The following is a 56,136-nucleotide window of genomic DNA, read 5'->3' as shown; positions in this document are numbered from 1 at the left end:
CAGGCGAAAAAGCGCGACGCCAACACCTTCAGCAACGGGGTGCCGCTGCCGCCGGATCCGGGCCCGGAGGAAGGCTACGGTGTCCCGCCGGAAGACGACTACGTGCCGCAACAACCGGCCGGTCAGCCAGCGGCCCCGCAGCAGGGGCAGGCGCCGCGGCCGGCGCCGGGACAGGGCCAGCCCGGCCCACAGGACGCGGCGGCGCTGCGGGACGAGGAAGAGCAGATGATGGCGGCCGCAGCCCAGGAAACCGGGGAGCGCGATCACCGCAGTGCCTTGGAGGTGGCGATGGAGCTGCTCAGCGATCAGCTGGGGGCGCGTCGCTTGTAGCGATCAGGGGCACGCAGCCTCTTCAACGCCCGAGTTTTGGCGGTAGACTCGGGCACTGGCGAATTTATCCCTAAATTTCTTGAGAGAAAGGCATAGCCATGACCCAGCCGGATCAACCCGCAGACATGAATGAACTGATCGCCCAGGCCGCCCGCGTGCAGGCCGAACTGCAGAAGGCCCAGGAAGAAATCCTGGCTTCTGAGGTCGAAGGCACCGCCGGCAACGGCCTGGTGACCTGCACCATGACCGGTGGCGCGGAGCTCAAGGACCTGAAGATCGACAAGTCCGTCGTGGACCCGGAGGACGTGGAGACCCTGCAGGACCTGGTCATCGGCGCCTTCAAGGACGCCCACCAGAAGGCCGGCGAGCTGGCCCAGGAAAAGATCGGCCCGCTGTCCCAGGGCATGGGCGGCGGCGCGGGCGACATAGGCAACCTGATGGGTTAGTCCTGCCCCCCCGGCTGCGTGACGTAGCCGTCTTACCGGGCCGCGGTTTGCTTTTGGGAAAAAGCAGGCTGCGGCCTTATTCTTGTTCTCGTTGCCTTTCCCGGAGTAAAGAAAGTAGGTCGGTGCCCGGTGTTTGAAGGACCTTTGCAGGATCTCATCGACGAGCTCTCCCGGCTGCCGGGCGTGGGCCCGAAGAGCGCGCAGCGGATCGCGTTCCACATTCTGCACATGGAACCCGAGGACATCGAGCGACTGCGCAACGCGCTGGCCGCCGTGCGCGACGGGGTGACCTTCTGCCGGATTTGCTGCAATATCTCCCGGGAATCGGTCTGCCGCATCTGCGTGAACTCACAGCGCGACCGCAGCACCATCTGCGTGGTGGAGGAGCCGAAGGACATCCAGGTCATCGAGCGCACCGGCGAATACGAGGGGCGCTACCACGTGCTGGGCGGGGCGCTGGATCCGTTGGCCAATATCGGCCCGAAAGACCTGAACATCTCCCAGCTGCTGCAGCGCATCGGCGGCGTGCTGCCCGACCGGGAGCTCGCGGACTCCACGGAGGAGAACCCGCAGTACGACTCCACGCCGGAGATCAAGGAAGTCATCCTGGCCACCGACCCGAACACGGAGGGCGAGGCCACCGCCTCCTACCTGGTGCGCCTGCTCAAGGACTTCCCGGACCTGCGGATAACCCGCCTGGCCTCCGGCATGCCGCTGGGCGGCGACCTGGAATTCGTGGACGAGCTGACGCTCTCGCGCGCCCTGTCGGGCCGTCTGACGGTCTAGGCCAGGCGCTCCGCCCGCAGCTGCTGGACCGCCGGCAGGTCCAGCGGAGCCAGGTCCTGGAGCCGCTGGCCGGTGGCGCGGGCCAGCAGCAGATCGGCCAGCTGCGGGTTGCGGGCCAGGGCCGGGCCGTGCATATAGGTGGCGATGACGCTGTCCTGGACCGCGCCCTCGCCGACGCGCTGCTGCTTGGCGTCGGGCAGATCGGCGGTGGCGGCGGCATCGCTGTTGCCGGTGCCGCGCTTGACGATACCCAGGGGCTGGGCCGACGGGCCCAGGATGGTCGCGCCCAGGTGGTTTTCGAAGCCGGTCAGCGGCTCGGTCAGCTCGCTGGTGTAGCCGGCCGCCCAGGGGGTGGACTGGACCTCACCGATGGCGCGTTCCTGCAGGGGAGAGGTGGTCGCGTCCAGCAGGCCGACGCCGTCGACCACGCGCCCGGAGGCGCGGAAGGACTCGCCTAAGACCTGCAGGCCCGCGCAGATGGCGAAGATGGGGCGCCCGGCGTGGGCGGCGCGGATCAGGCCGCCGTCGGAGATGAGGTGCTCCGCGGCCAGGATCTGGGCCGAGTCCTCGCCGCCGCCGAGGGTGTAGATGTCCAGCTGTTCCGGGACCGCCTCGCCCAGCTTGATGGGCACGATCTCGGCGTCGAAGCCGCGCAGCCGGGCGCGCTGGCGCAGCACCAGGGCGTTGCCGTCGTCGCCGTAGGTGCCCAAGACATCGGGAAGAATCAGGCCGATGGACAGGGTATTAGGCATGGCGGTTCTCCTTATTCTCCGAGTTGTCGTGCTGCGCAGCGGCGTCGCGCTCTAAGGCCTTTTTCAGATCGCGGAAGGCGGTGTAGTTGGCCAGGACCTCCACGCGGCCCGGCGGGCAGGCGTCGATGGCCTGGACCGGATCCGGGATGAGCTCGTGGGTAATGTCCGCGTAGACCAAGCGCACCGCCAGGTCGGTGCCGCGCTCGCCGGCGGCCTTGACGGAAATGCCTTCGAAGTCCTCGAAGCGCACGTCCCACAGCCAGGACATGTCCACGCCGTCGGCCACCTGGCCGTTGGTGGCAATCACCAGCCCCTCGGCGCTGCGGTCCACCATGGACAGCGCTTCCTGCCAGCCGGCCGGGTTCTTGGCCAGCAGCAGGCGGATCTCGTGCTCGCCGCGGGTGATGGTGGAATAGCGCCCGGCCACGTCGTCGATGCTCTCCACGGCGGTGACGGCGGCGTCGGTAGCAATGCCGAAGGCCTCCGCGGCGGCGGCGACGGCCTGGGCCGCGTTACCGCGATTGGCGCGCCCGGGAAGCGCCAGGTTCAGCGGGAAGGTGCCCGCGGGGCTTATGATGCCCTCTTCGCTGACCGTCCACTCCGGCTGCGGGCGGCGGAATTCACGCCCGTCGGGCAGCTTCTTGACCGCGTACCAGTCCTCCGGTTCGCGGACCACGTGGCCGCCGGTGCGCGGGCAGGTCACGGAGTCGCCCAGCCAGCCGGCGCCGGCCGCCACCCAGATGACATTCGGGGCGTCGTAGGCCACCGAGGTCATCAGCACGTCGTCGCAGTTGGCGATGACCAGCATGTCCGGGTGGGCCTCCACGCAGGAGCGCAGGGCGCGCTCGATCTTGTTGATCTCGCCCACGCGGTCGAGCTGATCGCGCGAGAGGTTCAGCAGCACCAGCGCCTGCGGGTTCAGGTTGTCGGCCACGTGCGGCACGTGCAGCTCATCGACCTCGAGGACCAGGTGGGAGGCCTCCTTGCCCGCCAGCAGGGCGGAGATGATGCCGGCGTCCATGTTGTCGCCGCCGTCGTTGGTGGCCACGGTGTGGCGCGTACGCAGGGCCGCGGCCAGCATCCGGGTGGTGGTGGACTTGCCGTTGGTGCCGGTGACCAGGACGGCCGGGCGGCCGGCGCCCAGGGAGGACATGATGCTCGGGTCGATGGCGTTGGCCACCAGGCCGCCGATCATCCCGCCGGCGCCGCGCCCGGTGGCGCGGGAAGCCGTGGTGGCCAGGTTCGCGGCCGAGGTGGCGACGGACGTCCGCACCTTCCTGAGCGTTCTGCGTAGGTTAAAACTCATAGGCTACAGGTTAGTCCGCCGGTGGGCCCGGGCGCGATTGTGCACGCGGGTGGGCTTTTAAGAATTTGCCTGCGGTTTGCTGTTGCGCTGCCCGCCGCGGTTGCCGCGCCCACCGCGCCGCCGCCCGCCGCGCTTGCGCCGGGAGCCGCCCTGCCCTGCGCCTTCGCCATTACCCGGCGACGGCGAGTCGGTTTTCGCCCCCGCCGCATGCTCCGGCGCGGAACCCGACTGGGCGCTGGAGTTGTTGGACCCGGAGCGGTTCGCCCCGCCGCGGCTGCTGCGCCGGCGCCGCCGCCGGCTGCGGCGCGAGCGACGCGAGCCGTTGTCCTCGGCCCGGCCGCCGCGGGAGCTGCGCGCGCCCCGGTTGGCGCCGGTGGTGTTGTTTCCCTCGGCCTCTTGTGCCGCGGCGTTATCCGCGCCGGCCTGCTCGCTGGCGGGAGTGATGCGCTCGACGGCCTCGAGGAAGGCCCGGTCCGACATCAGCGGGATGCCCTTGCGGTGGGCGTGCATGGGCTTGCCCACCAGGTCGGTGGTGACGTTGCAGACCACCAGGGAGGTCTCCCGGCTGAGCTTTTCCGAGTAGTTGAGCTCGTGCCGGGTAATGGCGGCGATGATCTCGTCCGGGTCCGCCGTGATCTCCGGGGCCACGACGATCTCCATACCCGGCTCCAGCTCGTGCCCGGGCCGGTAGGGGCCGGGGTTCTGGTGGATGCGCGGGGCCTCCTCCGCGTCCACGCGCAGGTGGGAGCGCTGCAGGCCGAATTTATCGCCGCGCACCTCGTCCGGGGTGGTGGCAGCCAGCGGCCCGCGCTCGGCCTGGGCGAGGTAGAGGGCCACGAGGAGCTCGGTGGCCTCGCGAGAGGTCTGCGATTCCGGGACGTTGGCCCGCTCCGTGGTGGCGACCGCGCTCGGGGTCAGCACCCCGCAGTGGCGGGCGGTGGTGGCCAGCCGGATGTCCTCGAGCTGGGCGCCCTGGCGCCGCGCGGAGGCCAGTGTGTCGATGATCAGCTCCGGGGCCGGCACGTGGCCGACCTTCTGCCGGCGGCGGCGGTTGTTGCCGCGGTTGCGGTTGCGACTCCGGTTCTGCCGGGCCGCGGCCGTCATGGCGCGCCGGGCCTCGGAGACCACGAATCCCCACGCGAAGGGGGTGTCGTGCACGACCAGGGTGCGCCCGTCCAGGAGACGGTCCAGGGGTTTGAGGATCCGGGAGAAGTTCTGGCCGGCGGAGACCTCCTCGTGGCTGAGCCCGTGCAGATGCCTAGGGCCGGGATCGCTGCCGGGGTTGAGGACGGCGTGGAAATCCTGGCCAACTTCCCCGGCGGCGTTGAAGGCCACCGCGTCCAGGGCCACGAGCCGGGCCGTGGACGGGTGGATGCCGGTGGTCTGCACGGTCAGGGCGACGAAGGGGAAGTCCGCCGCGGCGGGGGCGGCCTGTTCCGCCGCGGCGTCCTCCGGAAGCTGGGCGCGCGGGTCGTGCGGCTTGGGCGGAGTCGACCCAGCCGAGGTCGCGGACTCAGACCCGGAACCGTTGTTCGGGCGCGCAGGTGAAGTACTCATTGAGGCTAGTCTAGTTCACCGTTTTCCGCTGGGACGATTAGCAGGGCCCCTAGTGCCAAGACCGGCGCCCCGCCGTTTAAGGGGTGGGCTCCGCAGTCTCCGCAGCCGTGGGCTCTGCCGGTTCGGTGGAGCGTTCCGCGCTAAACGTCACGTGGATAGTCGCGGTAGCCTCCGCGGTCCACTCCGACCTATCCGGCGTCGGCTCCCCGGTCGGCGTGGTGGGCGCCGTAGTCGGCGCAGCAGTCGTCGGCGTCGTTGGCGTCGTTGTTGCTGCCGGGGTCGGGGTAGTGCCGGAAGAACTGGAAGTCGACGTGGGATCTGTCGGCCCCAGCGGGACCGTCGGCCCCGTCGAGTCATCCGTGGGCTCTACCGAGCGCGAGCGCCCCGTAAGACCCGGGGTAGTGGCCGCGGTCCCCGTGGTGAGCGTGGTTCGCGCGGCGCTCCTGTCGCGGGTGCCGGTGCTACGGGTGCTCCGGGGCGCGGTACCGCTGGTGGGGGTAGTGCCGGTAGCGGGGGTGGAGCCGTACGCGGGATCCGGGGTGGGGGACGTCCCCTGGCCGCTTCCCGCGGTGACGGGGATTATCACCTGGGGATCGAGGAAGTCCGCCGGGGCCGCGGCCGGGGCCGCCAGCGCGGGGAGCAGCGGAGCGGCTAGGGCCAGGCCCGGATCGGGCAGGAGCGGCTCAGACAGGCCCAGTTGCACAAGAACCGGCTGTAGGACGCTGGTGTGGTCAGGCTCCGGCTCAGCCGGCGCCGCGGACTGGGCGGGGCGGCTGCCATCCGCGCCGGCGGGGGCTGCGCTGGGAGCGGGGGAGCCGGGACGGTGTGCGCGCGTCGGGGCAGCAGGCTGGCGCGGGGAGGAGGCGGCGATGGTGCGCCCACCGGAATAGTCCGGGTCTTCCGCCTTGTTCCAGTTCGCGGAGGTGACGGCGAATCCGCCCACGGCTACTAGCACGCTCGAGGCGACGGCCAGGGCAGAGGTACTCAACCCGGTGGCGCTGCCCGCCCCGATTGCGGTGGCGGTGGATGCGGTAGATGCGGTGGTGGCAGCGGTGCCCGAGGCGGCGGTAGCGCCGGCCGTCCCGAGGCCCGCCGCGCCGGAGGAACCGTAAGCGCCGGTGAAGAAAGAGGCCTGCGCGGTGGAGGCCTTCGCCCGGGCGGCGGCGAGGGCGGTCAGTGCCGCGGCGGAGGTCGAGGCCAGCACCACGGTGGCCCCATGGCTGGAGCGGGCGTCGGTGCGGCCGGAGTGGTTCAGGTGCACCACGGTGCGGGCCAGGTGCTGCGCCTGCGATCCGGAGAATTCCCCCACGACGTGGTCGTCGATGATGGCGTGGACGCGGTAGCGGGTCAGGTGCCGCTCGGCCGTGAGCGTGACGAGGACATGCTGGTCGCCTTCCGGCAGGTGCGGCAGCCCGGATTCGAAATCGCGCAGGACGAGCCCCTCGCCGCAGTCGCTGCCCGGGAGCATGGCCCACGGGGTCGCCGGCGGGTTGTTGACGGGCACGCATAGGCCCGGCCGCGGCAACAGCAGGGAGAACTCTGGCCAGTCGTCGGTCAGGCGAACCTCGGCGGTCACCAGGGGTGACAGGCCTGCCTCCAGAACCCAGGCGAGCTCGGAATAGGCGTTGGCGAACTCGGGCGCCAACTGGCCGATGACTAGGTCATCCACCAGCACGTCGAAGCCCGTGCCGGCCGCGCGGGCGCTTAAGGTACAGTCCACTAAGCGATCGCTGTGGGAAGACAATAGGTCGGTAAAGACCTCCGGGGATACTCCCTGTACGGGCAGCTTGCGGGTTGTCCCGAAGCCCCGGAAAGGGACCGCGTAGGTAGAGTCCATTCCACCTCCTGACTTAGAAACCTGAGGACAATGACCACGCGTGCGACCGCGTGCGCTTGGGCACGCGGGCACGAAGTATGCAGTACCTAAGTATTATCTAAGTAGCTTTAAGTCTGCAACTGCTAATGCCAACCCGCGGGCCGCCGGGCGCGTTACGGGGATACGCAGGGAAATGGTGGGCTAGGGGCCCAGACTCGGGAGCTAGTTTAGGGGGTGGACCAAATCGCGCGGGCCCGCCCCGGGCTGGGGGAGAACCCAGCCGGGGCGGGCGCGGGAAAGCGCTAGGCCAGCGCGCGGTTGACCGCGGAGTCGATGGCGCGCAGGGATGCGGTGGTCGTGGAACCGGCGATCCCCACGCCCCAGACCTTGGTGCCGTTGACGTCGGCGGCGATGTAGCAGGCGGCCTCCGCGTCGTCGCCGGCGCTGCGGGAGCGCTGCGAGTACTCGATGACCTCGAACTCCAGGCCCAGGTTTTCCAGGGCGTTGGCATAAGCCGCGATGGGGCCGTTACCGGAGCCATTAACGGTGGAGGTCTCGCCGTTGTAGACGACCTCGGCGCTCAACTGCGTGGCGCCGCCGGCGGCCTCCGCGTTGTCGATGGAGACGTGGACCTGCTCCAGCGGGGCGGTGCGATCCAGGTATTCCCGGGCGAAGATGTCCCACATGTTCTTGGAGTTAATCTCGCCGCCCTCGGCGTCCGTGACCGCCTGGACCACGGCGGAGAACTCACTCTGCATGGCCCGCGGCATGTTGATGCCGTGGTCGGTCTTCATGATGTAGGCAACCCCGCCCTTGCCGGACTGGGAGTTGACGCGGATGACCGCCTGGTAGTCGCGGCCCACGTCCTTCGGGTCGATGGGCAGGTAGGGCACCTCCCAGGTGGTCTCCCGCAGCTGATCCCAGGAGACTTCCGTGTTGTTGGCGCCCGGCACGACCTGGTCCGCCATGGCGTCCAGGCCCTTGTTGATGGCGTCCTGGTGGGAGCCGGAAAACGCGGTGAAGACCAACTCGCCGCCGTAGGGGTGGCGCTCCGGGACGCGCAGCTGGTTGCAGTACTCCACGGTCTCGCGGATGGCCGGCAGATCCGTGAAATCAATCTGGGGATCGACGCCCTGGGTCAGCATGTTCAGGCCCAGCGTGATCAGGTCCACGTTGCCGGTGCGCTCGCCGTTGCCGAACAGGCAGCCCTCGATGCGGTCGGCGCCGGCCAGGTAGCCCAGCTCCGCGGCGGCGATGCCCTCGCCGCGGTCGTTGTGCGGGTGCAGGGACATGATGATGTCGGCGCGCCGGGCGAAGTTGCGGTGCATCCACTCGATGGAATCCGCGTACACGTTGGGCGAAATCATCTCCACCGTCGACGGCAGGTTGATGATCATCGGGTCCCCGGGGCTCGGATCCATGATGTCCACGACCGCGTCGCAGACCTCGACCGCAAACTCCAGCTCGGTGCCGGTGAAGGACTCCGGCGAGTACTCCCAGCGCCAGTTGGTGTCCGGGTAGTCCTGCGCGATGTCGCGGATCAGCTGCGCGGCGTCGGTGGCCAGCTTCTTGATAGCCGGCTTGTCCTTGCGGAAGACCACGCGGCGCTGCAGCTTCGAGGTCGAGTTGTAGAAGTGCACGATGACGTTCTTGGCGCCGGCGCAGGCCTCGAAGGTGCGGCGGATCAGGTGCTCACGCGCCTGGACCAGCACCTGGATGGTGACGTCCTCCGGGATCTTGTTCTGCTCGATGATTTCGCGGACGAAGTCGAAGTCCGTCTGGGAGGCTGAGGGGAAGCCGACCTCGATCTCCTTGTAGCCCATCTTGACCAACAGGTCGAACATGCGGTGCTTGCGCTCGGGGCTCATCGGGTCGATGAGCGCCTGGTTGCCGTCGCGCAAATCCACCGCGCACCACTGCGGCGCGTGCGTGATGGTCTTGTCCGGCCAGGTGCGGTCCGGCAAGCGGATGTCTTCTACCTCGGTGGCAAACGGCTGGTAGCGGCTTACCGGCATGGAGGAATTGCGCTGCTTATTCCAGGCCGGCTGGCCTTCCCGGCGGGGGCCGGCCGGGGTGGTGATTTCGCGCGGGGCGGAGATGAATGCGTCGTTCGGGCTCATGGTGTCGTTCCTTTTCTGCGTGGTCTTCGTGGTCGTTGCTATTAGCTGGTCTGCCTTAACGGGCGGCGGAGACTGTGCGATAGTTGGCGCGGAATGCGCGCGTGGTGCCAAAACCAAGTGGTGGTGATTGGGTGAGCCCTCCGGCGAAATGCGGGGCGGTCAGCGTAGGGGATAAGCCGGCACGGGCGCGGCGAGGTCACCGCGGCGGGGCGCTGACCGCAATCTGCCGGTCGGGGGATGCAGTGCCTGCATCCTTGTACCGTCGGGCAAACCGGGCTGGGGCTAAATCCCGCCGCGGCTGATAAGTAGTAGCATCTGCCGCGAAGTCATGTGGCACAGACTACATGCCATTCCACGGGGTGGCAACTAAATATTCTTTTATTTCATTAGGTGGGAAATTCGGCGCTCTGGCGACGTCTCGCGGGGCCGGGCCGAGCCGTGCGCTAGGTGTGCTGCGGCTTCCCGTGCGCGCGGCGGGCCGCTACCATTTTCAGACGTGGAAGAAACCAAGAGTGCCGAGACGTCCCGGCTCGACCGCCGCGACTGGGCGGGGGCCGTGGCCGTCGGCCTGGGCGGTTCGGCCCTGCGCCTGGGGGTACTCGCGGGCATGGGGGCGGCTAACGGCCAGCGCCTCGGGGACCTGCTCAACAAGTGGGATGCCGAGTACTACACGCAGATCGCCGCTCACGGCTACTTCGAGGCCCAGATAGCCGGCGGCGGCCCGGCCTATGAGAAGACCCTGGCGTTTTTCCCCGGCTTCCCCTTCCTGTTGCGCGCCGGGCACGCGCTGACCGGGGTGCACTATTCCACCCTGGCGGTGGTGCTCAACATCGCGCTGACCGTCGTGCTGGCAGCCGGGGCGATGGCCTTGGCCAACCGGGTGGCCGTGTACTGCGGGGCCGCGCCGGGGCGGGGCTACCGCCTGGCCGCGGCGGCGGTGGTAACCGGCGCGCCGATGGCCATCGTCTTTGCCATGCCCTATACCGAGGCGCTCTTCGGGGCGCTGGCCACCTGGGCCCTGGTGGCGCTGTGGGACAGGCGCTGGGGGACGGCGGCGGCGCTGGTTTTCTGCCTGGGCCTGGTGCGCCTGACCGCGGTGGATATGCTCGCCGCGTTCGCCCTGGCCGTGCTGGTTTACGGCCGCCGGCAGTGGTCCGCGTGGGCGGGGCTGGCGGTCTCCGCGGTCCCGCTGGTGACCTACCTGGCCTGGGCGAATTCCCACCTCACCGCGGTGGGCGGGTACTTCGGGACCCAGCAAAAGCACTGGAACTCCGGCTTCGACGGCGGGCTCGCTAGCCTGCGTTGGGTGGGCACGAGCCTGACCAGCGCGGACAACGCCGGCTTCCTGCTGACTACCGCCGTGATGCTGGCCGCCCCGCTGTGCCTGGTCCTGGCGTGGCGCCGGATGGGGCTGGCGCCGTGGTGGTTTAGCGCGGCGCTGATGGTCAACGTCTTGGCCTCCGACGGCATCATGCACTCGCGCCCGCGGCTGCTGCTGCCGGCGGTCATCGTGATGCTGCCGCTGCTGGTTGCCGGCTTCCGCCGCCTGCCCGGCTGGGCCATGGGGCTGCTGGTGGCCCTATGGGTGCTATTCGGCGCCTGGTTCTCGGCCTATATGCTCGCCGTGTTCGAGTGGGCCATCTAGGCGGCTAATGTGGGTCGGCGGTTAGCGCGGCTCGCTGCGCGATTTCTCGCCGCTGCCGACGGACTGCTGGGAGAGCACGATGGTGGCCGCGATCATGAGGGCCAGCGCCACGCCCATCACCGCCCAGCCGGCGGCGGAGGTGATCTGGAATTTCTCGCCCAGGATGGCATAGCCCAGCAGGAAGGCGACCATGGGCTCGACGATGGTCATCGCGGGCAGTGACTGCTTGAGCGGGCCGGCGTGGAAGGAATATTGCTGGACCACCGTGCCGGTGGCGGCGGTGGCGATAAGCGCGTAGAACTCCCAGCTGGTCAGGAGCTCGCCTACGCCGGAGTGGGCGAAGATATCCACGACCGCCTTGGACAGCACCGCCACGTATCCGTAAATGCCGCCGCAGATCGTGCCGAGCATCAGGGCACGCTGGCTGCGGTGGCGCCAGCCGATAAAGGCCAGCACCGCCATGACGGTGATGCCCACCAGCAGCGCCGGCGCCCAATCGGAGACGGCCGGCTGCGGCTTGCCGGCACTGGGGCGTCCCAGGATGATGAGCGTGCCCACCGCGACGGTCAGCACCAGGGACCAGCCGATCTCCTGCCCGCTCATGCGGCGGCGGGAATACCAGGCCGCCAAGGGCAGCGTGAACATCAGGGACATGACCAGGATGGGCTGGACGATGAGCAGGGTGCCGAAGCCCAAGGCGATGACCTGCAGCCCGTAGGCCGCCAGCGCGGCGAAGGTGCCCACCCACCACAGCGGCTGGGTCATGGCGGTGCGCATGACCGAGGAGGGGGCATCGAGGGCAATCCGGTGCCGTACCACCGTCCCCCAGGCCACGGTGAGGGCCGAGGCCAAGGCGAAGAAGATGGCGACGAGACTGCTTAACACTTACCCAACCGTAGTGAATGCCACGGAATTCTGTGCCCATTGGGGCACCGATGTCGCGCAAAAAGCTCTACCATGAAAGGGGTGCATGTAAATGCTGGCTCCGTGAATCGCGCGGGGTAACATGAGCACTTGACTACTGATTGACAGGTATTCAAGCAGACTAGTATTCGCGAAAGGTGGCAACAGCAGGTGGCCTTAGTCGTTCAAAAATACGGTGGCTCTTCCCTGGAATCGGCCGAGCGCATCCGCGCGGTTGCCGAACGGATCGTCGCCACCAAGAAGGCCGGCAACGACGTGGTGGTCGTGTGCTCCGCCATGGGTGATACCACGGACGAGCTGTTGGACTTGGCAGCCCAGGTCAACCCCGTTCCCCCGCGCCGCGAGATGGATATGCTGCTGACCGCCGGTGAGCGCATCTCCAATTCGCTGGTCGCGATGGCCGTGGAATCTCTGGGCGCGCACGCGCAGTCCTTCACCGGCTCCCAGGCCGGCGTCCTGACCACGGAGCGGCACGGCAACGCCCGGATCGTGGACGTGACCCCGGGGCGCATCACGGAGGCCCTCGACAAGGGCAAGATTTGCATCGTGGCGGGTTTCCAGGGCGTGAACAAGGAATCGCGCGACGTGACCACCCTGGGCCGGGGCGGTTCGGATACGACCGCCGTGGCGCTGGCCGCGGCCCTGAACGCCGACGTGTGCGAGATTTACTCCGACGTCGACGGCGTCTACACCGCCGATCCGCGCATCGTGCCGAACGCCCAGAAGCTGGAGAAGCTGTCTTTCGAAGAGATGCTGGAGCTGGCCGCGGTCGGTTCCAAGATCTTGGTGCTGCGCAGCGTTGAATACGCCCGCGCCTTTAATGTTCCGTTAAGAGTTCGCTCGTCTTATAGCAATGACCCCGGCTCCCTGATCGTCGGGTCGATGGAGGATATTCCCATGGAAGAAGCAGTACTGACCGGTGTCGCCACTGACAAGTCCGAGGCCAAGGTGACCGTCCTGGGCATCCCTGACCGCCCGGGCGAGGCGGCCAAGGTCTTCCGCGCCATCGCGGATGCCGAGATCAACATCGACATGGTCCTGCAGAACGTCTCCTCCCTGGACGACGGCCGCACGGACATCACCTTCACCTGCCCGCGCGCCGACGGCCCGCGCGCCATGGAGCTGCTGTCCAAGCTGCGCGGCGAGGGCGACTGGTCCAACGTGCTCTACGACGACCAGGTCGGCAAGGTCTCCCTGGTGGGCGCCGGCATGAAGTCGCACCCGGGCGTGACCGCCGATTTCACCGAGGCCCTGCGCGACGTCGGCGTCAACATGGAGCTCATCTCCACCTCGGAGATCCGCATCTCCGTGCTGACCCGCGAGGCCGACCTGGACAAGGCGGCCCGGGCGCTGCACGAGAAGTTCCAGCTGGGTGGCGAGGAAACCGCCACGGTCTACGCTGGAACCGGACGCTAAAGCGCGCAGTCACAGCGCCAACCACACAAGTACGGCACGTACGAGACAAGGAGTTTTACAATCATGACCACCGTGGCGGTAGTAGGGGCAACCGGACAAGTCGGCCGCGTGATGCGGCAGATCCTGGAGGAGCGCAAGTTCCCGCTGGACAAGATCCGCTTCTTTGCTTCCTCCCGGTCCGCCGGCACGGAGCTGGAATTCGCCGGCCAGCAGGTGACGGTCGAGGACCTGGCCGAGGTCACCGAGGAGTCCGTCGCGGACGTGGACATCGCGCTGTTTTCCGCCGGCGGGGACACCTCCCGCCAGTGGGCGCCCGTCTTCGCTGCCGCCGGCGCCACGGTCGTGGACAACTCCTCGGCCTTCCGTAAGGACCCGGACGTGCCGCTCATCGTGGCGGAGGTCAATCCGGGCGAGGCCAAGGATCTGCCCAAGGGCATCATCGCGAACCCGAACTGCACCACCATGGCAGCCATGCCGGTGCTCAAGCCGCTCAGCGATGCCGCCGGCCTGCGCCAGCTGCACGTGTCCTCCTACCAGGCCGTCTCCGGCTCCGGCCTGGCCGGCGTGGAGACCCTCGCCGCGCAGGTCTACCAGGTCGGCGAGCACAACGTGGACCTGGTCCACGACGGCTCCCGCTTGGACGGCGAGGACACCGGCCCCTACGTCGCCCCGATCGCGTTCAACGCGCTGCCGATGGCCGGCAACCTGGTCGATGACGGCTCCCTGGAGACCGACGAGGAGCAGAAGCTGCGCAACGAGTCCCGCAAGATCCTGGGCCTGCCGGATCTGAAGGTCGCCGGCACCTGCGTGCGCATCCCGGTCTTTACCGGCCACACCATGACCATCCACGCCGAGTTCGACAAGTCCATCACCCCGGATAAGGCCCTGGAACTGCTGGGGAACGCCCCGGGCGTGAAGGTCGTGGACGTGCCGACCTCGCTGGCCGCCACCGGCATCGACGACTGCCTGGTCGGCCGCGTGCGCCAGGACCAGACCGTGGACGACAACCGCGGCCTCGTTCTGGTCGTTGCCGGCGACAACCTGCGCAAGGGCGCAGCGCTCAACACCATCCAGATCGCCGAGCTGCTGGTCTAAACCAGGCATCTGCCCATAGCAAAAGGCCCACCCGCGAGGGTGGGCCTTTAATTGTTCCCGACGGGCGGGGGCTTAGCGCTAGTCCTGAGAGGCAGGGGAGGCGCCGGACTGCGGCGTGGAACCGGGGCCCTTGGAATTGTCCTTATGCCCGTCGAAGTCGAGGTCGTTGTCAGCAGACGGAACCTCCGGCTTGGTGTGCTGGACGTAGGTCACGGAAGGATCCAGGTCCTCGCGGTCGAAGTCCTCGAGCTCCTCGTCCGCCTCGAGCTCTTCGTAGATCTCCTCGGCGACGAGGTCCTCGAATTCGCCGGTGGCCATGTTGGAGGCCGCGGCCAGGCGGGCGAGCTCGCGCTCGTTCTTCTTGGTGAAGCGCTCGCGCGGGTCCAGCTTGCGCTGCACCAGGGTGCGGGCGCGCATGCGGCGGTCGGACTCGTCCATGAGCTTGCCGCGGCTGCGGATCCAGGTAAAGGACATCACGACGATCATCAGCAGGCCGAGGTAGCCCAGGATCGGGTAGACATTGCTGACCAGCTGCTGGAAGCCCACGAAGGACAGCACGAAGCCGATGAGGCAGGCCACGCAGTAGACTGGGTAGAACAGCTGTGGCTTGGAGCGGGTCAGGCGCTTGCCCAGCGCGTAGAACATGCCCACCGCGGTGTTGAAGACCATGCCGTAGATGACAAAGGTCATGACGTAGCCCAGGGTCGGGTGGATGGTGTTGATGAGCTCCAGCACCGGCATGTCCTGGCCGTTGACGGTCGGGGCGACGAAGAACAGGGAGAAGACCAGCAGGGCCAGCAGGATCAGGTAGATGATGCCGCCGATGAGGCCGCCCCAGCCGACGGCGCGGTTGTCCAGGAAGTTGCCGCCGATGACGATGGACATCGACACCGCGCACATGACGTTCAGGCCGGTGTAGTTCAGTGCGGAAATCCACCAGTTCGGCAGGGTGGTATCCACGTTGTTGGTGGTCCACTCGTGCATCTGGCTGAAGTCCACGTCCGCGGTGAGGATGGTGTAGCCGGTGGCCAGGACGATGAAGATGACGATGAACGGCGTGATGGTGCCGATGACGGTGGTCACGCGGTCCACGTCGAGCAGGCCGACCAGCAGCACCAAAACCAGCATGACGGTTCCGCCCACCCACACGGGGATGCTCGGGAACTGCTGGGTGATGTTCGAGCCGCCACCGGCGAACATCACGAAGCCGATGCTAAACAGCGTGGCCAGCGTGGACCAGTCGAGGATCCGGGACGTAATCGGCCCGGAGACCTTTTCGTAGACGGCGGTGTGCTCCGAGGCGTGGAAGTAGGAGCCCAGCTGCAGGATGGAGATGCCGGTGATCATCATCAGGCCGGCGGCCAGGGCGATGCCGATTAGGCCCCATTCGCCGAATGCCACGAAGTACTGCATGGCTTCCTGGCCGGAGGCGAAGCCGGCGCCGACGACGACGCCGATGAACGCCATCGAGATTGCTATGGCGCGTTTAAACATGGAAGTTAAACCCCAAATCTGTTATCAAAAAGCAGCGTAGCCCGAGGTGGGCCTAAAAACGTACGGTTTATGAATTTACCTGTTTCTGGCCTGGTTTTCCGGGTAAACACCAGACAGACCGCCCGGAAATTCACAGTGTTAACCGGCCGGCCAGGTGTCCCGGCCTGGATGTGCCCAGCTTTTCTCCCGTTTGTCACTATTTGGGCACAATCTGGCGAGCCCTCAGTCGGCGGAGTTCTGGCTGGCCTCCGTGGCGGTGATGAGGTCCTTGCGGGCGCGGGCGACGCGCGAGCGGATGGTGCCGACGCGCACGCCGGTGATTTTGGCGGCTTCCTCGTAGGTATAGCCCAGCACCTGGGTCAGGATGAGGGCCTCCCGGCGGTCGGCGGGGAGGGCGTCGATGAGCGCGCGGGCGTCGATCCAGTCGCTCCAGGTGGCGGAGTTTTCCAGGGCGGGGGCCTGGGCGGCGGCGTCCTCGTAGGAGGTGGCGGACTTGCGGGGCCGGGCCATGTCGTGGCGGATGTTGTCCACCCAGGCGCGGCGGGCGAGGGAGAGTAGCCAGGTGCGGGCGGAGGACCGGGCGGCGAAGCGGGGGAGGGCGGAGATGACCCGCAGGTAGGTTTCTTGCGCTAGGTCGTCGGCGTTTTCGGGCCCGGCCAGGTGAGCTAGGAGGCGCCAGACGTCGTCCTGGGTGGCGCGGATGAACTCCGTCAGCGCGCGGCGGTCACCGCGCCCGGCGGCAAGGGCCAGGTCGGTGACGCGCGCGTCGTCGGCTGCGGAGTGGTGTTTCATCATCCTGAATTTACCAGGCGCCGAAAGCGGTTTTGGACCTACACTGGGGGCCAGGCAGGGTGCTGCACGAACCCTGACTGAGGCAAACCTATCAATAGTTGGAGTTTGTTTGCCAACCGCTATTAAATGGGCTAGACTATAAGCCAACGGCTTTTGATAGCTGACCAATATTGCCACTGAAGGAGGCATACCCCATGACTCAAGATTCTTCTGCAGCAGACCAGATCCTGGGCCGCGGCAACCGCACCGCCGGCGAGGGCCAGACCACCCGCCCGTCCGGCCAGCCGGTAGCGTCGGAGAACCGTTCCATCACCGCCGGCCCGCAGGGCCCGAACGTGCTCAATGACGCTCACCTGATTGAGAAGCTGGCGCACTTCAACCGCGAGCGGGTCCCGGAGCGCACCCCGCACGCCAAGGGGCACGGCGCCTTCGGTGAGCTGCACATCACCGAGGATGTCTCCCAGTACACCAAGGCCAAGCTCTTCCAGAAGGGCACCGTTACCCCGATGGCCATCCGTTTCTCCACCGTCGCCGGTGAGCAGGGCTCCCCGGACACCTGGCGCGACGTGCACGGCTTTGCCATGCGCTTCTACACCGAGGACGGCAACTACGACATCGTGGGCAACAACACCCCGACCTTCTTCATCCGGGATGCCATTAAGTTCCCGGACTTCATCCACTCCCAGAAGCGCCTGGGCACCAACGGCCTGCGCAACGCGGATATGCAGTGGGACTTCTGGACCCGCTCCCCGGAGTCGGCGCACCAGGTGACCTACCTGATGGGTGACCGCGGTACCCCGAAGACCTCCCGCCACCAGGACGGCTTCGGCTCCCACACCTTCCAGTGGATCAACGAGGAAGGCAAGCCGGTCTGGATCAAGTACCACTTCAAGACCCGCCAGGGCTGGGACTGCTTCACCGACGCCGAGGCGGCGGAGATGGCCGGCCAGAACGCCGACTACCACCGCGAGGATCTCTACAACGCCATCGAGCGCGGCGACTACCCGGTCTGGGACGTCAAGGTCCAGATCATGCCTTTCGAGGACGCGGAGACCTACCGCTTCAACCCCTTCGACCTGACCAAGACCTGGTCGCAGAAGGACTACCCGCTGCACGATGTGGGCTACTTCGTGCTCAACCGCAACCCGCGTAACTTCTTCGCGCAGATTGAGCAGCTGGCCCTGGACCCGGCCAACCTGGTCCCGGGCGTGGGCCTGTCCCCGGACCGCATGCTGCAGGGCCGCGTGTTCGCCTACTCCGACCAGCAGCGCTACCGCATCGGGCCGAACTACAAGCAGCTGCCGGTCAACCAGCCGCTGAACGCGGATAAGGTCAACACCTACGAGCACGAGGGCCCGATGTCCTTCCTGTTCAACGACCCGCAGGATCCGGTCTACTCCCCGAGCCGCTACGACAAGGGTGCGGGCTACCTGGACGACGGTGAGACCTCCAACCAGCACGATGACTTCGGTCAGGCTAGCGATCTCTACGTCAACCCGGACCCGCACGGCACCGACCTGTCGCGCGCCCCGTACGTCAAGCACGCCGAGGATGACGACTTCATCCAGCCGGGCATCCTCTACCGCGAGGTCATGGATGACGGTGAGAAGGAGCGCCTGGCCGACAACATCACCAACGCCATGGCTGGTGTCTCTGAGCAGGTCGAGCAGCAGGTCTACCACTACTGGGATCAGGTAGACGAGAACCTGGGCAAGCGCGTCCGCGAGCTCTTCGCCGAGAAGAAGTAACCAGCGCGCTGACCCAGCCGTTCCACCCGGCTAGAAACGGCCGAAGATAGCTAGTACCCCGCGGGAAACCGCGGGGTACAGTGCTTTGTGCACTACTTCAGCCTCCCCGCGCGCCGCCGGGCGGCAAGCGCTGCGGCCGGCGCGGCACCGGGGCCGGCCCGCCGGGAATAAAAATGGCAGCAGTGGCCGAAACGGCGCGCCTAGCCGAAACTATAGGTGCTGGTAGATATCGTTTCTTAGTATGAACGACGCCCGCCTTGCTAGCCCCGCCAGCCCCTCTGCCGCCGCGGATTCCGCGGACGGCCACCGCCAACCCCACCGCTTCCGGTCCGGGCTGGCGGCTCTGGTCGTTCTGGTGCTGCTCGCCGCCTGCGCCGGTATTGCTGCCGCGGTGGGGATGAGCCCGGAGAAGGCCTGGAACTCCGCCGACTCGGAGGAGGGGGTGACCGGCGCCCCGGCCGCCGACGCCCCCGCCGGCATCGATCCGAACGAGCTGGTTGACGCCCGGCGTGCGACCGGCGAGGCCCAGAGTCAGGCCGGCTTCCTCAAGTCCGGCACGCAGCAGCTGGCCGACGGCACCGGCCAACTCAAGGACCGCACCGGGGAGATCACCGGCGGCGTGGATCAGCTCAGCCAGGGCACCCAGGAGCTGGTGGACGGCTTGGTGCAGCTGCAAGCCGGCACCGGCCAGCTGGGCGCGGGCGCTACCGAGCTCGCCGACGGGGTCGGCCAGGCCGTCGATCAGATCACCGGTATCGAGGTGGTCCGCGGGCAGATCCTGACCGCCATCGACGGCGCGCTGGGGGATCTGCGCGGCAACGACTCCGCGGACGCGAAGAAGCTGCGCGGTCAGCTCAAGGACCTGCGCGGCCAGGTCGATACCTTCAAGATTGACGAGTCCATCACCGGGGAGCTCAACCGCCTGAAGGACGGCTCCCGCGAGCTGTCCAACCAGCTGGCGGTGCCCGGCTATGCCTACCACGACGGCATCTACTCCGCGACGGAGGGCGCCAAGCAGCTCAACGCCGCCATCGGGGAGTTAGACGGCGGCGCCGACGAGGCCGTCAACGGCATCAACGAGCTGGACGAGGGCGCGCGCAAGATCGACGGGATGGCCGATCAGAACAAGACCAAGGTGGAATCCATCCAGCGCGCCATGCCGCCGGTCCAGTTCGCCGCGGACGGGCAGGACGCCGGCCCCTCGCGGCTGCTGGCCCCGGTGGTGGCCATGCTGATCGCCGCGCTGGTAATGCTGGGCGGTATCGGCCTGGGCTGGCTGTCCACCCAGCGCGGGTGGCTGAGCCTGCTCGGCGGCCTGGTCGGCCTGGTGGCCGCGGGCGAGGTGGCCCTGTTCGTGCTGGCCACCGGCCTGACCGCCGCCGCGGCAGCCATCAGCGCCGGTGTCTTCGCCCTCGCCGCGGTCGCCGCCGCGGTAGTCACCCGGGCGCTCGTGGGGCTGCTGGGCCGCTCCGGTGGCATGGTGGCCGCGGCCATCCTGGGCATCGTGCAGGTGGGCGTGGTCGGCTGGTTCTGGAAGTCGGTCGCGGCCAGCGATGCCCCGACCTACTGGCAGGTCATCGCCAACCTGTTGCCGCTGAACTGGGCCACCAATGCCCTGACCGTGGTGGGCAACGGCGGCCAGCAGTCCCTGCTGTGGATGTCGCTGGGCGTGCTCGCGGCCGTCGCCGTCATCGGCGGCGCCGGCGTGTGGTGGGCTAATCGCTCCAGTGTCCGCCCGGCCCGGGCTTAGGCGCCCGGCTCGGGCCTAGGCGCTAGCGGGGAAGAATTAGTTGTCCTGGGGGTCCTCGAGGACCTCGGGCTCGCCGAAGTACTGCTCGGGGATGGGGCGCGGCTGCGGGTTCTGCGCGCGGAAGAGCTGCAGGCGCGGGCGCCAATTGCGGGGGTCGGTGTCGTACTGTTCGAGCTCACCAGTTTCCCGGTTCACAAACGTCGGGCCCAGCTCCTTGTCTGGGTGGGCCGGGCTGAAAAGCCAGTGGGTGTCGGTCTCGGCCGCGCCGGAGAGCGGCCCGCGGTGTTGGTAGGCCTTGGCGACTGCGTCCTGGAATTCCATCATGGTTGTCCAATCTAGCCCATTTCTCGGCCGCGCCGGGCCGGTTCTAGGTGCGCCTGCCGGTGTGATGCCGGCCCGCCCGGGGGCGTGCTCGCGCGGGGCTGCGTTTTCCACCCAGATTTTAGGATGAATGAAAATGTGCAGCATACGGCGGTGATGATTTTGTCAGCTTCATGCCGCAATTGGAGATACCTTAACAGGATTCTGTGAAAGTGCTGGTGAGCTAGGATCTGACACTTCGGGGTGCTAGGCTGGGTCTCGCTCACGTAGTCCGCTTAGGGGGCGGACTAGCGGTTTAAATCCGTTGTGAGTGATAGGGAATAGGGGCGGCGCCGCAGCTGTAGGGATGCGGCGCCGTTTCCCTGTATCTAGGGGGTAACAAGCAAACTTGGCCGCAGTTAGGCCGGTGCGTCGGGGGCTTGGCGCAGGAGCGCTTCGGCCATGGGGAGAAGGTAGTCCACGAGTTCTTCGGTGCTGGCTTCGGCGGTTTCCGAATACTCCATGAGGTAGCGGGTAATCGCGACTCCCAGCAGCATGCTGCCCATGACGGGGAAGAGTGCAATCTGTTTGGGGCTGAAGCGCTCTTGCAGGCCGGGGGTCTGTTTGATGGTGTCGAGGAAATTCGCGCTGAAGTAGTCGCGCAGGCGCTCGGCCGCGAACTCGGAGCCGATGCCCGCGCGGACGATAGCGCGTAGCCGCGGGCCGGTGTACGGGTCCTCCCAGTTGTGGAAATAAGTCAGCAGCATGTCCCGCAGATCCGCGCTGTGGCTGATGTCCGCCGGCACGGTCAGGAGGGTCTCCACGGCGGCATCGAAAAGCCCGGCCTTGCTCTTGAAGTAGTGCATGACCAGCGCGGGGTCAACGTCGGCGGCGCGGGCCACGGCGCGGATGGTGGTGGATTCGTAGCCGACGCGGGCGAAGGAGTCGCACGCCGCTTCCAGGATTGCCTCCCGGGTCTCCTCGTTGCCGGGGCGGCGCCCCAACTTCTTGGGCGCGGGATTGTCTGCTGCGTCCTTACCTGCTGATTCCTTAGCCATACGTTCCATACTAGCTGGGATCTCCGTGCGTAAATTCACCGGGTGTTGACATTCAATGCTCGTTGAATTACGTTTCTTCAACGTACGTTGAGATACTGACGGAAGGAAAGCTCACATGCGGGACTGGATGAAGGCGGTAGCGGTCGGCGTGGCAGCACCGCTGGCCGTGATGATTTTCATCATGGCTTTCATGTGGCCGATGGCCACGATGGAGCCCAAAGACATCCCCGTTGCCGTGGTAGGCAGCGAGGAGCAGGTGGCCCAGATTGAGAACGCCATCGATGAACAAAAGCCCGGACTCCTGGACATCGAGCGCGTCGACAGCCGCGACGAAGCCCAGCAAAGGGTGGAGGAGCGAAAGGCCGACGGCGCAATTGTCTTAGGCCAGCAACCGGAACTCCTGGTTGCTTCGGCGGCCGGCAGCGCCCAGGCGGGAGTAGTCAAAACCTGGCTGAGCCCCTGACCGCCATGGCCAACAAGCAGGCCCAGGCGGCAGCGGCGGCCAAGGGTATCCCTGCCGATGCCGTGCCGGAGGTCCAGGTGGAGGTCACCGACCTGGTCCCCTTCAGCGCGGATGATCCCCAGGGCCTGGGAATGAACTTCGTGATCCTGCCCATCGCCATCGGCGGGCTGATCGGCGGCGCGATCGCCTCCTTCACGCTGCGGCGCCCCGGGTAGCGCCTGCTGGCCGTGGCTATTCACGCGCCGCTGGCGGGCACCCTGGTCGCGGTGGTTATGGGGCCGATCTTCGGCATGCTGCCGGGCGGGTTCTGGGCCTCGGCGGGCGTTCTGGCGCTCGGTATTGGGGCCTTGTCGAGCTTGATTGCCGGGCTGCGATCGGTGCTGGGCATCGGCGGCTTCGTGCTCGGTGCGGTATTCAACATGCTTTTCGCCAACCCCTTGGCCGGCACCATGGCGCCGAAGGAATTCGTGGTGGGCAACTGGGGCGCGCTGGGGCAACACCTGCCCAATGGCGCCACCGCGACGCTGGTGCGCAGCGTGAACTACTTCCCGTCCGCCCCCATCGGGCAGCCGGTGTGGACGCTGTTGGCCTGGATTGCCGTGGGCGTGTGCCTGCTGGGGGGTCGGGATGGCGCTCGGCCAGCGCGGCGCGGCTGCGCCAAGCGCCGAATAGTCGGCAGAAAGCCCGAGGTCACGAGCGGGGCCTCGGGCTTTGGTGAAGGCAAATCGACTGAATCGATCCAGCATGGTTTAAGCTGGGTCACACTAATGAAAATGGTGTGACGCACCTGGTGAACCGTCTGGATAAGGAGCCGGCATGCAAACCCCGCTCGGCCTGACCCTCATGGGTCTGGCCATCATCATTATTACCGTGACCATCCTCATCCGGGGGCGGACGACGCCGCTGGTGCCCATGACTATCGTCCCGGTCGTCGGCGCGCTGATCGCCGGGTTCGGGTTTGGGGAAATCGGGGACTTCTTCGAAGAGGGCCTGGGCTCGGTTATGAACGTCGTGGCGATGTTCATCTTCGCCATCATCTTCTTCGGGATCTTGCAGGACGTCGGGCTATTTAACCCGGTGATCCGGGCGCTTATTACCGCCACCCGGGGCAACGTCATCGCGGTGACCGTGGGCACCGCGGCCATCGGCATCGTGGCGCACCTGGACGGTTCGGGGTCCACCACCTTCCTGCTGACCATCCCGGCGCTGCTGCCGCTGTATACCGCGCTGCACATCTCCCGCTACGTGCTGGTGACCATCGTCGCGCTGGCGGCGTCCGTGATGAACATGGTCCCCTGGGGCGGGCCGCTGGGGCGCGCGGGCTCGGTGGTCAACCAGGAAACCCACCAGATCTGGATGCACCTGCTACCCATCCAGGGCGTGTGCGTGGTGATGGTCCTAGCCATCGCCGCCGCGCTGGGCGTGTGGCAGAAGCGGCGCATCGCTAAGCTGCGCGCCGCCGGCCAGCTGGAGGGGGAGGACGCCGTCGACGTTAACGCCATCGCCGGTGACTTCATCCGCAAGCAAAAGCAGGAACAGGAGGACAAGGGCTTCCGCAACCGCACCGGCCGGGTGGTGACCATCCTGAACGTGGCCGTCATCCTGCTCGTGCTGGTGGCCCTGCTGTCCGGCCTGCTGCCGCCGGCCCCGGCCTTCCTGCTGGCGGCCACCGTCGCCCTGCTCATCAACTTCGACTCCCAGTCGGAGCAGACCGATGCCCTGCGCCGCCACGCCCCGAACGCGCTGTCCATGGCCGGCATCATCCTGGCCGCCGCCATGTTCCTGGGCGTGCTCAACGGCGCCGGCATGCTGGAGGCCATCGCCCAGCAGCTCATCGCCATCCTGCCGGCGTCCGTGGGGCCGTACCTCCACGTGATCATCGGCCTGCTCGGCGTGCCGCTGGACCTGATGACCTCCACGGACGCCTACTACTTCTCCATCCTGCCCATCGTGCAGGAAACCGTCGCCAACTTCGGCGTCAGCGGCATGGGCGCGGCCAGCGCCCTGATTATCGGCAACGTCATCGGCACGTTCGTCTCCCCGTTCTCCCCGGCCCTGTGGCTGGCGCTGGGCCTGGCCCGCGCCGACATGGGCAAGTACTTGAAGATCGCCTTCCCGCTGGCGTGGGCGTTCTCCGTCGCCATCGTCCTGGTGGCCTTCGTCTTCGGCCTGCTGGCCTAAGGGCAACAGGGCTGGGCAGAAGAAAACCCCGCTCTCACGGAAAGTGAGAGCGGGGTTATTGTTGGTCGGGATAACAGGATTTGAACCTGCGACCTCCTCGTCCCGAACGAGGCGCGCTACCAAGCTGCGCCATATCCCGGCGACCGTTCTTTGCGGTACCGGAATACTGTAACGCACTTTCTTCCCAACTAACAAAACGCCTGCACAGCGGGTGTGTATTTGGCGTGTGTCGGGGAGGCGTTGGTTAGGGGGCCTACTAGGCCTCCCGCTCGGTGATGCGCAGCAGCGTGGCCGAGGGGCGGCAGAAGATGCGCACCGGCGCGTACTTGGAGGTGCCCAGGCCGTTGGACACGTGCATCTTCATCGGCCCGAAGTCGTGGAGGCCCTGGACGCGGGCCCGGTCGATGTCGCAGTTGGTCACCAGCGCCCGGGAGCCCGGCAGGCAGATCTGGCCGCCGTGGGTGTGGCCGGACAGGGACAGCTGGTAGCCGTCCGCGGCGAATTGCTCGAGCACGCGCGGCTCTGGCGAGTGGAGCAGGGCCAGGCGGAGATCCGAGTCCGGGTTCGGGGCGCCGGCTACCTCCGAGTAGTCGTCCAGATCGTGGTGCGGATCGTCCACGCCGGCCACGGCCAGGCGCACGTCGCCTACCTTGAACTCCAGGCGGGCCTGGTTGGCGTCGCGCCAGCCGTGCTCCAACAACGCCGCGCGCATGTCCTTCCACGGCAGGTCCACATAGGACGGCTCGCGCTTGGCGCCCCACAGGTACTTCAGCGGGTTGACCGGACGCGGGGCCCAGTAATCGTTGGTGCCGAAGACGAACAGGCCGGGCCGCTGCAGCAGCGGGCCCAGAGCGCGCAGGACGTCGGGGACCGCGGCGGCGTCGGAGAGGTTGTCGCCGGTGTTGACCACCAGGTCCGGCCGGAGGCTATCGAGCGCGGAGACCCAGGCGATCTTCTTGTCCTGCCCGGGGATCATGTGCAGGTCGCTGACGTGCAGCAGGCGGAATTCTTTGTCCCGACGCAGCGTGCCCGCCGGCAGCAGGGGAAGGGTGTATTCCTTGAGCTCGAACTTGTCTAGTTCGGTATAGCCCCAGGCCAGGGTCGCGGCCCCGGCGGCGGCGAGGGCGCCGATGCTACTGAGTGCTTTCGTCGAATTTTTCACGCCGTCCAGCCTACCTGGCGTATCTTTTACGGTATGAGCAACCTAAAAGAAACCATCCGTGCCGATCTGAAAACATCCATGAAGGCCAAGGAGAAGGAGCGCACCAGCGCCATCCGCTCCCTGCTGGCCGCTATCCAGGCAGAAGAGACCAACGGCTCCCGCCACGAGCTGACCGACGAGGACGTCCTCAAGGTCATCGCCCGCGAGGTTAAGAAGCGCCGCGAGTCCGCCGACGTCTATAAGGAAAACGGCCGCCCGGAGCTGGCCGAGGCCGAGCTGGCCGACGTGCCCTACTTCGAGGCCTACCAGCCCGCCCAGTTGGACGACGCCGAGGTCGAGCAGCTGGTCGCTGAGTCCGTCGCCGAGGTCGAGAAGGAGACCGGGGAGGCCGCCAGCATGAAGCAGATGGGCGCGGTCATGAAGGCCGCCAATGCGAAAGCCGCCGGCCGGGTCGACGGCAAGCGGCTCTCAGAGGCGGTCAAGGCGCGGCTGCAGGGCTAGCAGCTAGCTGCAGGGGGGTAAAACTACAGCCCGAACAGCCCGCGCAGATCGTTGGTGAAATTATCGATGTCGCGCTGGGAAATCAGCGGCTCGGGGCGGCTCTGACCGCCGCCACCGCCACCGCCGCCTTGGCCGCGGCCGGAGGGGGCATCGTTAGCAGCCGGGGAGGGGCTGGAAGCGCCCGTGCTGTTGGAGTCGGCGGTGCCCGACGAGCTGCCGCCCCCGCCGGAGCCGTCCGATAGCTGGACGCGCACCGTCGCGCCCTCCTTGAGGCCGGCGGCGCTGGGCACCACGCGCACCACGCGGCCGTAGGGGGTGTCGCCGCCGATGACCTGGGTGGTCTCCACGTTCAGGCCCTTGCCTTCGAGCACGCGGCGGGCCTCGGCCTCGGACTTGCCCCGCAGGCCGTCCAGGACCGCGTCATTGTTCGTGCCCTCGCGGTATTTCTCGTCGCCTTGGGCGACATTGCCGTTTGCCGCCTGCGGGACCTGGCTGGCGAAACCGAAGAAGGTCTGCGCCGGCTCGTCGCCGCCGTACATGCTGCCGCCGCCGCACTGGCGGGTCGGGCCCGTGCACAGCGGGGAGGTGGAGGTGCCGTCGTTGAAGATATAGGGAGCGGCGGCCACGCCGGAGTTGAATCCCAAAAAGGCGGCGGATTGGTGCGACTCGGTCGTACCGGTCTTGGAGGCGGCCTGCCCGGAAAAGCCCATGGACTTGGCGGCCTCCTCCGCGGTGCCGTGGTCCATATCGGCGGTCATGGCGTCCGCCAGGGCGTCCGCCACGCCCTTGTCCAGGGCGCTCTCACAGGGGGTTTCCTCCAGGTAGACCTGGTTGCCCTCCTTGTCCGTGACGCTGGTGATGGGGTTCGGCTCGCACCACTTGCCGCCGGAGGCGATGGTCGCGCCGACGTTGGACAGCTCCAGCGGGTTGACCGCGGTCGGGCCCAGCGTGAACGAGCCCATGGGGGCCTCCTTGGCGAATTCCGCCAGGACGGCGTCGCCGTAGGTGCCCTCGTCCTCGTAGGAGCGCATGCCCAGATCCACGGCCATGTCCACGATGGCCTCGATCCCGACCTGCTCGGAGAGCTTGATGAAGGTCGTGTTGGGGGACTCGGCCAGCGCGTCCCGGAATGTCAGCGTGGGCTTGTAGGTGCCGGCGTTTTCCACGCAGTACTTGTTGGCCGGGCAGCCGTCCGCGCCGCCGTGACCCAGGCCCTCGGCCTCGTAGCGGGTGGGGACGTCGAGCAGGGACTGGGTGCCGTAGCCGCCCTTCAGCGCCGCGGCGGCGGTAAAGACCTTGAAGACCGAGCCGGCGCCGTTGCCCACCATGGAATACGGCTGGGGCAGGATCGTCTCCGCGTTGTCCAGGTCGAGTCCGTAGGTGCGGGAGGAGACCATGCCCAGCACCTTGCGGGAGTCCTGGCCCGGCTCGACGACGTTCATGACCTCGGCCACGCCCGGGGTGGTCGGGTCGGTCTGCGCGTCCACGCTTTCCTTCGCGGCGTCCTGGACCTGCGGGTCCAGGGTGGTGTTGACCGTGTAGCCGCCGTGCTTGAGCTCCTCGGTCGACAGGCCCTTCTCCTCCAGGTACTGCAGCACGTAGTCGCAGAAGAAGCCGCGGTCGCCGGCGCCGATGCAGCCGTTGGCCATCAGGTTGGGGCTGTCGAGCACGCCCAGCCCCTCGCCGGCGAAGCGGTCCGCGTCCGCCTGGCTGAGGTAGCCGTTATCGGCCATGGACTGCAGCACCTGGTTGCGCCGGTCGGTGGCGCCTTCCGGGTTGGTGTACGGGTTGAGGTACTCCGAGGACTGGACCATCCCGGCCAGCAGGGCGGACTGCGGCACGCTCAGGTCGGCGGCGGGGATGCCGAAGTAGGTCTGCGCGGCGGCCTCGATGCCGTAGGAATGGTTGCCGAAGGGCACCAGGTTCAGGTAGTTGGTCAGGATCTGGTCTTTGCTCAACTCCTTATCCATCTCCGCGGCCATGCGGATCTCCCGCAGCTTGCGGGGGATGGACTGCTCCGTGGCGGCGGCGCGCTCCTCGTCGGTCTGGGCCGCGACCAGCAGGAGGTAGTTCTTCACGTACTGCTGGTTCAGGGTGGACGCGCCCTGGGAGACCCCGCCGGCGGCGAGGTTGCTGGCCAGCGCGCGGAAGTTGCCCTGGAAGTCCACGCCGTCGTGCTCGTAGAAGCGGTGATCCTCGATCGCGACGATGGCGTCCTTCATCGACTGCGAGATCTGATCCGGCTCGACCGGGTGGCGGCGCTGATCGAAAAGGTAGGCCAGGTCCTCGCCCTGGGCGTCCTTGATGGTGGTCACCCCGGGGGCGGCGCCGGCGTTGAGCTCGTCGATGTCGGACTCCATCGTGGCGCCGGTGCGGGCGATGGCGACCGACGTGATGCCTGCAATGGGGGCGAAGGCGACGGCGATGAGCACCCCAACCAGGAGGGTGGCTAGGGCGATCTTTGCCAGAGGTCTAGATGCATTCACGCGTAATACCCTACGTTGCTTTGGCCCGTGGGGAAATATGCAACTCCTGTTGGCGTGGGTATAGCTATGGGAAATGGGCGAACTCACAGTGCGCTGTGATCTAGGCGAACACCCCCTAAAGTGTGACCTGTTAGACAGCTAATCGGTGCTGTTAATACACTGACCCTAAGCATCACGACGACTGCTGGTCACGCCGCACGGACGGTGCGTGAAGGCGTGGCAGTAGATGGCTCACCGAAAGGAGTGCAACCCTTCCATGACTTTAAGCCTGCAGGGTTCTGGCCAACGCACGAAAGCTACCGGCACGGCCTCCGGTTTCGAGCGGGGTGAGTGGATTACCCAGGCCAAGTGCCGCAACGGCGACCCGGACGCGCTTTTCGTGCGCGGGGCGGAGCAGCGCAAGGCGGCCGTCATCTGCCGCCACTGCCCAGTCATGATGGAATGCCGCGCCGATGCCCTGGATAACCGCGTCGAATTCGGCGTCTGGGGCGGGCTGACCGAGCGCCAGCGCCGCGCCGTGCTGCGCAAGAACCCGGACGTGAAGAACTGGGCCAACTACCTGGCCGGCGGTGGGGAACTGCACGGCATCTAAAGGGTTGTGCCCCGGAGAACCGACTCAGTTAAGAAATAGTGAGAATCTGTGAGAAAGCGCCCCGCAAGACCAATGTCTTCGGGGCGTTTCTTCGTCTAAAATGGACACCATGACTAAATGGGAATACGCGACCGCGCCCGTACTCACCCACGCCACCAAGCAGATCTTGGACACTTGGGGTGAAGACGGCTGGGAATTGGTGACTATTACTCCCGGGATGAACCCGGAGAACGTCGTTGCATATTTCAAGCGTGAGGTGGAATAACACATGAGTTTCAAGAAGCGACTGGAAGAGCTGGGCTACGAGCTGCCGCAGGTGGCCAAGCCGCTGGCCTCGTACGTGCCGGCCCTCAAGGTGGGCAACCAGGTCTGGACCTCGGGCCAGCTGCCCCTGGTCGACGGCCAGCTGCCGGCCACCGGCAAGGTCGGCGCCGAGGTCAGCCTCGAGCAGGCCCAGGACCTGGCGCGCCGCAGCATCCTCAACGCGCTCGCGGCTGTCGATGCCGAGGTGGGCCTGGACAACATCTCCCGCGTCCTGAAGGTCGTGGGCTTTGTCTCCTCCGACCCGGACTTCGTGGACCAGCCCGAAGTCATCAATGGCGCCTCGAATCTCATCGGTGAGATCTTCGGGGATGCCGGCCAGCACGCTCGCTCGGCCGTCGGCGTGGCAGTTCTGCCGAAGAACTCCCCGGTGGAAATCGAGCTCATCGTGGAGATTCCTTAAAGATCGGATAGGGTAGGATTTATGGAGCATCCTGCATATAGCCAACTTCGCCCGGTGACTCGTTCAGCGGGCGTTGTCCTGTGTGACAACCCCAGCTACACGGCCCTCGAAGGGACCAACACCTGGATCATCCGCGCGGCGGAAGACGCCAAGTCGATCGTCGTCGATCCGGGCCCGGAGGACGAGGGAAACCTCAACGTCATCCGCAACAACGCCGGGGAAATCGGCCTCATCGTACTGACCCACCGGCACAACGACCACGCCGACGGGGCCACCCGGCTGCGCCAGCTGACCGGCGCCCCCGTCCGCGCCTTCGACCCGAACTACTGCTCAAGCGGAGTTGAGGCCCTGGAAGACGGGGAGATCATCTCCCTGGACGGGGTCACCCCGCAGCTCGAGGTGGCGCACACCCCGGGCCACACTGCGGATTCCACGTCCTTCTTCGTCTGGAGCGGCGAGCCGCACAACTCCCACCTGGAGGGCATCATCAGCGGCGACACCATCGTCGGCCGCCACACCACGCTGCTCTCGGAGACCGACGGCGACTTGGGGGCCTACCTGGAGTCGCTGGCCATGCTGGAAGAGCGCGGCAAGGACGTGCCCCTGCTGCCGGGCCACGGCCCGGACCTGGAGGACACCTCCGCGATGGCGCGCAAGTACATCGACCGCCGCCACTACCGCCTAGACCAGATCCGCACGCTGCGCCAGGAGCACGGCGAGGACATCGAGCTGCAGACCCTCATCGACAACATGTATGACGACGTCGATCCGGTCCTGCGCCACGCCGCCGAGCAGTCGACCCGCACGGCGCTGAAGTACCTCGACGCCGAGAAGAACAGCTAAAAGACCCTTCCCAGGGCACTTGCCTCCCCGCCCCTCAACTGGCTTTCGCGAGTCAGTGGGGCGGGGAGGTTTTTGTCTGCCGTTCGCGCCCGCGGGGCCCGGGCATAAAAATAACCCCGCCCCCGCGGGCGCGGGGCGCGAGGCTGGAAAAGGCCGGCCTTAGCGGGCGCGGCGAGCCAGGTGCTCGGTGTCCACGATGATGACGGACTTGCCCTCCAGGCGGATCCAGCCGCGGTGGGCGAAGGTGGCCAGGGCCTTGTTGACGGTCTCGCGGGAGGCGCCGACCAGCTGGGCGATCTCCTCCTGGGTCAGGTCGTGGTTGACGCGCAGGGCGCCACCTTCCTGCACGCCGAAGCGGTTGGCCAGCTGCAGCAGCGTCTTGGCCACGCGGCCCGGCACGTCGGTGAAGATGAGGTCCGCCAGGTTGGCGTTGGTGCGGCGCAGGCGGCGGGCCAGCACGCGCAGCAGCTGCTGAGCGATGGACGGGTGGTCGCTGACCCACTGCTTGAGCATCTCCGAGTTCATGGTGGCGGCCTGGACCTCGGTCACGCAGACCGCGGCGGAGGTGCGCGGGCCCGGATCGAAGATGGACAGCTCGCCGAACATGTCGGACGGGCCCATCACGGTCAGCAGGTTCTCGCGGCCGTCCGGGGCGTGGCGGGCGAGCTTAATCTTGCCCGAGGTGATGATGTAGAGGCGGTCGCCCGGTTCGCCCTCGTCGAAAATGGTGGTACCACGCGGGAAACGGACCGTCTCCATCTGCTCAATCAGGTTGTTAACCGCGACGGGATCGACACCCTGGAAGATACCCGCGCGGGAGAGAATATCCTGAACGCTTTCCACTAATGCTCCTTGGTCAATCAGCTGATGGGGTCGAAGGTGTAAATCTGCAGTGAATTTCACCGCAGGCACCGGAAAATTTTATGTAACGGCTCATATCCTACCGTGGAATTGGTCACTTATGGGGTTAAAAGCGCAATTCCTAACAGAAACAGAGCCTGCACACAGGGCACGCGTAGTCGCGTAATCCGTGCGTATGAAAGATAAAAGCCACCGCTGCAACCTCCGGCTCCGCAAGGGGAACCGCCAACTCAGTCGTGACAACCGGGTCTTTTCCAGACGCCCGGTTGTGGTATCTCCAGTTAGCCCGAGGCGCGAGCGTGTCAGTCCTGCTAGCTACCAGCTAATGCAGGCTAGTCGAGGACGCTTGATTCAAGCTTCTCCATGAACATGGCGAACACGGCCAGCGCGACGGGCGCGACGATGACTAAGACGATCATGGCCCCCATCTTACTAAGCTTTTATTCATGCGCGACCATAAACCCTCGAATTCTGCGAAAAATCTTCGCAATTCCGGCCCGCGGCGGGCCGAGACGATCAACAAAATTCTCAGCCAGGAATATCCGGACGCCCGCTGTGAGCTGGACTTTGAGACCCCACTCGAGCTGCTCGTGGCCACGGTGCTGTCCGCGCAGTGCACCGACGCCCGGGTCAACCAGGTCACCCCTGCACTCTTCGCAAAATACCCAAACGCCGCCGCCTACGCCCAGGCCGATCCGGCGCAACTGGAGGAAATCCTGCGCCCGCTCGGCTTCCAGCGGGCCAAGACCAAGCACCTGCTGGGGATAGGCGAGGGGCTGGTGGCCCACTTCGGCGGCGAGGTCCCCCGCGGGATAAAGGAGCTGACCAGCCTGCCCGGGGTGGGCCGCAAGACCGCCCTGGTGGTGCGCGGCAACGCCTTCGGCCTGCCGGGGCTGACCGTGGACACGCACTTCCAGCGCCTGGTCACCCGGCTCCGCCTGACGGAGAAAACGACCCCGGTGGCCATCGAAAAGGACATCGCCGGCCAGCTGCCGGAGGAGGAGTGGACCATGTTCTCCCACCGCCTCATCTTCCACGGACGGGCGGTCTGCCGGGCCCGCAGCCCGCGCTGCGGCGACTGCGTGCTGGCCCACCTGTGCCCGGCGGCTGCGGAATACGGGAAAGCGCCCCGGCCCAGTAGACTGGTGGGGAGATGAAAAAGCAGGTTTTCTGGTCCATCGGGGCGGCCGTCGTGCTGACGGTCGCCGTGGTCGCCGCCGCCCTGGCACTCCTGTCTCCCGGGGGCGGTGGCGAGCAGGCCTCCGGCCCGGACGCGGCCGGGGCATCGTCGGCCCCTGCGGCATCGCCGGCCGAGCAGGGTCAGGCCGCCGACGTGCCGGCCCGCCCGGACTGCCCGGCCGGTCCCGTCGCCGGGGTCGACCTGGACTGCCTGGGCGGGCAGGAATCCGCGGAAGAAGGCTCGGCCGATAGCGGGGTGACCATCGTCAACGTGTGGGCCTGGTGGTGCCAGCCCTGCCGGGAGGAGCTGCCCCTGCTGGAGGAGGTCGCCGCCAGCCACCCGGAGTGGGAGGTGCTCGGCGTGCACGCCGACACCAACGCGGCCAACGGTGCCGCGCTGCTCGAGGAGCTGGGCGTGGGCCTGCCCAGCTTCCAGGACTCGGATAATTCCTTTGCTGGTGGGCTCGGCCTGCCGCGGGTCATCCCCATCACCCTGGTGCTGAAAGACGGGCACGAGGTCGGCCGCTTCGTCCAGGCCTTCGAGTCCACCGCGGAGATTGAGTCCGCGGTCGCGGGGGCGCTGGATGGCTAAAGCTAGCGCTCTGATAACGGGACGGTCAATGGCCGGGGCGGTGAGGCGCTGATGGGGCTGTACTTGCCGCACCACGGGGACCGGCCCGGAGAGAACGTGACGGTGCGCCCGGCGGCCGCGCCGCGGTGGCTGCGCCCGGCCCTCGGGGTGGATTCGCACCAGATCGAGGCCACCATGGGCCAGCGCCTCGACCGCAACTTCCCGCCGGTGAAGAAGCTGCGCCGGGACGCGGCGGTGCTGGTGCTGCTGGCCGGGGACTGCCTGGACAACGCCCGGGTGCTGCTCACCCACCGCACGCCGACCATGCGCTCGCACTCCGGCCAGATCGCCTTCCCCGGCGGCCGGGTGGATCCGGAAGATACCAACCTGGTCGACGCCGCCCTGCGCGAGGCCTGGGAGGAAACCGGGTTGGATCGCCGCAGCGTGACCCCCATCGATCAGTGGGAGCGGCTGCGGATCCGGGCGACCGGCAACCCCGTGACCCCGGTGCTGGCCTACTGGCACAGCCTCTCCCCGGTCGGGGTGGCCAGCCCCGCGGAGACGGACGACGTCTTCACCGTCCCCCTGACCGATCTCATCGATCCCGCCAACCGGATCCAGGTGGGGTGGGGAGCCTGGAGCGGGCCCGCCTTCCGGATCCAGGGCTACGTCATCTGGGGATTTACCGCCGGGGTGCTGGCCACCACCTTGCGGCACGCTGGCTGGGAGCAGCCCTGGGATAACAATTCGGTGCGACCGCTCCGCGCCACCCTCGCCGCGTCGCGCAATCGTGAGAAGATGAACGAACCGCACCAGCAGCAACCGGCGACCGAATAGTTGTGTAGCTGTTTAGCAGCTGCGTCGCCGCGCGGTAGTATGCTGGCCTAGCCAAAACAGATTTTTACAGGAAGAACCCTTTTTCAGTGAGCGCATTTTTAGTGGTCGACGCCCTCATCGTGATCGCCGTGCTAGCCGCGGTGTTCGCCGGGTGGCGCCAGGGCGTGATGTCTTCCGTGCTGTCCTTCATCGGCATCGTCGCCGGCCTGGTCATCGGCATGGGCCTGGCCCCGCTGGCGATGCGCCTGACGGACTCGGTGGCCCTGCGCCTCTTGCTGGCCGTCGGCGTGATGATCCTGCTGGTCGGCATCGGCCACCTGGCCGGGTCCTCCCTCGGCGCTCGGCTGCGGGACAGACTCCGGCTGCGCTCGGCCCAGCGCATCGACTCCCTGGCCGGCTCGGTCTTCCAGGCCGTGGCCGCCCTGCTGGTCATCTGGCTGGTCTCCATCCCGCTGGCCAGCGGGCTGACCGGCGTGGTGGGCAAGGGCCTGCGGGAATCTCAGATCCTGGGCGGCATCCACTCGGTCGCGCCGGAGCAGCTGAAGGCCCTGCCGGGCGGGGTGACCTCGCTGCTGAACCAGACGGGCCTGCCGCCGCTGGTGGCGCCCATCGACGGCGACCGCAACGTGGAGGTCGCCGCCCCGCGCATCGAGGTCGAGAACAAGGCGCTGGTCAAGCAGTTGCGCCCGTCGGTCATCCACGTGCTGGGCGACGCGGACTCCTGCAGCCGCCGCCTGATGGGCTCCGGCTTTGTCATCCAGGACGACTACGTGGTCACCAACGCCCACGTCGTGGCCGGGACCAACCTAGTCAACCTGGACACGGTCACCGGCATCCAGCAGGCCGAGGTGGTCTACTACAACCCCGAGGTCGACATCGCCGTGCTGCACAGCGAGAACCTGCAGCTGCCGCCGCTGGACTGGGCGCCGGAGCCGGGGGTGACCGGCGACGACGCCATCGTCATGGGATTCCCGCAGTCGGGCCCGTTCAGCGCCACCCCGGCCCGCGTGCGCGATCGCATCACGATTGCCGGCCCGGACATCTACAACATGGGTCGCGTCGAGCGCGACGCCTACACCGTGCGCGGCAGCATCCAGCAGGGCAACTCGGGTGGGCCGCTGTTCAACACGGAGGGCCAGGTCCTCGGCATGGTCTTCGGCGCGGCCGTGGATGACACGGACACCGGCTACGCGCTGACCGCCGACGAGGTGATTTCCCACATCGGGGACGTCGCGCAGCTGACCGAGCCGGTCAACACCGGCGAGTGCGTGGCCCGCGACGTCGTGTCCAATTAGGCCTCGGCCCGCCGCCTTCGGCTAAAGCTGGCGCGCCCAGTCCGCGACGGTCGCGACGAAGTCGGCGGGCTCTTCCACGTGCGGCAGGTTCTTGGCGTGCCGCAGGCTGTGATCGGCAAAGGCGCCGGTGGTGCGGGATCGCGCGCGCCGGATGATGGGGTTCCACAGGCGCTGCCCGGAGTGGAAGAAAAGCACGGGCGCGGAGATGGTCTCCTCGACCCAGCGGCGCGGGACGGCGGCGGTCAGCAGCCGGTGGTTCCACAGGATTCCGCGCACGACGTTGCCGATGGAGGCGGCCTCGAGCCGCAGCTGCAGCAACCGCTGGAAGCGCTCGCCGCGGAAGCGGCCGGTGGTATTGAGCAGCAGCTCCTTGCGGTAGACCCACTCGGAGAGCCCGGGCACGCGCTGCAGGGCCCGGTAGGGCAGGCGGCACAGTCCCGCGCGCAGCCACAGCCAGAAGAAATCCCAGGGGCGGGCGGCCATGGCGCGTCGCAGGTCCACCGGGTAGGCGCCAGAGATGCTCACGATGCCGGCGACGCGCTCGGGGTGCTCCACCGCCAGGGACCAGGCCACCGAGGCGCCCGTGTCGTTGCCGATGATGATGGCCCGGCGGTGGCCCAGCGCCTGGATGAGCCCGGAGAGATCGCCGGTCATCACGCGGATGTCGTGGCCGATATCGGCCGGGGGCTTGTCGGACATGCCGAAGCCGCGGGCATCGATAGCCGCGACGTGGAAGCCGCGCTCGGCCAGCGGGGCGATGACGTCCCGGTAGTCGAACCAGCCGCCGTAGGACCCGTGAATGGCCACGACGAGGGGATTTTGGGGATCCCCGGCCACCGCGGCGTGCAGCCGGATGCCGCGCGTGTGCACCAGCTGGTGCGTAAACGGGCCGTCCAGCTCCACGACGGAGGGCGAAAGGTTGCGTGCCGACACGGGCGATACTCCTCCAGGTTGGGCTCGGTAGAAACTGACAAAACTCCGCCGAACGCGGTGCGTGGGGCGGAGTTAGGGGGTAGGGAGGGGGGGTTTAGGGGCTGGCCTAGGAGTTGGTGAACAGGCCCTTGTTGCCCTCGACCTTCTTCTGGGCCTTGCCCGGGACCAGGTCCTTCATGTCGCTAAAGGAGTTGATGGTCTTTTCCGGTTTCTTGACCTTCTTTACGTTCTGGATACCCACCAGGGCGCAGACGCCGGCGATGACCAGCATGATGAGGAAGACGATAAGGAAGGCGGCCCAGCGGTCCAGCCACTTGGCGAGCAGCTCCGCGAGGAAGAAGAAAAAGAAGAAGGAGCTATACAGGGCGACGGTGCCGGCCACACCGAAGAAGCCGGCGCCGATGCCGCCCTTCTTGGCGGAAGCGGCCAGCTCGGTCTTGGCCAGCTCGACCTCCGAGCGGACCAAGCTGGAGACCTGCTCAGTGGCGTTGGAGACCAAGGTGCCGATGGAAGCCTCACCGGAGCGGGAGGTGTCAGCGTCGCTGAGGGGGATCGCGTTGACCTTCGGGGCAAACTGATTACTGCCGTCGGTGAAAAGTCCGTCGTTGCTCACAGGTTAAACCTTCCTTGGGTGGAAAATATTTCGTAACTTAAATACTACGTGGAAACGTCGTCCGAGCGCACAGCGTCCCGACACGCGGGTCACAGTCTAAAAAACGACCGGCCGCAGCCCGTCGCCACGTTTGCTAACGCCTATCCTAGTTCATATGGCCGAAAATGACCCGCTATCCCCGCTGTTAAGGGACGAAGAAGTCTCCCGCCTGTCCGGGCGGGCCGAGAGCGCCATCGCGGCGGCACACCGGCGACCTGCGGCTTTGCGCAAACCCGAGGTCGTATCTTCGGAGTCCCTGCTGCGCGGCGCCAGGGCCAGCGCGGGGCTGGTCAGCGGGCGCGTGGCCCGCGACGTGGAGGAAGAATTTAATGCCGACGGCAGCCTGCTGGCCCGCCACATCAGCGCCTATTCCACGCTGGCGCCCGAGCAGTTCGCTGCGACCATGCGCACCTTCACCCGCGCCCCGCTGCAGGTTTTGGCCCGCTGGGACGTGGCCGGCGGCGGGGCCGGCAAGCCCCAGGCCGCGGCGGATCGCCTGACGGTGCTGGCCGGCTGGGTCGTGGCCGGTGCGGGCAGCGCGCCGGGGCCGGGACTGCGCTTGCTGCTTCCGGCGGTGCTGCACGCCGAGGTCGCCGCCCACGGCTGCTTCGGCGAGCGCAGCGGGCTGGTGGGGCGGATGGCCGGGCGCGCCGCCGCCATCGCCACGGGCCTGGATCCGCGCGGTTTCGCGGTGCCGGAGACGTATTTCTCGCGGCACCGGCAGCAGTACACGGAAACGCTGCAGGCCTACCGCGCCGAGGATCCCTTCCCGCTGCTGCGTCTCCACCTGGCGGCCTGGGAGGCCGGCGGCAAGGAGGCAGACGGCATCGCCCGCGCCGCTTAAGCCTGGGGCTTAAACCTGGGGGCTTAAGCCTGGGAGCTTAAGCGGTAAACGGCACTAGGCCGGCCACTTGGCGGGGCCGGGGCGCCCGGCCAGCCAGATGCCGCCGGCGATGAGGGCGGCGATGCCGGCGACCACGCCGGCGCCGATGCCGACCTCCTTGGCGCCGGGCAGGGTGAACAGGGGCTCGGGGTCCTTGAAGGTGCGGATGTCCCAGCCGTGCTCTAGGGCGTGCTTCTTCATGGCCCGGTCCGGGTTGACGGCCACGGGGTTGCCCACCTTTTCCAGCATGGGGATGTCGGTGGCGGAGTCGGAGTAGGCGAAGCTGCGGGGCAGGTCGTAGCGGCCGGACTCGGCGAGGCGGTCGAGGGATTCAGCCTTGGCCGGGCCCTTGCAGTAGTAGAGGACCTCGCCGGTGAACTTGCCGTTTTCGGCGGCGAGCTCGGTGGCCACGACCTGGTCCACGCCGAGCTCGTCCGCGATGAGCTGGACCAGCGGGCGCGCGGAGGCGGAGATGATGATGACCTCGTGGCCGGCGGCCTGGTGGTAGGTGATCAGCTCGCGGGCCTCCGAATAGATGGCCGGGGTGAGCACGGTGTGCATGGTCTGCTGGGCGATGGCCTCGACCTCGTCCACGGGCCAGCCGGTGACCATCTTGGCGAGCTGGTCGCGGGTGGCGTCCATCTGCTGGCTGGACTGGCCGGCCATCATGAAGCTGGTCTTGGCCAGGGACAGCTGCAGGGCCTCCGTGGGGGTAATCAGCCCGTTGTGCATGAACTCTTTGCCGAAGGCGAACGCCGAGGAGGTCGCGATGATCGTCTTATCGAGATCGAAGAAGGCCGCCACGCGGGCGGTGTCGGCGGGGAGGCGTTCGGGCTGGCGAGTCATATGGGTGAAATCCTGGCGCTAATTTCCGTTACTGAAGTGTCTGTCGAGTCCTGTGTTGCAATTGTTATGTTTGTGTTTAATCTACCGCAGTTTCCGGCAGTTTCCTAGGGGAGCCGGGATACTACCTACTCAATCGTAGGTTTGGCCTCGATGGTTACACTCCGCCGGCAGCCGCGCAAGGGCGAACGCCGGGTCATTCACACCAGGATGGTTACATGTGTCGCGGGCCACTCATGAGTGGCCACCTGCGGCGGGGTTGTCCACAGGCGTTGTCGCCCGCCCTGGATTGGGCGGGGGACACCGGCCAGAGTGAGGGGCATGAACGCACCGATTACTGACTTCATCCTCATCGCGGTCACGGACCCGCTGCTTATCCCCGAGGCCCAGCACGCCGCGGCGGCAGCCAGCGCGGAGGTCCGGCACGCCGTCGACCCGCGGGAAATCTCCCGGCTGGCGGCCCAGGCCCGGGCCGTGGTGGTCGATGAGACCACCGCCGCCCACGTGGCCAGCCTGCGCGGCCGGGCCCCGGTCTATTTCGTGGGCAATGAGCCCGGCCCGCTCAACTACGAGGCGGCGCTTAACTGCCACGCGGAGGCGGCGTTTATCCTGCCGGCGGAGTCCCGCCAGCTGCTGGAGACCCTGGGCGAGGTCATGCGCGGGCCCGAGGAGGCCAACGCCGAGCACCGCCTGGTGGCCGTGGTGGGCGCCGGCGGCGGGGCCGGGGCATCGCTGCTCGCGGCCGCGCTGGCCCGCACGGCCGGCCAGCACTCGGCCTGCGGGGCGGTCATGCTGGTCGACGCCGGCGAGTTCTCCGGCGGGCTGGATCTTCTCCTGGGGCTCGAGCAGCAGCCCGGGGCGCGCTGGCCGGAGCTGCGCCTGGGGCAAGGTGCTATCGCCGGGAACGAGCTGCGGGCCGCGCTACCGACCACGGCGGACGGGATAGCGGTGCTTTCGGCGGCGCGCAGCGCGGTGGCCGATCCGTTTCGCCTCGAGCTGGCCGCCGTCGAGGCCGCCGCGGAAAGCGTGCGCGGGCAGGCGGGGATAAGCATCTTCGACTGCGACTGGCACCTGCTGCCGCGGCAGGCCCAGCACGTGGTGGTGCTTACGGCCGCGGAGGTGCGCTCGACTGCGGTGGCCGCCCAGCTGGTGGCCCGGCTGGCGGCGGACAACCGCCGCTGCCACCTGGTGGTCCGGGACCGCGGCTGGTCGGGGCTCGGCCTGGGGGAGGTCGAAAAGATCTGCCACGCCGACGCGGTCGCGCAGGTGCCGACCAGCAAGAAGCTGGCCGCGGCCGTGGAGATGGGCGGGCTGCCGCAGCGCCTGCCCCGCGCCATCGATGCCACCTGCCGCCAGATCCTGCAGGCGGTGGGCCAGGATGTCTAAGGTCTCGCGGCCTGCGCCGACGCCGTCGCCGGCGCAGCTTATCGACAGCCTCCAGCAGTGCGTGGCGGCCGAGCCGGAGCTGCTTCACCGGCCCGCCGAGCTGGCGCGCCGGGTCCGCCAGGAGGCCGGCGTCATCACCGACGTGGAGGTCCTGCGCGTGCTGCGCCAGCTGCGCGACGACACCACCGGGCTGGGCCCGCTGGAGCGGGTGATGAGCTACCCCGGCGTCACGGACGTGGTGGTCAACGGCCCGCACTCCGTCTTCGCCGACACCGGGGCGGGGCTCGCGGAGGTCCCGGTCCGCTTCGCTGACGATGCCGAGGTCCGCCGCCTGGCCACCCGCCTGGCCGTGGGCTGCGGGGCGCGCCTGGACGACTCCCAACCCTTCGCCGACGGGCGGCTCGAGCGCAGCGACGGCACGGTCCTGCGCCTGCACGCGGTTCTGTCCCCGCCGGCCGAGGGAGGGACCTGCCTGAGCCTGCGCGTGCTGCGGCAGGCGCAGACCAGCTTCGCGGAGCTCGTCGACAACGGCACCATCGACCCGGCGGTCGCCCCGGTCATCCGGGATCTCGTCGCCGCCCAGGTCTCCTTCCTGGTGGTCGGGGGCACCGGATCCGGCAAGACGACGCTGCTCTCGGCGCTGCTGGGCGAGGCCGATGCCGCCCAGCGCCTGTTGGTCATCGAGGACACGGCCGAGCTCAAGCCCAACCACCCGCACGTGGTCAGCCTGGTCGCGCGTGGCTCCAACGCGGAAGGGCGGGGCGAAATCACCATGGCCACCCTGCTGCGGCAGGCGCTGCGGATGCGCCCGGACCGGATCATCGTCGGCGAGATCCGCGGCGCGGAGGTCGTGGACCTGCTGGCGGCGCTGAACACCGGGCACGACGGCGGGGCGGGGACCTTGCACGCCAACTCCCTGGCCGAGGTTCCCGCCCGCATGGAAGCCCTCGCCGCCCTCGGCGGGCTGGATCGGGCGGCGCTGCACTCCCAGCTGGCGGCGGCGGTGCACGTGGTCTTCACCACCGAGCGCGGCCGGGACGGGCGCCGCCGGCTGGCCCAGATCGGTCTCCTGGAGGGCAACCCGGTGCGGGCGCGCGTGGTGTGGAGCGCGGAGTCCGGCCCGCGCGAGGGCTTCGCCGAATTCGCCGCCGAGCTTTCCGGGAGGCTGGCATGACTAGTGTCCTGTGGTGTTTGGCCGCGGCTGCCGGCGTGTGGGCCACGCTGCCCTCTGCGGCGGCCCGCCTGGGAGGGGCCCGCGGCGGCGCGCCGGGCGGGCGGGGCTCGCTGCGCGCCGCGCCGGCCGTGCTGGCCGGGGTCTTCGCGGTGACGCTGGTCAGCCTGTGGGTGGGCCGGGCCAGCGTGGTGGTCGCCGGGGCCGTGGTGGCCGCGACGGTCTGCTGGGTGATCCGCGGCGTGCGGCGCAACCGAAACCTGCGCGCCGAGCGGGAGGTGTTGGCCGCCTTCCTGGGCACCGTGACCGGCGACCTGCGGGCCGGGTCCACCCTGCCGACGGCGTGGGCGCGCGGGGCGGAGGCCCTGCCGGCGGGCGGGCCGCCGGGCCTGCGCGACGTGTTAGTCAGCGCCGGGGTGGTCGCCGCCCGCGGCGGCAGCCTCCCGCAGGTGCTGCAGGCCAGCCCGCAGCTGCGCGGCCTGGCCCAGCTGTGCGCGCTCAGCGACGACTACGGCATCCCCCTGGCCCGCCTGATGGAAAGCGCGCAGGCGCGCTTCGACGCCGCCCGCCGGCACGCCCAGGCCACCCGGTCGAGCCTCCAGGGCCCACAGGCCACCGCCTACGTCCTGACCTGCCTGCCGCTGGCGGGGATCGCCATGGGCGTGGTGATGGGCGCCGACCCGGTCGGCTTCCTCTTCGGCGGCGGGCTGGGCGGCGTCCTGCTGGTCTTAGGGGTGGTGCTGGCCTGCGCCGGGTTCGCGTGGTCGCGCTACATCATCGGGAAGGCGGCGGGCTGATGTCATCACTGGCGTTTTCTGGAGGGCTGTCCTTGCTGTTGTTGGCCGCGGCGGTGGCGTGCCTGCCCACGGCGGCAGGTACCCGGGTCATACCGAAGACCCCGCGCGATGGCCCATCGGCGCTCCTGCGGGGGATTTCGGAGCGCCTCACTACGCGGCAGGGGCCCGACCCGCTGGATGTCGCCAGCGACGTCGAGCTCTTCGCAGCTTGCCTGCGGGCCGGGCTGTCCACCCAGCAGGCGGCCGGCGCCCTGGCCCGGGTAGGCCAACTATCCGAGCGCTGGGGCGAGGTGGCCGCGCTGCTGGCGGTGGGGGCCCGGGGGCAGCGGGCCTGGGGGCGGCTGGGAATCGATGAGCTCGCCCGCCTCGTGGTCATGTCCGGGCAGTCCGGCGCGGCGATCGCGCGGGGCTGTGAGCGCATCAGCCACACGCTGCGGGTGGATGCGCAGGCCCAGGCGACCGCGGCGGCGGAGCGGGCCGGCGTCTTCGTCGCCCTGCCGCTGGCCGTGTGTTTCCTGCCCGCCTTCGTGGTGCTGGGCTTGGTGCCGGTGGTGATAAGCCTCGGCGCGCAGCTGCTCTAACCGGGCAGCTTCGACCTGTTCCTGTTCGCACGACCATTCAACCAACCACATTCCACCAACCAACTGACACTCAGAAGCCAAGAAAGAAAGGGAAAATACCATGAAAATTACCACCTACCTGCGCAAGAAGGTCTCGGTCCTGGGCAACGAGGACGGGATGTCGACCATCGAATACGCCATGGGGAGCCTGGGGGCCGCGGCCCTGGCGGCGGTGCTCTACATGGTCATCAACAGCGGCGGGGTCTCCGACGCCATCGAGGGGATTATCACCGACGCCCTCTCCAACACCCCGGGTTAAGCCATGCGCGATGATTCCGGTTCCGTCAGCATCGAGGCCGCCCTGGCTTTGTCCAGCCTGGTCATCGTGGCCGCCGCCATCCTGGGCGGCATCGCGACGCTGGCCGCGCACTTGACCGCCGTCGATACCGCCGGCGCGGCCGCCCGCGCCCACGCCATCGGGGTGGACTACGTCCCGCCCCGGAGCGATATCGAGGTCGCGGTCACCGAGTCGGGCGGGCTGGTCACCGCCGAGGCCCGCGTGCCGGCGGCGCTGGGCACGATGAGCCACACCGCCGTCTTCCCGGCGGAGGTCTCCGGTGAATAGCCCGGTCTCGGCGCGCGGGCAGGAGGACGGCTACGCCACCGTGACCGCGGCCGGAATCATCGTGGCCCTAGCCAGCGTCCTGCTGGCCGTGGCGGGGATCGCCGCGCACGTCATCGCCCGCCACGAGGCCCAGGTGGCGGCGGATCTCGCCGCGGTCGCCGGGGCCTACGCGCTGGCCACCGGCGGTGATGCCTGCCCGGCGGCCCGGCGCACGGCCGAAGACAACGCCGCCCGCCTGGACCGGTGTACCGTTTCCGGCCGCGACGTCGTGGTCGGCGCGTCGGTGCGCTGGCGCGGCGCCCAGGCCAAGGCCGGGCCCGTCTAGTGTGCCCGCGCTAATCCAGTAACACTCCGAATAAGTATCACTCCGAACCGTCCTGGGAGCCCTGCGTCATCGTGACCAGGGCTCTCAGCAGTTTCAGGGCCCCGGCCTTGTCGAGGGGGTTGTTGCCATTGCCGCACTTTGGCGACTGCACGCACGACGGGCAGCCCGACTCGCAGCCACAGGAGCGCACGGCCTCGAAGGTGGCCTCAATCCACTCCGGGAAGCGGCGGAAGCCTTCGTCGGCGAAGCCGGCCCCGCCGGGGTGGCCGTCGTAGACGAAGACGGTGGGCAGCTGGGTATCCAGGTGTCGGGCCGTCGAGACCCCGCCGATGTCCCAGCGATCGCAGGTGGCCAGCAGCGGCAGCAGCCCGATGGCGGCGTGCTCCGCGGCGTGCAGGGTGCCCGGGGTATCGGCCGCCGTGACCCCGATCTTGTCCAGAACCAGCGGGTCGATGGTATAGGCCACCGCGCGGGTGCGCAGGCTCTGTTCCGGCATCTCCAGCGGCACCTCCTCGCCCACGGTGCCGTCCGGCAGGCGGACCACGTACCCGGTGACCTGGTTGGTGACCTCGACTTCCACGTTGGCCACCCACAGTCCGGGCGAGTAGTTGATGAGCTCGTCCGGCCCGGCCCCGGACAGGATCCGGATGTCGGTGGTGGAGTGGGCCTGCGTGGAATAGTCCGGCAGGTCGGGGCGCGCCAGGGCCACGTAGTCGTCCAGGTCGAGGTCCTCGATGACGAAGGTCTCGCCCTGGTGCAGGTAGACCGCGCCGGGGTGGACCTGGGCGGCGGCCCGGGCGGCATCGACGGTGCCCAGCAGGCGCCCGTCCGAGCTGTCGACGATCATGACCTCCTGGCCCGCCCCGCCGCGCAGGGCCACCTGCCCGTGGGCGGTCTCGGGGCGCCACTCACCCTCCAGCTGCGGGGTGGGGAACCAGCCGCGGGCCCGCTTCTTGATGAGCCCGTCGCGGGCCAGCGCCTCGACGACGTCGGGGGCAAAGGCGGCCTCGGCATCGCTGAGGGGCAGCTCCACGGCCGCGCAGTAGAGGTGCCCGTAGAGCAGGTAGGGGTTGCGCGGGTTGAACACGCTGGCCTCCACGTCGCGCTCCAGCAGGGCGGCGGGGTGGTGGACCAGGTAGGTGTCCATCGGCTCGTCGCGGGCGACCAGGACCACCAGGGAACCCTGGCCGCGGCGCCCGGCCCGGCCGGCCTGCTGCCAGAAGCTGGCGACGGTGCCGGGGAAACCGGCCGTGACCACCGCGTCCAGGGTGCCGACGTCGATGCCCAGCTCCAGCGCCGAGGTGGTGGCCACCCCCAGCAGGCTCCCGTCGTCGAGGCCGGCCTCTAGGGCGCGGCGGTCCTCGGCGAGGTAGCCGGCCCGGTAGGAGGCGATGCGCCGGGCGAAGTCGGCCCGGCCCAGGCGGCCCGACAGCTCCTCCTGGCAGAGCATGGAGACCAGCTCCGCGGCGCGCCGGGAGCGCACGAAGGTCAGGGTGCGCGCGCCCTCGGCCACCAGGGTCGCCATGATGTCGGCGGCCTCGGAGGTGGCGGCGCGGCGCGTGTTCTCGTCGAGGAAGCCGGGCTCCCACAGCATGATGGTGCGCGCCCCGGTCGGTGCCCCGTCGGCGGTCACGGCCTGCGCCGGCCGGCCGGTGAGCCGCTCCAGGTGGCGGGCCGGATCCCGCATGGTGGCCGAGGCCGCGATGATGGTGGGGTTCGCCCCGTAGTGGCGGCACAGCCGCAGCAGGCGGCGCAGCACCAGGGCGATATTGGCCCCGAAGACCCCGCGGTAGGAGTGGCACTCATCGATGACGATGAATTCCAGGTGCCGCAAGAACCGCGCCCAGCGCTGGTGGGCGGCCAAAAGCGAGACGTGCACCATGTCCGGGGTCGAGAAGACGAACCGGGAATTGTCCCGGATGCCGGCGCGGGCCTCGGCCGGGGTGTCGCCGTCGTAGGGGGCGGGGTTGGCCCAGCCGGCCAGGCGCCCGGCGGCCAGCAGCTGATCCGATCCCAGCGCCTTGGTGGGGGTCAGGTACAGCGCGCAGGCCGTCGGGTTGGCCGCCAGCCGGGTCAGGATGGGCAGCTGGTAGCCCAGCGACTTGCCGGAGGAGGTGCCGGTGGCCACCACCACGTCGTGGCCCGCCCACGCCGCCTGAGCCGTGGCGGCCTGGTGGCTGTAGAGCTTGCTGATGCCGGCATCGACCAGCACTTCCTTCAGCTTCGGGTCCACCCAGTCGGGCCAGTCCGCGTACTCGGCCGGGCGGGGCGGCAGTGTGGTCAGGTGGGTGCACTCCGACTCCGGGAAGCGGCGGGTGAGAATCTCCGCGAGCTCCGCGCCCAGCGGGTTCGGGGACTCAGCTACCATCGCGCATACCCCTTTCCGGGTGGAAAAATACCAAGAATTTTAGTCAATAAAGCCTCCCAAGACTATCGCGCGGCGCCAAAACGTGTCACACTTACCAGTGGTCGAAGATTTCTTAGCGCAGTGTTTAGATTTAGGTGCTCGTGAAAGATTTTGGAAAACGCGGGCACTTTCTGGCTTAGCCAGCAGAGAGGTTCGACGCCTCGACCACTTCGAAAAAGTTCAACACATCCCTATATACGCCGAAAGAGGTACATAATGGCACAGGGAACCGTCAAGTGGTTTAACGCTGAAAAGGGCTACGGCTTCATCGCTCCGGAAGATGGATCCGCAGACGTCTTCGTGCACTACTCCGAGATCCAGGGCGGCGGCTTCCGCACCCTGGAGGAGAACCAGAAGGTCTCCTTCGAGGTCGGCGAAGGCGCCAAGGGCCCGCAGGCCCAGGGCGTGACCGTCATCTCCTAAGGCGCGAAGCCTCCAGCTTTCGCCCTCGCTACCTGTTTTTTAAGGTGCGGGGCGAAAGCTTTTTTCATGCGCCGGACAGGGGAGTTTTAGGGGGTCTCGGCGTAGCCGTTGCGGGTGTCTTTCCAGTCCAGGATGCGGTTTTGCAGCCACTGGATGGCGAAGCCGATGACCACCGCGGCCACGATACTGACCAGCATGGCCACCAGGGGGGAATCCGAAAAGGCCATGCCGCCCAGGTAGCCGATGGCTAGGGCCTGGAAGGCCCAGATGGCCACGCCGATGCTGTCGAAGAAGAAAAACAGCGGCCACGGGTAGCGCACCGATCCCAGCAGGATGGTCATGAGCAGGCGCGCCGAGGGGATGAAGCGGGCGATGATGATGGCGGCCCCGCCGCTGCGCCGCATGTGGCGCTTGACCCACAGGAGGCCCTCGTAGGCCTTGGACCCGCGCCGCAGGCGCTGCACGTACGGCATGAAGCGGGTGCCCAGCAGGAAACACAGGTTGTCGCCCAGGATGGCGGCGAACAGGGCCGTGAAAAACATCACGGTCACGGACGGGACCCCTTGGCTGCCGGCCCAGGCCCCCACCAGGTTCAGGGGGATTTCGGACGGCAGGACGGGGAAGAAGCAGTCGAAGAAGATGAGGCAGCCGATGACCGGGTACACCCAGTCGGTGGTCATAATCGACTCGATGACCTGCAGGATTGAGTCCACCATGAGGCAGGCCACCTCCTTTGTGTAGTCGGGCCGTGCGCGCTGGCGCGGAGGGGGCAAGCGCCCGGGACGGTCCGCGATTAACAAGTTCAATAGTGCAGAATACACCCACCGCCGGCCAACGCTATACCCCATGGGTTATGCCCCCGTTGGGGCGGTAAATGTTGGTTTCGGGGCTAGACAAGTGATAAACAGTTCGGAAGTGGCCCCATTAAATACTGTATTACTGTGTAGCCGGTTTTGGCTCTGTGTAGGCTAGGGGCACTTGGCCTTGCCTGGGATGCGGCGCGCGAAAGCTCGGAAGCTAAAAGCGCGCGGCGCCCAAGGCGGGGCGGACAGCGTAAGTCTCGTGTGAGAAAGCCTCGAAAGGGATGAAGTCGAAGTGGCAGAAGCTTCCGACACGTCGGGCAAGACCCTGGTCATCGTAGAGTCGGCGACCAAGGCGAAAAAGATCCAGCCGTATTTGGGCGACGACTACATAGTCGAAGCCTCGGTCGGCCACATCCGGGATCTTCCCCGCGGGGCGGCAGACGTACCGGCGAAATACAAGAAGGAGTCCTGGGCGCGCTTGGGCGTGAACCCGGAGGACGACTTCACGCCGCTGTACGTGATCAGCGCTGACAAGAAGAAAAAGGTCGCGGACCTCAAGGCCAAGCTGAAGCAGTGCGATCAGCTCTTCCTCGCAACAGACCCCGACCGCGAGGGCGAGGCCATCGCCTGGCACCTGCTCGAGGTGCTCAAGCCCAAGGTGCCGGTGCGCCGCATGGTCTTCAACGAGATCACCAAGTCCGCCATCCTGGAGGCGGCCGAAAACACCCGCGAGCTGGACGAGAACCTCATCGATGCCCAGGAGACCCGACGCATCCTGGACCGCCTCTACGGCTACGAGGTCTCCCCGGTGCTGTGGAAGAAGGTCATGCCGCGCCTGTCGGCCGGCCGCGTGCAGTCGGTGGCCACCCGCGTCGTCGTCGAGCGCGAGCGCGAGCGCATGGCGTTCATCGCCGCCGACTACTGGGACCTGGCCGCCGACCTGGACACCGGCAACACCGGATCCGCGGAGCCGCGGACCTTCTCCGCCCGCCTGGCGGCCGTCGATGGCCAGCGCGTGGCCGTCGGCCGCGACTTCGACGACCGCGGCCGCGTCAAGAACGACGACGTCGTGGTGCTGGGCCAGGAGCAGGCCGAGGCCCTGGCCGACGGGCTGAACGGCCAGTCGGTGAGCGTGGCCAGCGTGGAGCACAAGCCCTATACCCGCAAGCCCTACCCGCCGTTTATGACCTCGACCCTGCAGCAGGAGGCGGGTCGGCGCCTGCACTTCACGTCGGAGCGCACCATGCGCATTGCGCAGCGCCTCTACGAAAACGGTCACATCACCTATATGCGTACCGACTCCACCTCGCTGTCCAAGCAGGGGCTGCACGCGGCCCGCAACGCCGCGACCAGCATCTACGGCCAGGAATACGTGGCCAGCTCCCCGCGCGTTTACGACCGCAAGGTCAAAAACTCCCAGGAGGCCCACGAGGCCATCCGCCCGGCCGGCGAGTCCTTCGCCACCCCGGGGCAGCTGTCCGGCCAGCTGGACGCGGAGGAGTTCCGCCTCTACGACCTCATCTGGAAGCGCACCGTCGCCTGCCAGATGGAGGACGCCAAGGGTACCTCCATGAAGGTCACGGTGGCCGGCACGGCCGCCACCGGCAACGAGGTGGACTTCACCGCCACCGGCCGCACGATCACCTTCCCCGGCTTCCTGAAGGCCTACGAGGACCCGAGCAACCCGGGCAAGGGCGGCAAGAATGACAAGGACGACGCCAGCAAGCGCCTGCCCCAGCTGCGCGAGGGCCAGGGCCTGACCATCGCCGATCTCAAGGCCGAGGGCCACTCGACCAACCCGCCGGCCCGCTACACCGAGGCCAGCCTGGTCAAGAAGATGGAGGACCTGGGCATCGGCCGCCCGTCGACGTACGCGTCCATCATCAAGACCATCCAGGACCGCGGCTACGTCGTCTCCCGCGGCAACGCCCTGGTGCCCAGCTGGGTGGCCTTTGCGGTCACCGGGCTGCTGGAGAACAACTTCACCGAGCTGGTGGACTACGACTTCACCTCCTCGATGGAGGACGAGCTGGACGCCATCGCGGCCGGCAACCAGGACCGCACCCAGTGGCTGAAGGACTTCTACTTCGGCAACGCGCAGGTGGGCCAGCAGAAGGCGGCATCGGTGGCGCGCCACGGCGGCCTGAAGTCGCTCATCGACGTCAACCTGGAGCAGATCGATGCCCGCCAGGTCAACTCCCTGAAGCTCTACACCGACTCCGAGGGCCGGGACGTGGTGGTCCGCGTGGGCCGCTACGGCCCGTACATCGAGCGGGTCATCGGCCGCGACGAGGAGACCGGGGAGCCGGTCTACCAGCGCGCCAACCTCTCGGAGACCACCACCCCGGACGAGCTGACCGAGCAGCTGGCCGAGAAGCTCTTTGCCACCCCGCAGGGCGGCCGCGAGCTGGGCGAGAACCCGGCCAACGGCCGCATGGTGGTGGCGAAGGAGGGCCGCTTCGGCCCGTACGTGACCGAGGTGGTCCGCGACGACGAGCGCGCCACCGCGGAGGCAGAAGCCGAGGAGGTCGTCGCCAAGGAGCGCGCCGAGGAGGACGCGCAGCGGGCGGCCGAGGGCAAGCGCGCCAAGAACTGGGAGACCAAGACCGCGGCCAAGCAGAAGGAAAAGCGGGTCGCCCAGTACATCGACGAGAAGCTTAAGCCGGGCACGGCCTCGTTGTTTAGCTCGATGGAACCCTCCGAGGTCACCCTGGACGAGGCCCTCAAGCTGCTCTCCCTGCCGCGCGAGGTGGGCGTGGACCCGTCCGACGGGGAGGTCATCACGGCCCAGAACGGCCGCTACGGCCCCTACCTGAAGAAGGGGACGGACTCTAGGTCGCTGGCCAACGAGGAGCAGATCTTCAGCATCACCCTGGACGAGGCCCGCCGCATCTACGCGGAGCCGAAGCGCCGGGGCCGCCAGGCCGCGCAGCCGCCGCTGAAGCAGCTGGGCGACAACGACGTCTCCGGCAAGCCGATGACGGTCAAGGACGGCCGCTTCGGCCCCTACGTCACCGACGGGACCACCAACGCCTCCCTGCGCAAGGGCGATAAGCCCGAGGCCATGACCGACGCGCGCGCCAACGAGCTGCTCTCGGAGCGCCGCGCCAAGGAGGCCGCCAACGGCGGTTCCAAGGCCAGCAAGAAGGCGGGCAAGAAGTCGAGCAAGAAGTCCACCAAGAAGTCGACCAAGAAGTCGACTAAAAAGTCGACGAAGAAGGCAGGCAAGAAGACGGCCAAGAAGCCGTCGCCGGGCACTAAGAACGTGGTGAAGGCGGGTTCTCGCCGGTCGAAGTAGGCGCGTTGGCCGCGTCAAGCGTGCCGGGCGCCTGCGGCGTGCGGTACTTGGCCGGTAGCTCGGCCCGCCGGGTCGGCCCGTAGGCCAGGCGCCGGTGGGCCCATTCCAGCGGGCCGGGCGCGCCCAGCGCCTCCAAAACGCAAGCCAGCACCAGGGTGATAAGCCAGGTGACAAAGGCCAGGACCAGCATCTGGGCGGCGCTAAAGTCGGCGCCGATGCCGGCGGTAAACGGGAAGGTCAGCGCCAGCAGGATGACCGACTGCATGACGTAGCCGCTCATCGAGCGCTTGCCCAGGGCGCTGAACGGCCACAGCCACCGCGGCATCGCCGCGCCGGCGGAGACCGCCTTTTGCACCGGGTTGAGCACGAGCGCGACCGCGGCGAGGATGCCGGGCCCGCTCAGGATGCCGACGGTGAAGTTGAGGGCCGCGAACACCGGGGTGAGGTTGTCGGGCAGGACCCCGATGGCGCACAGCCCCCAGGGCAGCCCGATAAGTAGCACGACGGCGGCGGCGATGCCGGTCCAGGCCAGCAGGGTGCCGCGGTGGGCGTCGACGTCGGCGAGCACGCCCCGGCGGGCCCAGACGAAGCCGACCAGCATCACCGGCAGGTACATCAGCATAAACAGCGGGGCTCCGACCAGCTGGCCCAGCATCACGATGAGGTTCTCGCCCAGCATGCCCAGGAAGGTCTCGGCCGGGGCCGTTGCCCCCGCGCTGAAGGGATCGGCGCCGGCAAAATCGTCGCGCAACCAGGCCACCAGGGCGGCGATGGCTGCCCCGCCGACGCTGACCAGCCCGAGCAGGCCGTAGACGATGCGCAGCAAGACCTTGTCGGTCAACGACAGCAGGAGCGCGATGAGGATGCCGCACAGGCCGTAGAACATCATGATGTCGCCGCTGAACAGGAAGATGCCGTGGGCCAGACCGAAGACGGCCAGGAGGCCGTAGCGCTTGACGATGACGGACCGGGTAGCCGGCAGCGGGAAGCCGCGGCGCCACAGGCTCATGGTGATAAGGCCGACGCCGAAGCCCAGCAGGGTGGAAAACATCGGCAGCCCGCGGTCGTGAGCGAACATCGCGGCAAACAGCGCCGCGGCCTTATCGGCCGTGCTGTCGCCGTCGATGCCGCCGAACATCCCCGCCGGACCCGTCCCGTGGGTCAGCCAGGCGGTGGACATGTTGGCGATGCAGATTCCCAGCAGGGCCAGCCCGCGGGCGATGTCGGGCACGACCATGCGGGGCCTATGAGTCGGTTGAGTCATGCCTAACAAGATAACTTAATGGCCCCGGCCGCGCAGGCGGCGGTCGCCGGCGCTCTTTCCCGGCCGGTGTTGGGGGCTACTGCGCGGGCTACTGCTCGGCGCGGTCGGCCAGGGTGGCGCGGATGGGCCGGGCCAGCTGGGTCATGCGGCGGCGCCCGCGCAGCTCGATGGACTTCATGAAGGTCCAGCGGGCCTGCTCCGCCTCGTTGGCGGTGCGCAGGGTCGAGGCGTTGGTGAGCACGCGGCCCGGGGTGTCCTTGGCCAGCTCGGTCAGGCGGGCGGCCTCGTTGACGGCGTCGCCGATGACGGTGTACTCGAAGCGATCGGCGCCGCCGATGTGGCCGGCCACCACGTGCCCGGCGGCCACCCCGATGCCGGCCTGCAGCTCCAGGTTGCGCAGCTCCTGGCGCAGCTCGCGGGCCGCCTGCAGGGCCATCGAGGTCGAGTCGTTGACGTTGATGGGGGCGCCGAAGACCGCCAGGGCCGCGTCGCCCTGGAACTTATTGATGATGCCGTGGTTGTGGTGCACGACGGTCACGACGTGCTCGAAGAACTTGTTGAGCTCCTCGACGACCTTTTCCGGGGTGTGGTTGACCGCGAAGGTGGTCGAACCGATGACGTCGATGAACAGCACGGCGACCTTGCGGTCCTCGCCGCCCAGCTCCGGGCTTTCCTCCAGGGCGCGTTGGGCGACCTCGGTGCCGACGTACTGGCCGAAGATGTCGCGCACCCGCTGGCGCTCTCGCAGGCCCTTCATCATCTCGTTGAAGCCGGCCTGCAGCACGCCCAGCTCGGATCCGTCGTAGATGTCCACCTCGACGTTCTGCTCGCCGCGGCGCACCCGGTTGATGGCGTCCTGGAGCTCCAGGATGGGATCGACCACGCTCATGATGGCGAAGGAGGTGCCGATGAAGCCGGTGCCCATCGCCGTGATCGCCAGGACCAGGATGGCGGGGATGAGGTCGTCGGCATCGGAAGTAAAAAAGCCGGAGCGCTGCCCCAGCAGGAGCAGGACGATGCCCAGCATGGGCACGCCCGCCGTCATCGCCCAGGAGGCGGTCAGGCGGGTCTTGATGGGCGGCTCCAGGGAGGAGTCCTCGAAGCGGCGGGCCAGGGCGTTGGCGGCGACGGGGCGGACCAGGCGCTCGGCCTGCAGGTAGGTCAGCAGGACCACGACCATGCCGGCCAGGATGGTGGACAGCCCCACGACTAGGCCCAGGCGGCCGTCGACGGAACTGGTCAGAATCACCGAAATGACGATGCCGATGGCCCAGACCACGGCCGCCACCCCGGCCTGGTAGACGGGGATGCGCAGCACCAGGTTGCGCACCATGTTCGGATCGTGCGCGTCCGGGTTGCGCTGCCAGTCCAGCACCGGCCTAAACAGCAGCAGGGTCACGGCGATGCCGACGATGACGGCGAAGAGCACGTAGAGCACGCCGATCCAGGCCAGGCCCGGCACGCTCTCCTTGAATTCGGCGATCTCCGGCATGGGCAGGAATACCGCGACGAACATCATGATGGCCACGGCCCCGATGATGTTGGCCCCGAGGACGACGGCGGCATAGATCGGCCACTGGGTCTCCAGTAGCCATCGCAGTCTCCGCACAGTAGAGCTCATGTCTTAATACTCTAACCGCTCGCCGCCGCACTGTGGGTTAGTAGGATGGGGCGGGTGAGTACTCCAGATGTGGCACAGCGGTTGGCCGACACCCCCGCGGTCCGGGACACCATCCTCCGGGCGGCGGCCGGGGCCCGCGGCCTGCCCGGGGCAGACCCCCGCGCGATGAGTCATTCCTGGCTGTTCACCGGGCCTCCCGGGGCCGGTCGCTCCCAGGCGGCGCTCGCCTTCGCCGCGGCGCTGATGTGCGAGCGGGGCGAAAAACTGGGCTGCGGCGAATGCGCGTCCTGCCGGGGCATCCTCGAGGAGGGCCGGCACACCGACCTGGTCTACCTGCGCCCCCAGGAGCTGTCGATCGCGGTGGATACGGTCCGCGACATCATCGGCCAGGCGGCCTCGCGCCCGACGGTGGCGCGCTGGCGGGTTATCATCTTCGAAAACGCCGATCGGCTCACCGACGGGGCGGCCAACGCCCTGCTCAAGACGGTCGAGGAGCCCACTGCCAGCACGGTCATCGTCATGCTGGCGCCTTCGGCGGACCCGGAGGATTTCTCGCAGACCCTGCGATCGCGCTGCCGGCACCTGTACATCCCGGCGCCGTCGACGGAGGCCATCGTGAGCCAGCTGGTGGCCGAGGGCGCCGGCGAGTCCGATGCCCGGCTGGCCGCCGTGACCTCCCTGCGGCACGTGGGCCGGGCCCGGCGCTTGGTCACCGATCCCGCGGTCCAGCGGCGCCGCGCCCAGTCCATCAACCTGGCCGAGGAAATCTTCCAGGGATCGCAGGGCTTCCAGGCGGCCGGCGCCCTAATCAAGGCCATTGAGAAGGAGTCCAAGGAGGCCGGCGTGGAGGCCGACGAAAAGGAAAAGGCCGACTTGGAAAAGGCCTACGGGGCCGGCGGCAAGGGCAAGGGCGCGGCCAAGGCCCAGCGCGACGTGCGATCGGCGGTCAAGGATCTGGAAAAGATCCAGAAGAAGCGGGCCACCCGCCGGGTGCGGGACCTGCTGGACCTGGCGCTGGTGGATCTGGCCGGCATCTACCGTGACGCGCTCATGCTGCGGGTGGGCGCCGACGTGGAGATGACCCACCCGGACTTTTCCGGCCTGGCCCAGGAGCTGGCCCAGCGCGTCGGGGAGGAAGGGCTGGTCGCCTGCCAGGAGGCGATCGTGACCTGCCGCAACCACATCGCCGTCAACGTCGCCCCCGGCACCGCCTTCGACGGGCTGGTCGGCCGCCTGCGGCGCGCCTGCGGGGCCTGATGCTCGACCTGATTTCTCGATTGGGGACCGGCTAGGTTAAACTTTGCGGTGCTGCACAGTACTGCTGTGGTACCAGCAGGCCGCTTTAGCTCAGTCGGTAGAGCGTTTCACTCGTAATGAAAAGGTCGCGAGTTCGATTCTCGCAAGCGGCTCTCGTGAAATAACCCGCCGTCTCCCTAGGTTTTCCCAGGAGGCCGGCGGGTTTTCGCATGCGGCGGGCCCGATCCAGCCCGACCCAGTCCGGCCCGGCCCGGCCTAGCGCGGCAGCTGGCGGGGCACGACCTTGCCGGTGGCGTTGCGCGGCAGCAGGTCCAGGAAGTGGACGTCGCGGGGCACGGAGTGATCGGCTAGGTTGGCGCGCACGAACTCGCGGATCTTGTCGGCGGTCAGTTCCTTGCCGGCGGGGGAGTCCTCCGGCACCACCCAGACGGCCACGCGGGCGAAGGTCTCCGGATCCTCGACGCCGGCGGAATGCAGCTCGCGGATGCCGTCCATGGTCTCGAGGACCTCGGTGACGGACTGGGGGTGGACGTTCTCGCCGCCCACGATGATCATGTCGTCGGCGCGGCCGACCACGTGCAGGTTGCCGTCGGCATCGATGCGCCCCAGATCCCCGATGGAGATAAGCCCCTGGGCCTGCTTGGACTGGATGGTGGGGTTGGTGTAGCCGATCAGGGCGGTCGAGTTGGTCAGGTAGATTTCTCCCACCTCGCCGCGGGGGACCTCGTGGCCCTCGCGGTCGAGGATGCGCAGGCGGGTGCCGGAGGCCACCTGCCCGCCGATGGTGGGATCGGCGGCGATCTGCTCGGCGGTGGCGGTGGCGGCCAGGGCCAGCTCGGTGGAACCGTAGATGTTGCACAGGATGGGGCCGAACCGGTCGATGGTCCGCTGCACGATGGACGGGCTCAGGGCGTGCCCGGAGGAGGCGATGAAGCGCAGCGAGGAGGCATCGTAAGCGCCGTCGGGATCGGCCTCGACCATGCGCAGGTAGAACACGGGGGAGGACAGCAGCCCGTCGAGGCGGTAGCGCTGGATGTCGCGCAGGCAGGCGACCGGATCGAAGACGCGGCGGGTGACGATGGTGTTGCGGGCCGCCAGCGCGATGTTCAGGCAGGCCCAGCCCCAGGTGTGGAAGATCGACGCGGTCAGCTGGATGCGCTGATCGGCGCGCCAGGGCATGGTCGACATGATGGAGGCGACCACCACCGGCAGGGTGGGCTCGTTGCGGATGATGCCCTTCGGGATGCCCGTGGTGCCCGAGGACATCAGCACGATGTGGCCGTGGCGCGGCAGGACGGGCAGGCGCAGGTGATCGACGCGCTCCGGGTGGCGGACGATGTCGGCCAGGCGCGGCCAGCGCCCCGCCTTGTGCGCCTGCCCCGACTCGTGGGCGATGATGACGTGGGTGGTCTCGTTGACGCCGGCGGGCAGGCGGTCGACGAATTCGTCGTCCATGACCAGGACGTTGATCTTGTTCTCGGCGATGACGCCGGCTAGCTGCTCGGCCGAGGAGCCGATGTTGAGCAGGAAGATGCTGCCGCCGGCCAGGCCCTTCGCGCCCAGCGGGATGATGATGCCGCGCCCGTTTCGGGCCATCACGCCCAGGCGGATCTCGTCCAGGTTGAGCGAGAGCAGGTGGCGGGCGAAGGTGCGGGCCTGATCGCGCAGCTGGCGGTAGGTCAGGGTGCCGTCGTCGTCGATGAGCGCCAGCCGGTCGGGGCAGGCGCGGGCGCCCTGCTCGAGCTCGCGGGCCGTGGTGAAGCGGTAGCGGGCCAGGATGGCCGGGGTGGCCGCGGCGGCACGCACCCCTCCGGCGGGGCTAACGATGCCGGTGCGCACCAGGCTGGCAGCCAGCCGC

Annotated in this window: 53 protein-coding genes and 2 tRNA genes (2 of these 55 running past the window's edge); 33 read left to right on the top strand and 22 right to left on the bottom strand. The window is 68.0% G+C overall.

Features of this window, described 5'->3' with window-relative positions; all coding sequences use genetic code 11:
* The 3 genes from VVS03_RS06925 to recR all read left to right on the top strand — a co-directional run.
* A protein-coding gene (locus tag VVS03_RS06925) for a DNA polymerase III subunit gamma and tau (protein ID WP_409338400.1) crosses the window boundary here: on the top strand, window positions 1-330 show its final stretch. The gene continues 2,226 nt to the left of window position 1, outside the view; 330 of the gene's 2,556 nt are visible here — the last part of the coding sequence; its start codon lies off the left edge, out of view; the stop codon is at window positions 328-330.
* Window positions 331-428: 98 nt separating this feature from the next.
* Window positions 429-776 carry a YbaB/EbfC family nucleoid-associated protein gene (locus VVS03_RS06920; RefSeq protein ID WP_368534481.1) on the top strand — a complete coding sequence of 116 codons (348 nt, stop codon included), beginning with the start codon at window positions 429-431 and terminating at the stop codon, window positions 774-776.
* A 129-nt stretch (window positions 777-905) separates the two neighbouring features.
* On the top strand, window positions 906-1,562 hold the full coding sequence (gene recR, locus VVS03_RS06915) for a recombination mediator RecR (protein ID WP_290224279.1): 657 nt from the start codon (window positions 906-908) through the stop codon (window positions 1,560-1,562).
* On the opposite strand, the gene VVS03_RS06910 is transcribed toward recR, so the two are convergent.
* The 5 genes from VVS03_RS06910 to leuA form a co-directional block, all read right to left on the bottom strand.
* Window positions 1,559-2,314: a type 1 glutamine amidotransferase gene (locus tag VVS03_RS06910; protein WP_368520498.1), complete on the bottom strand. Its 756-nt coding sequence runs from the start codon at window positions 2,312-2,314 to the stop codon at window positions 1,559-1,561. The two genes, recR and VVS03_RS06910, sit on opposite strands and share 4 nt — an antisense overlap.
* Window positions 2,307-3,620 (bottom strand): MurT ligase domain-containing protein, encoded by a 1,314-nt coding sequence (locus tag VVS03_RS06905; protein WP_368534482.1) that lies wholly within the window; start codon window positions 3,618-3,620, stop codon window positions 2,307-2,309. Before VVS03_RS06905 ends, VVS03_RS06910 begins: the two co-directional genes overlap by 8 nt.
* 57 nt (window positions 3,621-3,677) lie before the next feature.
* Window positions 3,678-5,177: a DNA polymerase III subunit epsilon gene (locus VVS03_RS06900; RefSeq protein ID WP_368534641.1), complete on the bottom strand. Its 1,500-nt coding sequence runs from the start codon at window positions 5,175-5,177 to the stop codon at window positions 3,678-3,680.
* Window positions 5,178-5,253: 76 nt separating this feature from the next.
* Window positions 5,254-7,014 (bottom strand): hypothetical protein, encoded by a 1,761-nt coding sequence (locus VVS03_RS06895; RefSeq protein ID WP_368534384.1) that lies wholly within the window; start codon window positions 7,012-7,014, stop codon window positions 5,254-5,256.
* A 281-nt stretch (window positions 7,015-7,295) separates the two neighbouring features.
* Complete coding sequence (leuA, locus tag VVS03_RS06890) at window positions 7,296-9,113, bottom strand: 2-isopropylmalate synthase (protein WP_368520494.1); 1,818 nt, start codon at window positions 9,111-9,113, stop codon at window positions 7,296-7,298.
* Between the two features lie 496 nt (window positions 9,114-9,609).
* Between leuA and VVS03_RS06885 the strand changes: the two genes are divergently transcribed.
* A complete protein-coding gene (locus VVS03_RS06885) occupies window positions 9,610-10,758 on the top strand; it encodes a mannosyltransferase family protein (RefSeq protein WP_368534385.1) in 1,149 nt (382 codons plus the stop codon).
* Between the two features lie 21 nt (window positions 10,759-10,779).
* Here the strand turns inward: VVS03_RS06885 and VVS03_RS06880 are convergent, their stop codons facing one another.
* A complete protein-coding gene (locus VVS03_RS06880) occupies window positions 10,780-11,643 on the bottom strand; it encodes a DMT family transporter (protein WP_368534386.1) in 864 nt (287 codons plus the stop codon).
* Between the two features lie 189 nt (window positions 11,644-11,832).
* Between VVS03_RS06880 and VVS03_RS06875 the strand changes: the two genes are divergently transcribed.
* Both VVS03_RS06875 and VVS03_RS06870 read left to right on the top strand, forming a co-directional pair.
* Window positions 11,833-13,098, top strand: coding sequence for an aspartate kinase (locus VVS03_RS06875; RefSeq protein WP_368534387.1), 1,266 nt, complete (start codon window positions 11,833-11,835; stop codon window positions 13,096-13,098).
* A 63-nt stretch (window positions 13,099-13,161) separates the two neighbouring features.
* Window positions 13,162-14,193 (top strand): aspartate-semialdehyde dehydrogenase, encoded by a 1,032-nt coding sequence (locus VVS03_RS06870; protein WP_368534388.1) that lies wholly within the window; start codon window positions 13,162-13,164, stop codon window positions 14,191-14,193.
* Window positions 14,194-14,271: 78 nt separating this feature from the next.
* On the opposite strand, the gene VVS03_RS06865 is transcribed toward VVS03_RS06870, so the two are convergent.
* Window positions 14,272-15,687, bottom strand: a complete 1,416-nt coding sequence (locus VVS03_RS06865) for a hypothetical protein (protein WP_368534389.1) — start codon at window positions 15,685-15,687, stop codon at window positions 14,272-14,274.
* 222 nt (window positions 15,688-15,909) lie between these two features.
* Window positions 15,910-16,479: an RNA polymerase sigma factor gene (locus VVS03_RS06860; protein ID WP_368520488.1), complete on the bottom strand. Its 570-nt coding sequence runs from the start codon at window positions 16,477-16,479 to the stop codon at window positions 15,910-15,912.
* Window positions 16,480-16,673: 194 nt separating this feature from the next.
* Between VVS03_RS06860 and VVS03_RS06855 the strand changes: the two genes are divergently transcribed.
* Window positions 16,674-18,227 carry a catalase gene (locus VVS03_RS06855; protein ID WP_368534390.1) on the top strand — a complete coding sequence of 518 codons (1,554 nt, stop codon included), beginning with the start codon at window positions 16,674-16,676 and terminating at the stop codon, window positions 18,225-18,227.
* Between the two features lie 241 nt (window positions 18,228-18,468).
* Window positions 18,469-19,977, top strand: a complete 1,509-nt coding sequence (locus tag VVS03_RS06850; protein WP_368520486.1) for a hypothetical protein — start codon at window positions 18,469-18,471, stop codon at window positions 19,975-19,977.
* 36 nt (window positions 19,978-20,013) lie between these two features.
* Here the strand turns inward: VVS03_RS06850 and VVS03_RS06845 are convergent, their stop codons facing one another.
* Entirely contained in the window at window positions 20,014-20,301 is a 288-nt protein-coding gene (locus tag VVS03_RS06845) for a peptidase M23 (RefSeq protein ID WP_368534391.1), read from the bottom strand.
* A gap of 395 nt (window positions 20,302-20,696) precedes the next feature.
* Complete coding sequence (locus VVS03_RS06840; protein WP_368534392.1) at window positions 20,697-21,335, bottom strand: TetR/AcrR family transcriptional regulator; 639 nt, start codon at window positions 21,333-21,335, stop codon at window positions 20,697-20,699.
* A 115-nt stretch (window positions 21,336-21,450) separates the two neighbouring features.
* On the opposite strand from VVS03_RS06840, the gene VVS03_RS06835 reads away from it, so the two are divergent.
* Genes VVS03_RS06835 through VVS03_RS06820 form a run of 4 tightly spaced genes read left to right on the top strand, consistent with a single transcriptional unit; the run spans window position 21,451 to window position 23,979 of the window.
* Window positions 21,451-21,798, top strand: a complete 348-nt coding sequence (locus tag VVS03_RS06835) for an ABC transporter permease (RefSeq protein ID WP_368521517.1) — start codon at window positions 21,451-21,453, stop codon at window positions 21,796-21,798.
* Window positions 21,799-21,803: 5 nt separating this feature from the next.
* The gene (locus tag VVS03_RS06830) at window positions 21,804-22,013 is read left to right on the top strand and encodes a hypothetical protein (protein ID WP_368534393.1); all 210 of its coding nucleotides are present in this window, start codon (window positions 21,804-21,806) and stop codon (window positions 22,011-22,013) included.
* Between the two features lie 12 nt (window positions 22,014-22,025).
* Entirely contained in the window at window positions 22,026-22,580 is a 555-nt protein-coding gene (locus tag VVS03_RS06825) for a hypothetical protein (protein WP_368534394.1), read from the top strand.
* 34 nt (window positions 22,581-22,614) lie between these two features.
* On the top strand, window positions 22,615-23,979 hold the full coding sequence (locus VVS03_RS06820) for a CitMHS family transporter (RefSeq protein ID WP_368520482.1): 1,365 nt from the start codon (window positions 22,615-22,617) through the stop codon (window positions 23,977-23,979).
* 62 nt (window positions 23,980-24,041) lie between these two features.
* Here VVS03_RS06820 and VVS03_RS06815 read toward each other — a convergent pair.
* Window positions 24,042-24,118, bottom strand: a tRNA-Pro gene (locus VVS03_RS06815).
* 117 nt (window positions 24,119-24,235) lie between these two features.
* Complete coding sequence (locus VVS03_RS06810; protein ID WP_368534395.1) at window positions 24,236-25,141, bottom strand: metallophosphoesterase; 906 nt, start codon at window positions 25,139-25,141, stop codon at window positions 24,236-24,238.
* A 33-nt stretch (window positions 25,142-25,174) separates the two neighbouring features.
* Between VVS03_RS06810 and VVS03_RS06805 the strand changes: the two genes are divergently transcribed.
* Entirely contained in the window at window positions 25,175-25,642 is a 468-nt protein-coding gene (locus VVS03_RS06805) for a GatB/YqeY domain-containing protein (RefSeq protein ID WP_368534396.1), read from the top strand.
* A gap of 23 nt (window positions 25,643-25,665) precedes the next feature.
* Here VVS03_RS06805 and VVS03_RS06800 read toward each other — a convergent pair whose 3' ends face one another.
* Window positions 25,666-28,128, bottom strand: coding sequence for a transglycosylase domain-containing protein (locus VVS03_RS06800; protein ID WP_368534397.1), 2,463 nt, complete (start codon window positions 28,126-28,128; stop codon window positions 25,666-25,668).
* Between the two features lie 256 nt (window positions 28,129-28,384).
* On the opposite strand from VVS03_RS06800, the gene VVS03_RS06795 reads away from it, so the two are divergent.
* From VVS03_RS06795 to VVS03_RS06780, 4 genes are all read left to right on the top strand, one after another.
* Window positions 28,385-28,720 (top strand): WhiB family transcriptional regulator, encoded by a 336-nt coding sequence (locus VVS03_RS06795; protein WP_070768883.1) that lies wholly within the window; start codon window positions 28,385-28,387, stop codon window positions 28,718-28,720.
* Window positions 28,721-28,829: 109 nt separating this feature from the next.
* Entirely contained in the window at window positions 28,830-28,985 is a 156-nt protein-coding gene (locus tag VVS03_RS06790) for a DUF4177 domain-containing protein (RefSeq protein WP_168166954.1), read from the top strand.
* 3 nt (window positions 28,986-28,988) lie between these two features.
* Window positions 28,989-29,444 carry a RidA family protein gene (locus tag VVS03_RS06785; RefSeq protein WP_368534398.1) on the top strand — a complete coding sequence of 152 codons (456 nt, stop codon included), beginning with the start codon at window positions 28,989-28,991 and terminating at the stop codon, window positions 29,442-29,444.
* A gap of 21 nt (window positions 29,445-29,465) precedes the next feature.
* A complete protein-coding gene (locus VVS03_RS06780; RefSeq protein WP_368520477.1) occupies window positions 29,466-30,287 on the top strand; it encodes an MBL fold metallo-hydrolase in 822 nt (273 codons plus the stop codon).
* A gap of 159 nt (window positions 30,288-30,446) precedes the next feature.
* Here VVS03_RS06780 and glxR read toward each other — a convergent pair whose 3' ends face one another.
* Window positions 30,447-31,130 carry a CRP-like cAMP-activated global transcriptional regulator GlxR gene (gene glxR, locus VVS03_RS06775; RefSeq protein ID WP_070768258.1) on the bottom strand — a complete coding sequence of 228 codons (684 nt, stop codon included), beginning with the start codon at window positions 31,128-31,130 and terminating at the stop codon, window positions 30,447-30,449.
* A 464-nt stretch (window positions 31,131-31,594) separates the two neighbouring features.
* Between glxR and nth the strand changes: the two genes are divergently transcribed.
* The 4 genes from nth (at window position 31,595) to VVS03_RS06755 (ending at window position 35,030) form a co-directional block, all read left to right on the top strand.
* Window positions 31,595-32,305, top strand: a complete 711-nt coding sequence (gene nth / locus VVS03_RS06770; RefSeq protein ID WP_368520476.1) for an endonuclease III — start codon at window positions 31,595-31,597, stop codon at window positions 32,303-32,305.
* On the top strand, window positions 32,302-32,919 hold the full coding sequence (locus VVS03_RS06765; protein ID WP_368520475.1) for a TlpA family protein disulfide reductase: 618 nt from the start codon (window positions 32,302-32,304) through the stop codon (window positions 32,917-32,919). Before nth ends, VVS03_RS06765 begins: the two co-directional genes overlap by 4 nt.
* Window positions 32,920-32,970: 51 nt before the next feature.
* On the top strand, window positions 32,971-33,735 hold the full coding sequence (locus VVS03_RS06760) for a CoA pyrophosphatase (protein ID WP_368534399.1): 765 nt from the start codon (window positions 32,971-32,973) through the stop codon (window positions 33,733-33,735).
* A gap of 86 nt (window positions 33,736-33,821) precedes the next feature.
* Window positions 33,822-35,030, top strand: coding sequence for a MarP family serine protease (locus tag VVS03_RS06755; RefSeq protein ID WP_368520473.1), 1,209 nt, complete (start codon window positions 33,822-33,824; stop codon window positions 35,028-35,030).
* 21 nt (window positions 35,031-35,051) lie between these two features.
* On the opposite strand, the gene VVS03_RS06750 is transcribed toward VVS03_RS06755, so the two are convergent.
* Window positions 35,052-35,963: an alpha/beta fold hydrolase gene (locus VVS03_RS06750; RefSeq protein WP_368520472.1), complete on the bottom strand. Its 912-nt coding sequence runs from the start codon at window positions 35,961-35,963 to the stop codon at window positions 35,052-35,054.
* 106 nt (window positions 35,964-36,069) lie between these two features.
* Window positions 36,070-36,576, bottom strand: coding sequence for a phage holin family protein (locus VVS03_RS06745; RefSeq protein WP_070768264.1), 507 nt, complete (start codon window positions 36,574-36,576; stop codon window positions 36,070-36,072).
* A gap of 154 nt (window positions 36,577-36,730) precedes the next feature.
* On the opposite strand from VVS03_RS06745, the gene VVS03_RS06740 reads away from it, so the two are divergent.
* Entirely contained in the window at window positions 36,731-37,459 is a 729-nt protein-coding gene (locus tag VVS03_RS06740) for an oxidoreductase (RefSeq protein WP_368520471.1), read from the top strand.
* Between the two features lie 54 nt (window positions 37,460-37,513).
* Here VVS03_RS06740 and VVS03_RS06735 read toward each other — a convergent pair whose 3' ends face one another.
* Window positions 37,514-38,344 carry an HAD family hydrolase gene (locus VVS03_RS06735; RefSeq protein ID WP_368520470.1) on the bottom strand — a complete coding sequence of 277 codons (831 nt, stop codon included), beginning with the start codon at window positions 38,342-38,344 and terminating at the stop codon, window positions 37,514-37,516.
* Between the two features lie 318 nt (window positions 38,345-38,662).
* On the opposite strand from VVS03_RS06735, the gene ssd reads away from it, so the two are divergent.
* From ssd to VVS03_RS06700, 7 genes are all read left to right on the top strand, one after another.
* The gene (ssd, locus tag VVS03_RS06730) at window positions 38,663-39,727 is read left to right on the top strand and encodes a septum site-determining protein Ssd (protein WP_368521510.1); all 1,065 of its coding nucleotides are present in this window, start codon (window positions 38,663-38,665) and stop codon (window positions 39,725-39,727) included.
* Window positions 39,720-40,901: a TadA family conjugal transfer-associated ATPase gene (locus VVS03_RS06725; protein ID WP_368534400.1), complete on the top strand. Its 1,182-nt coding sequence runs from the start codon at window positions 39,720-39,722 to the stop codon at window positions 40,899-40,901. Before ssd ends, VVS03_RS06725 begins: the two co-directional genes overlap by 8 nt.
* Window positions 40,898-41,695 (top strand): type II secretion system F family protein, encoded by a 798-nt coding sequence (locus tag VVS03_RS06720; protein WP_368534401.1) that lies wholly within the window; start codon window positions 40,898-40,900, stop codon window positions 41,693-41,695. Before VVS03_RS06725 ends, VVS03_RS06720 begins: the two co-directional genes overlap by 4 nt.
* A complete protein-coding gene (locus VVS03_RS06715; RefSeq protein WP_368534402.1) occupies window positions 41,695-42,276 on the top strand; it encodes a type II secretion system F family protein in 582 nt (193 codons plus the stop codon). Before VVS03_RS06720 ends, VVS03_RS06715 begins: the two co-directional genes overlap by 1 nt.
* A gap of 100 nt (window positions 42,277-42,376) precedes the next feature.
* Window positions 42,377-42,574 carry a DUF4244 domain-containing protein gene (locus tag VVS03_RS06710; protein WP_368521547.1) on the top strand — a complete coding sequence of 66 codons (198 nt, stop codon included), beginning with the start codon at window positions 42,377-42,379 and terminating at the stop codon, window positions 42,572-42,574.
* A 3-nt stretch (window positions 42,575-42,577) separates the two neighbouring features.
* A complete protein-coding gene (locus tag VVS03_RS06705; protein ID WP_368534403.1) occupies window positions 42,578-42,880 on the top strand; it encodes a hypothetical protein in 303 nt (100 codons plus the stop codon).
* Complete coding sequence (locus tag VVS03_RS06700; protein WP_368534404.1) at window positions 42,873-43,205, top strand: Rv3654c family TadE-like protein; 333 nt, start codon at window positions 42,873-42,875, stop codon at window positions 43,203-43,205. The genes VVS03_RS06705 and VVS03_RS06700 overlap by 8 nt, the downstream gene beginning before the upstream one ends.
* 37 nt (window positions 43,206-43,242) lie before the next feature.
* Here the strand turns inward: VVS03_RS06700 and VVS03_RS06695 are convergent, their stop codons facing one another.
* Window positions 43,243-45,573, bottom strand: a complete 2,331-nt coding sequence (locus tag VVS03_RS06695; RefSeq protein WP_368534405.1) for a DEAD/DEAH box helicase — start codon at window positions 45,571-45,573, stop codon at window positions 43,243-43,245.
* A gap of 255 nt (window positions 45,574-45,828) precedes the next feature.
* Here VVS03_RS06695 and VVS03_RS06690 point away from each other — a divergent pair, with 255 nt between their 5' ends.
* Window positions 45,829-46,035, top strand: a complete 207-nt coding sequence (locus VVS03_RS06690; protein ID WP_296202465.1) for a cold-shock protein — start codon at window positions 45,829-45,831, stop codon at window positions 46,033-46,035.
* An 86-nt stretch (window positions 46,036-46,121) separates the two neighbouring features.
* On the opposite strand, the gene VVS03_RS06685 is transcribed toward VVS03_RS06690, so the two are convergent.
* Window positions 46,122-46,751 (bottom strand): DedA family protein, encoded by a 630-nt coding sequence (locus VVS03_RS06685; protein ID WP_368520461.1) that lies wholly within the window; start codon window positions 46,749-46,751, stop codon window positions 46,122-46,124.
* Window positions 46,752-47,130: 379 nt separating this feature from the next.
* Between VVS03_RS06685 and topA the strand changes: the two genes are divergently transcribed.
* Window positions 47,131-50,136 (top strand): type I DNA topoisomerase, encoded by a 3,006-nt coding sequence (topA, locus tag VVS03_RS06680; RefSeq protein WP_368534406.1) that lies wholly within the window; start codon window positions 47,131-47,133, stop codon window positions 50,134-50,136.
* Here topA and VVS03_RS06675 read toward each other — a convergent pair.
* A complete protein-coding gene (locus tag VVS03_RS06675) occupies window positions 50,096-51,400 on the bottom strand; it encodes a DUF418 domain-containing protein (protein WP_368534407.1) in 1,305 nt (434 codons plus the stop codon). The two genes, topA and VVS03_RS06675, sit on opposite strands and share 41 nt — an antisense overlap.
* A gap of 88 nt (window positions 51,401-51,488) precedes the next feature.
* Window positions 51,489-53,021, bottom strand: coding sequence for an adenylate/guanylate cyclase domain-containing protein (locus VVS03_RS06670; protein ID WP_368534408.1), 1,533 nt, complete (start codon window positions 53,019-53,021; stop codon window positions 51,489-51,491).
* Window positions 53,022-53,066: 45 nt separating this feature from the next.
* On the opposite strand from VVS03_RS06670, the gene VVS03_RS06665 reads away from it, so the two are divergent.
* Together VVS03_RS06665 and VVS03_RS06660 are read left to right on the top strand one after the other, a co-directional pair.
* Window positions 53,067-54,278 (top strand): DNA polymerase III subunit delta', encoded by a 1,212-nt coding sequence (locus tag VVS03_RS06665; RefSeq protein ID WP_368534409.1) that lies wholly within the window; start codon window positions 53,067-53,069, stop codon window positions 54,276-54,278.
* 79 nt (window positions 54,279-54,357) lie between these two features.
* A tRNA-Thr gene (locus VVS03_RS06660) sits at window positions 54,358-54,430 on the top strand.
* 103 nt (window positions 54,431-54,533) lie between these two features.
* On the opposite strand, the gene VVS03_RS06655 is transcribed toward VVS03_RS06660, so the two are convergent.
* Window positions 54,534-56,136, bottom strand: the 3' portion of a protein-coding gene (locus tag VVS03_RS06655) for an AMP-binding protein (protein WP_368534410.1). The gene runs 53 nt beyond the window's last position; the window shows 1,603 of its 1,656 coding nt (coding positions 54-1,656); its start codon lies beyond the right edge, outside the window — the gene reads right to left on this strand; it ends in the stop codon at window positions 54,534-54,536.

Origin of the sequence: Corynebacterium sp. LK2537 (genome assembly GCF_040946485.1) — a bacterium.
GTDB lineage: Bacteria > Actinomycetota > Actinomycetes > Mycobacteriales > Mycobacteriaceae > Corynebacterium.
The sequence above is the reverse complement of the archived record's forward strand: the minus strand, read 5'-3'. Positions and strand labels throughout refer to the sequence as shown.

Bases quoted from the DNA above. Each gene is read 5' to 3' on its own strand.
- VVS03_RS06780 (WP_368520477.1), top strand. From the start codon at position 29,466: ATGGAGCATCCTGCATATAGCCAACTTCGCCCGGTGACTCGTTCAGCG.
- VVS03_RS06795 (WP_070768883.1), top strand. From the start codon at position 28,385: ATGACTTTAAGCCTGCAGGGTTCTGGCCAACGCACGAAAGCTACCGGC.
- VVS03_RS06850 (WP_368520486.1), top strand. From the start codon at position 18,469: ATGAACGACGCCCGCCTTGCTAGCCCCGCCAGCCCCTCTGCCGCCGCG.
- leuA (WP_368520494.1), bottom strand. From the start codon at position 9,113: ATGAGCCCGAACGACGCATTCATCTCCGCCCCGCGCGAAATCACCACC.
- VVS03_RS06735 (WP_368520470.1), bottom strand. From the start codon at position 38,344: ATGACTCGCCAGCCCGAACGCCTCCCCGCCGACACCGCCCGCGTGGCG.
- VVS03_RS06740 (WP_368520471.1), top strand. From the start codon at position 36,731: ATGGCCGAAAATGACCCGCTATCCCCGCTGTTAAGGGACGAAGAAGTC.
- VVS03_RS06685 (WP_368520461.1), bottom strand. From the start codon at position 46,751: ATGGTGGACTCAATCCTGCAGGTCATCGAGTCGATTATGACCACCGAC.
- VVS03_RS06805 (WP_368534396.1), top strand. From the start codon at position 25,175: ATGAGCAACCTAAAAGAAACCATCCGTGCCGATCTGAAAACATCCATG.
- ssd (WP_368521510.1), top strand. From the start codon at position 38,663: ATGAACGCACCGATTACTGACTTCATCCTCATCGCGGTCACGGACCCG.
- VVS03_RS06845 (WP_368534391.1), bottom strand. From the start codon at position 20,301: ATGATGGAATTCCAGGACGCAGTCGCCAAGGCCTACCAACACCGCGGG.
- VVS03_RS06690 (WP_296202465.1), top strand. From the start codon at position 45,829: ATGGCACAGGGAACCGTCAAGTGGTTTAACGCTGAAAAGGGCTACGGC.
- VVS03_RS06760 (WP_368534399.1), top strand. From the start codon at position 32,971: ATGGGGCTGTACTTGCCGCACCACGGGGACCGGCCCGGAGAGAACGTG.
- VVS03_RS06725 (WP_368534400.1), top strand. From the start codon at position 39,720: ATGTCTAAGGTCTCGCGGCCTGCGCCGACGCCGTCGCCGGCGCAGCTT.
- VVS03_RS06785 (WP_368534398.1), top strand. From the start codon at position 28,989: ATGAGTTTCAAGAAGCGACTGGAAGAGCTGGGCTACGAGCTGCCGCAG.
- VVS03_RS06910 (WP_368520498.1), bottom strand. From the start codon at position 2,314: ATGCCTAATACCCTGTCCATCGGCCTGATTCTTCCCGATGTCTTGGGC.
- VVS03_RS06705 (WP_368534403.1), top strand. From the start codon at position 42,578: ATGCGCGATGATTCCGGTTCCGTCAGCATCGAGGCCGCCCTGGCTTTG.
- VVS03_RS06670 (WP_368534408.1), bottom strand. From the start codon at position 53,021: ATGAGCTCTACTGTGCGGAGACTGCGATGGCTACTGGAGACCCAGTGG.
- VVS03_RS06895 (WP_368534384.1), bottom strand. From the start codon at position 7,014: ATGGACTCTACCTACGCGGTCCCTTTCCGGGGCTTCGGGACAACCCGC.
- VVS03_RS06840 (WP_368534392.1), bottom strand. From the start codon at position 21,335: ATGGCTAAGGAATCAGCAGGTAAGGACGCAGCAGACAATCCCGCGCCC.
- VVS03_RS06900 (WP_368534641.1), bottom strand. From the start codon at position 5,177: ATGAGTACTTCACCTGCGCGCCCGAACAACGGTTCCGGGTCTGAGTCC.
- VVS03_RS06820 (WP_368520482.1), top strand. From the start codon at position 22,615: ATGCAAACCCCGCTCGGCCTGACCCTCATGGGTCTGGCCATCATCATT.
- VVS03_RS06675 (WP_368534407.1), bottom strand. From the start codon at position 51,400: ATGACTCAACCGACTCATAGGCCCCGCATGGTCGTGCCCGACATCGCC.
- VVS03_RS06830 (WP_368534393.1), top strand. From the start codon at position 21,804: ATGGCCAACAAGCAGGCCCAGGCGGCAGCGGCGGCCAAGGGTATCCCT.
- VVS03_RS06860 (WP_368520488.1), bottom strand. From the start codon at position 16,479: ATGAAACACCACTCCGCAGCCGACGACGCGCGCGTCACCGACCTGGCC.
- VVS03_RS06905 (WP_368534482.1), bottom strand. From the start codon at position 3,620: ATGAGTTTTAACCTACGCAGAACGCTCAGGAAGGTGCGGACGTCCGTC.
- VVS03_RS06865 (WP_368534389.1), bottom strand. From the start codon at position 15,687: ATGTTTAAACGCGCCATAGCAATCTCGATGGCGTTCATCGGCGTCGTC.
- VVS03_RS06835 (WP_368521517.1), top strand. From the start codon at position 21,451: ATGCGGGACTGGATGAAGGCGGTAGCGGTCGGCGTGGCAGCACCGCTG.
- VVS03_RS06720 (WP_368534401.1), top strand. From the start codon at position 40,898: ATGACTAGTGTCCTGTGGTGTTTGGCCGCGGCTGCCGGCGTGTGGGCC.
- nth (WP_368520476.1), top strand. From the start codon at position 31,595: ATGCGCGACCATAAACCCTCGAATTCTGCGAAAAATCTTCGCAATTCC.
- VVS03_RS06715 (WP_368534402.1), top strand. From the start codon at position 41,695: ATGTCATCACTGGCGTTTTCTGGAGGGCTGTCCTTGCTGTTGTTGGCC.
- VVS03_RS06920 (WP_368534481.1), top strand. From the start codon at position 429: ATGACCCAGCCGGATCAACCCGCAGACATGAATGAACTGATCGCCCAG.
- VVS03_RS06710 (WP_368521547.1), top strand. From the start codon at position 42,377: ATGAAAATTACCACCTACCTGCGCAAGAAGGTCTCGGTCCTGGGCAAC.
- VVS03_RS06665 (WP_368534409.1), top strand. From the start codon at position 53,067: ATGGGGCGGGTGAGTACTCCAGATGTGGCACAGCGGTTGGCCGACACC.
- VVS03_RS06855 (WP_368534390.1), top strand. From the start codon at position 16,674: ATGACTCAAGATTCTTCTGCAGCAGACCAGATCCTGGGCCGCGGCAAC.
- VVS03_RS06765 (WP_368520475.1), top strand. From the start codon at position 32,302: ATGAAAAAGCAGGTTTTCTGGTCCATCGGGGCGGCCGTCGTGCTGACG.
- VVS03_RS06695 (WP_368534405.1), bottom strand. From the start codon at position 45,573: ATGGTAGCTGAGTCCCCGAACCCGCTGGGCGCGGAGCTCGCGGAGATT.
- VVS03_RS06790 (WP_168166954.1), top strand. From the start codon at position 28,830: ATGACTAAATGGGAATACGCGACCGCGCCCGTACTCACCCACGCCACC.
- VVS03_RS06870 (WP_368534388.1), top strand. From the start codon at position 13,162: ATGACCACCGTGGCGGTAGTAGGGGCAACCGGACAAGTCGGCCGCGTG.